The following is a 56247-nucleotide window of genomic DNA, read 5'->3' as shown; positions in this document are numbered from 1 at the left end:
TCTTCTCGAAAACGCCCGATCATGAGATAATCACAGGTAGATCGCAGCGCCCGGTCGACGCGACACATGCTCCCGGCTGCATCAACGTCCAAGCTCATGCCGCGGATGGCAACCGACCGATGTCAGTGCCTGGCGCTACGGTGAGGTTAACCCGCAACCATAACTTAAGACGCGCCCGAGGCGCAGGAGATGAACCACATGGCACCGACCACCAAAGAAGGACAGCGCGCCGAACTGCACAAGACGATCTGGCGCATCGCGAACGATCTGCGCGGCTCTGTCGACGGCTGGGACTTTAAGTCCTACGTGCTCGGCATGCTGTTCTACCGGTTCATCTCCGAGAACCTCACCGCCTACATCAACAAGAGCGAACGCGAAGCAGACGACCCGGGCTTCGACTACGCCCAGCTCGGAGATGCACAAGCTGAGTTCGGCCGCAAGGAGACCGTGGAGGAGAAGGGCTTCTACATCCTCCCGTCTGAGCTGTTCCAGAACGTCCGTAAGCGTGCCGCGAACGACGCGAACCTCAACGAGACTCTTGCTCGCGTGTTCAAGAACATCGAAGGATCCGCCGTCGGCACCGACGCCGAAGATGACCTCAAAGGCCTGTTCGACGATCTCGATGTCAACAGCTCCAAGCTTGGTGGCACCGTGGCCAAGCGCAACGAGAAACTCGTCAAGCTCCTCGATGCGATCGGTGACCTGCCGCTGGGGAACTTCGAGGACAACTCGATTGACCTGTTCGGTGACGCCTACGAGTACCTCATGCAGATGTATGCCTCCAGCGCAGGCAAGTCCGGCGGCGAGTACTACACACCCCAGGAGGTCTCGGAGCTCCTGGCCCGTATCACCGTGGTGGGTAAGACACAGGTGAACAAGGTCTACGACCCCGCCGTCGGTTCCGGGTCGCTGCTGCTGAAGTTCGCGAAAGTCCTAGGCAAAGACAACGTGCGACAGGGCTTCTACGGTCAAGAGATCAATCTGACCACCTATAACCTCGCCCGCATCAACATGTTCCTGCACGACGTGAACTACGAGAAGTTCAACATCGCCCACGGTGACACCCTCATCGACCCCGCGCACTGGGATGACGAACCGTTCGAGGCGATCGTCTCCAACCCGCCGTACTCCATCAAATGGGACGGTGACGCCAACCCGCTGCTGATCAACGACCCGCGCTTCGCACCAGCCGGTGTGCTCGCACCGAAGTCGAAGGCCGACCTCGCGTTCACGATGCACATCCTGTCGTGGCTCGCCGTCAACGGCACCGCGGCCATCGTCGAGTTCCCCGGCGTGCTCTACCGGGGCGGAGCTGAGCGGAAGATCCGCAAATACCTCATCGACAACAACTATGTGGATGCTGTCATCCAGCTGCCGCCGGACCTGTTCTTCGGCACCACGATTGCAACCTGCATCATCGTGCTCAAGAAGTCCAAGACCGACAACTCCGTGCTCTTCATCGACGCCTCTGCCGAGTTCAAACGCGTCGGTAACAAGAACAAGCTCACCGAGGTCAACCAGCAGCACATCCTCGACACCTTCACCGCGCGGGAGAGCGTCGACCATGTGGCGGCGCTCGTTTCGAATGAAGACATCGCGGCCAACGACTACAACATCGCCGTGTCTTCTTACGTCGAAGCCGAAGACACCCGCGAAGTCATCGACATCACCGAGCTGAACGCCGAGATCGCACGCATCGTCGCGCGCCAGCAAGAGCTGCGCACCTCCATCGACGAGATCGTCGCCGACCTGGAGGGCACGAAGTGAGCCGGATCGACGACCTGATCGCGGAGCTTTGCCCGCACGGGGTTGAGTATGTGGAACTTGGGGAGTTGCTCGCGTATGAGCAGCCGACCAAATACCTTGTCGACTCAACCGCATACAGCGACTCCTATGCCACGCCAGTTCTCACGGCGGGCCAGACGTTCGTCCTTGGTCGAACTGACGAAGCGAACGGTATTTATCCGGCATCGCCCGCAACTCCGGTGATTATCTTCGACGACTTCACCACCGCATTCAAGTGGGTCGATTTTCCTTTCAAGGTCAAGTCCTCGGCCATGAAGCTGCTCACGCCAAAAGTGGCGGGTCGCGCCAGCTTGCGGTACGTCTATTACGTAATGCAGACGATTCGCTATGAGCCGCAAGACCACGCGCGGCAGTGGATCGGCATCTACTCCGGATTTCAGGTACCGGTCCCGCCTCTCGAGGTACAGCGGGAGATCGTGCGAGTATTAGATCAGTTCACACAGCTGGAAGCGGAGCTGGAAGCGGAGCTGGAAGCCCGCCGCCGCCAGTATGAACATTACCGCGGCGGACTCTTGGCATTTAACCCCGACGAGGCCGAAACCGTGGAACTTTCTGAGGCATTCGAGACTCGCAATGGATACACCCCATCGAAGTCGGATCCGACGAACTGGCTGAACGGCACTGTTCCTTGGTTCCGCATGGAAGATATTCGTGAGAACGGCCGAGTTCTCGATCGCGCGCTCCAGCGTATCCCTGAGAAAGCAGTTAAGGGTGGTCGGCTCTTCCCGGCTGGATCGCTTATATTTGCAACCTCAGCCACGATTGGCGAGCACGCCCTGATCACCGTTCCATTCATGTCGAATCAAAGGTTCACGGCTGTATGGCCTAAAGCGGAGTACGCAGACCGATTCGATATGAAATTCCTCTACTATTACGGGTTTGTGATTGACGAATGGTGCCGCAACAACACTACGACTTCAAGCTTCGCCTCAGTTGATATGAGTGGCTTCAAGCGCCTCCGAGTCCCCATCCCTCCGATTGAGACACAAAAACGCATTGCATCGCAACTCAGTCACTTTGATGCTCTCGTGAACGACCTAAGCGTCGGCCTTCCAGCTGAGCTTGCTGCGCGGCGGAAGCAGTACGAGTACTACCGCGACAAGTTGCTGACGTTCAAGGAGTTATCGGCATGAGTGACGGGACTCTTCGTAAGTATGATCCGATTGCCGTGTCGTCTGAGAGCACGGTTGTTGCTGAGTACATTCCTGATGCGGCGGGTGCTGGTTCGTATCAGTCGGAGGCGGAGCTTGAGCGTGAGCTGATCCGTCTGTTGCAGTCGCAGGCATATGAGTATCTCCCGGTCACCTCGGAGGCGCAGCTCGTCGCAAACCTTCGTGCACAGCTGGAAGCTCTGAACTCGGTGACGTTCTCAGATAGCGAGTGGGATCAGTTCTTCTCGGAGCGGATCGCTGGCGCGAACGATAACATCGTGGAGAAGACGGTGCGTATACAAGAGGACCATGTTCAGCTGTTGAAGCGTGATGACGGTTCAGTGAAGAACATTCTGCTGATCGATAAGCAGAACATTCACAACAACCGCCTGCAGGTGATCAACCAGTACGAGATCGGCCAGGGCGAAGGCGGCTCCGCTCGCTCGAACCGCTACGACGTGACGGTGCTCGTGAACGGTCTACCGATGGTGCACATCGAGCTCAAGCGCCGTGGGGTCGACATCCGTGAGGCGTTCAACCAGATCGACCGCTACCAGCGCGACAGCTTCTGGGCAGGCTCTGGACTCTTCGAGTACGTGCAGCTGTTCGTGATCAGCAACGGCACATTGACGAAGTATTACTCGAACACCACGCGTCGCCAGCATTTAGGTGAGGCGGCAGGCTCGAAGCGGGTGCGCAAGACTTCGAGCTCGTTTGAGTTCACCTCGTGGTGGGCGGACGCGCAGAACAAGCCGATCCAGGACCTGTCCGCGTTCGCGAAGACGTTCTTCGCTAAGCATGCGCTGCTGAACATCCTGACGAAGTACTGCGTGCTCACCGCTGACCGGATGCTGCTGGTGATGCGCCCGTACCAGATCGTCGCGACCGAGCGGATTCTGCAGAAGATCGACATCTCCACGAACTACAAGTCTCTCGGCACTGTTGCTGCGGGCGGGTATGTGTGGCACACCACCGGGTCGGGCAAGACGCTGACGTCATTCAAGGCGGCGCAACTTGCGTCGAAGCTTCCGAGCGTGGACAAGGTGTTGTTTGTCGTGGACCGCAAGGATCTCGACTATCAGACGATGCGGGAGTATGACCGGTTCGAGAAGGGCGCAGCGAACTCCAACACCTCGACCGCGGTGTTGAAGAAGCAGCTCGAAGACCCGGGTGCGCGCATCATCATCACGACGATCCAGAAGCTTTCGACGTTCATCGCGGCGAACAAGGGTCATGCGATCTACGACGGTCACGTCGTGATCATCTTCGACGAGTGCCACCGATCGCAGTTCGGCGACATGCACACCGCGATCACGAAGGCGTTCAAGCGCTACAACCTCTTTGGCTTCACCGGCACCCCGATCTTCTCGGCGAACGCTGGTAGCGGTGGGAACCCGCAGCTGAAGACTACGGAGCAGGCGTTCGGGGAGAAGCTGCACACCTACACGATCGTCGATGCGATCACCGACAAGAACGTGCTTCCCTTCCGCATCGACTACGTCAACACGGTCAAGGTCGGCAACGTCATCGACAAGCAGGTCTCGGCGATTGACACCGAGAAGGCGCTGCTCGCTCCGGAGCGGATTAGTCAGATCGTGAAGTACACGCTCGAGCACTTCGACCAGAAGACCAAGCGTGCCGAGCACTACACGCTCGGAGAGCGCCGCGTGCGTGGTTTCAACGCGCTGTTCGCGACCGCGTCCATCGAGGCCGCTCGCGTTTACTACAACCATTTCCAGATCCAGCAGGAAAGCCTGCCGTCAGACAAGCGGTTAAAGATCGGTCTGATCTACTCCTATGGTGCGAACGACGCGGTCGAAGACGGTGGACTCGACGAAGAGGGCTTCGACACCGGCGCTCTGAACATGGACGCGCGGTCGTTCCTGGAGGATGCGATCCAGGACTACAACGACATGTTCGGCACGTCCTTCGACACCTCTGCCGATCGGTTCCAGAACTACTACAAGGACCTCTCGCTAAAGCTCAAAACTCGCGAGATCGACCTCGTCATCGTCGTGAACATGTTCCTCACCGGCTTCGACGCGACCACGATGAACACCCTGTTCGTCGACAAGAACCTGCGCGCGCACGGGCTGATTCAGGCATACTCGCGGACGAACCGCATCCTGAACTCCGTGAAGACCTACGGCAACATCGTCAGCTTCCGTGACCTCGAAGACGAGACCAACGACGCCATCGCCCTCTTCGGCAACAAGGACGCCCGCGGCGTTGTGCTGCTCAAACCTTACGGCGAGTACTACAACGACTACGCCGAGAAAGTCACCGAACTGCTCAGTACCTTCCCCCTCGGCCAGCCGATCATCGGCGAGGCCGCTCAGAAGGAGTTCATCGCGCTGTTCGGCGCGATCCTGCGCTTGCAGAACATCCTCACTTCGTTCGACGAGTTCACCGGCAACGCCATCCTCACTGACCGGCAGGGCCAGGACTACCGGAGCGTCTACCTCGACCTGTATGCGGAGTTCCGCAAGGACAAGGACGCCGACAAGGAGCAGATCAACGACGACGTGGTCTTCGAGATCGAGCTGATCAAGCAGGTCGAGATCAACGTCGACTACATCCTCATGCTCGTGCAGAAGTACCGCGACGAACGCGGTGACGGCGACGACAAAGAGATCCGCGCGGAGATCTCGCGCGCCGTGGACGCCAGCCCGACCTTGCGCAACAAGAAAGACCTCATCGAAGACTTCGTCGACTCCCTCTCCGTGGACGGTGAGATCGACCAGGAATGGCGCGCGTTCATCGCAGCCAAGCGGGAGGCCGAGCTCGACACGATTATTAACGAAGAGAGCCTCCGCCCAGATGAGACCCGCGTCTTCGTCGAGACCGCGTTCCGCGACGGCCAGATCCGCACCAGTGGCACCGCGATCACGAAGGTACTACCGCCAGTGTCACGATTCTCTGCCGATGGCGGCCACGGCGAGAAAAAGCAACGTGTCATCCAGAAGCTCGGAGCGTTCTTCGAGAGATTCTTCGGCTTGAGTTCGGGCGGGAGCGCGTAGTGAAAATTCAGTCGGTTCGTATTCGTAACTTTCGATCGTTGAAGGATGTGACGATCGCCTTCGATGATGTCACGACATTCATCGGGCCGAACGGCACCGGCAAATCGACAGTGCTCCGTGCTCTCGACTGGTACTTCAATGGCAAACCTGGGTCGTTGAGCGAGACGGACTGTTCGTTTGGAGCAACCGATGAAGACATCGAGGTGGAAGTCACCTTCTACGATCTGACCGACAAAGACCGCGAGGCGTTGGGCAAGTACGCTCCAGCCGAGGCCGACACCTTCACCGCCTGGAAGCAGCGTCTCCCCAGCGGCGTGGAGGTCTTCTCGGCGAACGCAAAGGGCTTACCCGAGTTCAATGACATCAAAGCTGCGACAAGCGCCAAAGCAAAGAGGGAACTCTACGCAGAGCTCCGTCGAAACCGTACGGATCTGGGGCTTCCCGCGGCGACGACAGGAACGGCGGTGGATCAGGCGATGACCGCCTGGGAGGCAGCAAACATCGGGCAATTGGTTGAGGCCCCAGAGGCCCTGCAGACCAACTTCTTCGGCTTCAACAGCGGTGGCAAGATGAGCGGACTGTTCGACTTCGTGCTTGTTACTGCTGACCTTCGCGCCAGCGAAGAGTCGCTCGACGGAAAGGCGAGCGTAATCGGACGCATCCTTGAGCGTTCTGTTGACCGCACGGCAGCCGACGAGGAGATCGCGACGATCGTCGAGGATGCCCGAGCCCGACAGCAACAGGTCTATGAAGAAAAGTTCAAGGCGCAACTCGAAACGATGACGGCGCAACTCAACGAGGTCGTGACGTCGTACACGCCGGGGCGAGCAGTCTCGGTCACACCTGCAGAAGTGGAACTCAAGGCTCCGCGGACGACATTTGGTGTCTCGATCTTGGACGGCGAGACGGAGACCGCCGTCGAGCGCCAGGGGCATGGCTTCCAACGCACCCTGCTCATATCTGCCTTGCAGTTGCTGGCGCAGTCTGGTGCGGCGTCGGCGGAGGGCGTCATCTGCTTGGCCATCGAGGAGCCGGAGCTCTTCCAGCACCCGATCCAGGCTCAGACCTTCGCGAAGGTGCTGCGCTCCTTAGCGGAGGACGCTGATAAGCGGATTCAGGTGAGTTACGCCACCCACAGTCCGTACTTCCTGGAGGCGCGCCATTTCGACCAGGTACGCCGCCTCACGCGATCAACAGATGACGCTCCGGTCGTCACTGTGCACTCCGCAAACATAGCGGACGTGAAGGCAAAGCTCGCGGGAGTCGTCAAAGAGTCGGTCGTTGATCGCCAACTCGACGGCATCGTGACGAATCAGCTCTCGGTTGCGCTGTTCGCTCATCGGGTTCTTCTTGTCGAAGGTGCCACGGAGTCCGCAGTGTTCTATGGCGTCGGCGACCGAGAACGAGTAAGTTCCCTGGAAGCTGCTGGCTTGTCAATCGTGCCGGTTGGCGGAAAGCAGTCGATACCGCTGGCACACGCCATCTTGACGGCCCTAGGGATTCCCGCCTACGCGCTGTTTGACGCTGACGGCGGGTTCGAGGCACGGGCTCAGGCGAATGGCAAGGAGCAAGACAAGATTGATGAGGAGCGGGCTGGTCATGCCGCTGCCAACCGCTCTGCCCTGAGATACTTCGGTCGCACGGAGGAGGACTTCCCGACGGCAGTCATTGCCGACAATGTTGCGATCTTCGACGATCATCTCGAAGCATTCCTTGGAGCTGCCTGGCCTGAATGGGTGACGGCGTGCGAAGCAGTCGAGGCGGCTTCGGGCATCAGCCTCTCGAAGAACCAGCTTGCCTATCGGGCTGCAACGCTCGAAGCCGCCGGTTCAGTTCCTTCGGTGCTCACCGAAATCTTGACAAAAGCAAAGGAGGGTTGACCATGCATGAGATTAGGTGTCCACATTGCGGGAAGACGTTCACCATCGACGAGGCTGGGTATGCCGAAATTGTCAAGCAGGTGCGCGACGATGAGTTCGAGAAACAGCTCCACGAGCGCCTCGAACTTGCTAACCGGGACAAGCAGAAGGCGCTGGAGTTGGCTGAAGCGAAGGCTGCGGGAGAGCTGCAGAAAGCAGCCTCTGCCAAAGACGCTGAGATTCAGGAGCTAAAAGCCAAGCTCGACGCCGGTGACGTTCAGCGGAAGCTCGCGGTGAAGGAGGCGCTCGCGGCCGTCGAGAAGGAGCGCGATTCGCTCGCCGGAGAGCTAGAGAATGCCAAACAAGAGAAGCAATCTGCCGTCGAGCTAATTGAGGCAAAGCTCGTCGCAGAACTGCAGAAGTCGACCTCAGCGAAAGACGCCCAGATTCAGGAGCTAAAGGCCAAGCTAGAGAGCATCGAAGTCTCTCAGAAGCTGGCCATCACCGAAGCAGTGAGTGCCGTAGAGAAGGAGCGCGACGACTTCAGGAACGGTCTCGAGAAAGTTGAACTCGAGAAGCAGCTCGCCGAGAAGTCCCTCAGAGACAAGTACGAGACCCAGATCAAGGACCGCGATGACGCGATCGAGCGGCTGCGGGACATGAAGGCCAAGCTGTCGACCAAAATGGTCGGCGAAACGCTCGAGCAGCACTGCGAGATAGAATTCAACCGTATCCGTGCCACGGCCTTCCCCCGTGCTTACTTCGAGAAGGATAATGACGCGCACACGGGGAGTAAGGGCGACTTCATTTTCCGCGACTACGACGAGTCGGGCACCGAGGTCGTGTCGATCATGTTCGAGATGAAGAACGAGAGCGACACTACCGCCACCAAGAAGAAGAACGAGGACTTTCTCAAAGAGCTCGATAAGGATCGCACGGAGAAGGGATGCGAGTATGGGATCCTTGTTTCCCTTCTGGAACCGGAGAGCGATCTCTACAACACCGGGATCGTGGACGTCTCGTATCGCTACCCGAAGATGTATGTAATCCGTCCCCAGTTCTTCATCCAGATGATTACTCTGCTGCGCGATGCAGCACTCAACGCGCTCGCCTACAAGAACGAGCTTGCACTGGTGAAGGCGCAGAACATCGACATCACGAACTTCGAGAATGAGCTCGACGCATTCAAAGCAGCGTTTGGCAAAAACTACGAACTAGCCGCACGACGGTTTCACTCCGCCATCGACGAGATTGACAAATCCATAGATCGGCTCCAAAAAGCGAAGGAAGCACTCCTAGGCTCAGAGCGAAATCTGCGACTCGCCAATGACAAAGCTCAGGATGTGACTATCAAGAAGCTGACCAGACGCAATCCGACGATGGCAGCCAAGTTCGCAGAGCTAGAAGGCTCAAAGAACGAGGAAGGAGTCGATGAATGAATCGAGTACCAGTGGTTAGTAGCAACGTAGCCGAGGTTGGCTACGACCCGGAGACGAAGACACTGGAGGTCGCGTTCATCAAGGGTGGCATCTATCAGTACTTCGGTGTTCCGGTCTCCGTCTACAAAGGGCTATTGGGTGCCCCGAGCGTTGGCCGTTACTTGGATGTCAACGTCAAGAAGGCTGGGTACTCAGTGCGCAAGGTCGCTAGCTGAGCGTCAGTATCCATCCTGCGGGCACGGGGAGTGAGGCCCGTCAATCTTCATCGCTGTGTCGAGTTGCGAGTCGTTCTTCCCGCCGCACGTATTCGGTGCAGCACGGTGGTTGCGCTGAAACCGAGGTGCTCACCTACTTGCGAGAGGGAGAGGCCAGTTTCGTAAAGATGAATCATCTCGGCCACTTGCTCATCGCTTGGCGGCATGCGGCGCAACGCAACTCCCCGACGCTTCAAGACAGCGCTGATCGTGACGCGATGGCAGCCGTACTCGGTGGCAAGTTCGTAGACCGTCTTCCCCGTCCCATAGGCGGTGACGATCTGGCTGACCTTTTCGTCCGAGAGTCGCGGCTGCGTCGTGCGCTTACGTCCGCCGTTCGCCTGCGGAAGCTCGTGGACTGGCTCGGTCGAGAGGTGACGGCGGGCCTTCCGCAGTTCGTTTGCATGCGAGGAGAACAGTCCCACCCCTGTGATGTCCCAGGACATCGTGAACGGCTGAACCCCCGGTGACGGGGGTTCAGCCGTTTTTTCGTTGGTAGGTGTACGGGCCGCGGATCTATGTGCCAGTGATGGTCGACGACGGCGGCGTGGTCGTCGAGCATCGAGCGTCGGGGCCTATCGTGTGGCCGCGACCGGTGCAGACGGAGAACGAGGCTCGACAATGTGCAGGGGGGTGGGGCGTGTGCCACGGGACGACGACGAACAGCCAGACTCCTTGATCCGACCTCTTGAGCCGCCGAGGGATTTCGACTCGCCGCTCCACAGTCAGGGTGCACTGGTGCTCGGTGCCGGTCGCCTGGCGTTCGTGTCCGGGCAGGTCGGCGTCCGGCCCGATGCCACGATCGGAGCGGACCTGGCGGAGCAGACGTTCATCGCGTTCGAGAACGTCGCCCGGGTACTGGCCGAGGCGGATCTCGGCATGTCCGACGTGGCGTCGCTGAGGATCTACCTCACCTCGCGCGACGCGATCCCGACCTTCACGGAGACGGCGAGAGGGTGTCTCGGTGGGCACCGGCCGGCGTCGACGCTCCTCGTCGTCGAGCACCTGGCGAGTCCTGCGCTGCTGGTCCAGGTCGAGGCGGTCGCGGCCGGCCGTTGAGCGCTCACCGACCCGTCACGCGTCCGTGTCGCTGGGCGCCGATCATCACCCGTCCCCGGGGCCGGCCGGTCGCCCGACCTCGCGGACGGCGTCCGCGACGGCATCGAACTCCCGCCGCAGGATCTTGGCGTGGTTGGTGGGAACCGTCGCGCTGACGCGAATGTTCGGCCTGCGGTCGAGCACCGGCTCGAGCGTGGCTCGCACCTTTGCCATCTCCGCGTCGTCTGTGCCGAGGTGTCCGCCGGTCGCGACGACGTACCGGACGGGCGCCTCGATGCTGTCGAGCACGGACTCCAGCGTGCCCAGCAGCTCGTTGACCTCGATGTTGACCTCGGCGTGCTGCGCCGCACTCATGCGCGCGGCCAGACCCATCCGGCTCGCGACCGGGAGCATCCATCGCATGCGGTGGAACAGGCGGCGGAGTCGGGCGCGCGCCTCGTCGTCGATCCAGTCGTAGGGCATGGCGCCGTCGACGGCGACCACTCCGAGGGTGCGGTCCGGGTGGCGCCGGGCCCAGTGCACGGCCAGGGTCGCGCCGTAGGACCAGCCGGCCAGCACGGGGCGTTCCACGCCCGCCGCGTCGAGCACGGTCTCGATGTCGCGCAGGCACGCCTCGAAGGAGTAGTCGGCGGATCGCCGGGAGCGTCCGCGCGCCCGTTCGTCGAAGCGGACGTGCCGCCAGTCGTCGGTCCCGAGCTCGGCGACCACCCTGTCCCAGTGCCGCAGGTCGGCGTATGCGCCGTTGAGGTAGACGACGGGTGTGCCGGGCCCGCCGGTGTCGTTGGTGAACAGGGCGGTGTCGTCGACCGGGACCATGCCGGTCCAGGGACTGTCCAGGTGTGTCATGAGTGGTCCTCGTCGTCGTTGGTGGATGTGTGGCGGCGCGTAGCGCGCGGCCCCGTCCGGAGCGCCCGGAGGATGCCGTCGAGGCTGTCCCAGATCGCGACCACCGCGACGAGGAGCAGGAGCAGCTCGGTCAGGTCCGCTACTTCTGTGCGGGTCCCGGCCGTGGCTCCGGCCGGCACGGGGGAGAGGAGTGCGCCCTCCACCGCCAGCACGACGACCGACACGGCCCCGGCGCCGTTGGCGACGGTGTTGACGAGGGCCACCGGCATCGTCCACCGGCGTCGCGCCCAGGCCACCGCGCTGCAGACCAGGCTGACGGTGAGGGTGCCCACGAGGACGGCCTTCCCCGCCTGGTGAAGCCCCGGGTCGAGGACCTGGAGCTGCTGGCCGTCGTCGGCGACTCCGGCGAACTGCCACACGAGCACCGCGAGCAGGACCATGCCGAAGACGATCGAGGTCACGAGGCCCGGCGGGCGCCGGTCGGTCCCAGTGCGGCGACGGCTGGTCCCGCTCGCCGAACGGTCGGGCTGCGCCGCGGGGTGCTGGTCCGTCACCATGGTCACGCCACCCGTCCGGTGAGTGCGGTGAGCACGGGCGCCAGGGCGAAGGCGCCGGCCGTGATGCCGAGGGCGGCCAGGGCTGTGAGCGCCACGGTCGACGCAGTCCAGCGCACCGGAGGAAGCTCGCGGGACACGAGCGTCCCGAGCGGGAGCAGCAGGGCGACGCCGCTGACGAGGCCGGGCATCGGGCTCCAGGAGAGCAGGCTCAGCAGGACGTGGCCGGCGCCGTTGACCATCAGCGCACAGGCGACGCACGCCAGCACGGTGGCGCTCCAGCGCGCCCGGGTGCCGACGGCGACGGCGGCGAGGCCGAGCACGGCGAGCGTGACGAGGGCGAGCACGAGCGCAAACTCGGCCGGATCACCGTGCAGGGAGCGTCCCGGCAGCCAGGGGTGCCCGGCGATCCAGCCCGTCATGTCCAGCAGCCACTCCTCGGTGTTGTGCAGCACGACGGCCAGAGCCGTTGCGCCCCACAGCTGTGACAGGCGGCGGTGCCCGGCCCCCGGCGGCTTGTCCGTTCGTGCGGGTGTGGTGACCATCAGTTTCATAGGGCGACCTTACGTTCGTATTGGAAGGTCGTGCGACTGTATTGTCTACCCATGGCAGATGCAAGGGACGGCAGGCACAGGCTGGCCGAGGCGCTCACCCGGGTGGTCGCTCGAGAGGGGATCACGGGGGTCAGCGTGCGAGCGGTGGCGGCGGAGGCCGGCGTCAGCGGTGGCGCCGTGCAGCACCACTTCCGTACTCGGGCCGAGATGATCCGGTACGCGATGGAGTGGATCTCCGACGGGGTGGAGCACCGACTGTCCCGGGTCGCCCGGTGGGGCGACGTGGAGGAGTGGACCCGGGAGATCCTCCTGGAGCTGCTACCGCTCGACGAGCAGAGGCAGCGCGAGCACGCGGTGTGGCTGGCCTTTGTCGCACACGCCGCGACCGACCCCTCGCTGGCGGACCTGAGAAACCGCACGAACGAGAAGCTGCTCGAGATGTACGCCCGGATCGTCCGGGCGCGGCGCTCTCTCCCACCCATCTCTGCTGTCGAGGAGCCGGTTGTGACGACGACGGACGGTCAGGTAGATGACGGAGACGAGGACGCGATGCTCCTGCAGGCGCTGCTGGACGGGCTGTCGCTCCACCTGACCGAGATGCAGCCCGACGAGGCGCAGCGGCGCGGGCCGGCATTGCTCGATCGGTTCCTGGAGCTCGTGGTCGACATCTCGACGCCGGCCTGAGTCGACGGACATGGTCACGCGTTCTCGGTGACCGGTCGTCCATGCGATCGGACCCGGTCGGTCGTGTGGGAAGGTGCCCGTCGTCGATGACGGTGTCGTCGTGCCGGCCGGATCGGCGCGATGGTCGCTCAGGTCCGGTCGCGCGGTGCGTCGTCCGGCTCGTCAGGCTTCCCCAGGTAGCCGACCGAGATCCAGGCGATGGCGACGATCGCCCCGCCGATGACGGCGTAGGTGCCGCGTGACTCCTCGAACACGCTGAACCCGGCACCGAAGAGGATGCTGACGACGAGGGCGATGTAGGCCAGTGTCTTTCTGCTCATGACAGGAGCATGGCAGTGACCGACCTCTCCGATCGCTGACAGGTGTCACCGGCTGATGGGTGCCTCTGTCAGCGGCCGTCATGCCCCCGGCCCGGCCCGGCCCGGCCCGGCCCGCTCACGTCGTCGTCGGCCGCTCCGGTCCGAGGTAGGCCCACCGCCCGTGCTCGCGGACGAACCGCGACCGCTCGTGCTGGACGCCCATCCCGCCGCCGGGCTCGCGGTAGGTGGCGCGGAACTCGACGACGCCCTCCGCGTCGTCCTCCCCGCCCGCCACCGTGTCGACGATCTGCAGCCTGCGCCACGCGGGGTTGTCGGCGAGGTCGATCGACTCCGGCCGGGTCGAGGAGTGCCACGAGGCGAGCAGCCAGGCGGCGTCCGCGGAACGGAACGCGGCGAAGCGCGAGCGCATGAGGGCCTCCGCCGTCTCGGGCCAGGGGTGCTCGGCGTCGTCGGAGATCGAACCCTCGCCGTGGATCGACCCGTCGTCGGTCATGGTCGCCTCGGCCAGTCAGGTCGACGTGCCGCCGCGGCCCTCGTCGTCGGGCTCGGCACGCAGCTGGTCCGCGATCTCCTCCTCGGGGCGTGGTGCGAGGTCCTGGTCGGGCTCGACGACCGGCACGCTCGGCTCACCCGTCGCGGACAGGTGCTCGTGGGGGTGGTTCGGGTGCGCTGGGGATGACATGTCTGCTCCTCCTGGGGGCGAGCCGTCCACGCTACTCCGCCGTTCGTGCGGACGCCTCGACGGCCTGACCGGTCACGGGGTGACCGCGCAGGCACTGTCGGGTGACGATGGAGCATGGCGATCTTCCCCAAGACCGACGAACCCGGCACCCTCGCGTTCGAGACCGCCGGCCTGCGCTGGCTCGCGGAGGCGCAGCCCGAGGGTGGAGCGCCCGTCGTCGAGATCGTCGCCGAGGGGAAGGGGTGGGTCGACCTCGTCCTGCTCGAGCACGCGCCTGCCACCGCGGAGGCGGCGGCCGCCTTCGGTCGCGGCCTCGCCCGGACCCACGCCGCCGGCGCGCCGTCGCTCGGCTGCGCCCCTCCCGGCTGGACCGGGCAGCCGCCCCGCAGCTCCGGACCGATGCCGTTGCACGACCACGACGCCGACCCCGTGTTCGCCACGTGGGGCGAGTTCTACGCCGAGTACCAGGTCAGGCCGTACGTGCGGCGGGCGGTCGCGCAGGGATCGATCGACGACGACGGGGCGCGCGTGCTCGAGCGCATCGCCGACCGGCTCGCGGACGGGCGGTTCGACGCCGACCAGCCCGCGCTCGTCGGCGGGGGAGTCGCGCGGCTGCACGGCGACCTGTGGGGCGGCAACGTCGTGTGGGCGGCGAGCCCGGCGGCGGGCGTGGAGGCGAGCACGGGGGAGGGAGCGCCCGGCGGCGTGCAAGGTGTCCTCATCGACCCGACCTCGCACGGCGGCCACGCGGAGACCGATCTCGCGGCGCTGGACGTCTTCGGTGTCGACCGGCTGGACGACATCCTCGCCGGGTACCAGGAGGTGTCTCCGCTCGCCGACGGGTGGCGCGAGCGGGTCGGGCTCCACCAGCTGACGATGCTCGTCATGCACGCGGTGATCTTCGGCGGTCACTACGGCCCGGCGACGGTCGAGGTGGCGCGCCGGTACCTCTGACGCGTCCCGGGGGCGTCGCCGCGCCGCGCGCTGCGTGCTGCTCAGTCGGAGGTCGGCTCCGACTCCCCGGCCGGTACGGTCGACGCGTGGGTAGCACGAACGGCGGGAAGCGCCCCGGGTGGGCGGCTCGCATCCGCCGTCACCCCGTCGTCGTCCGTATCGGTGTCTTCGGTGAGGTCCTCACGGTCCTTGGGTATCTGCTGCTCGTCGTCGCACTCGTCTGGTGGCTCGTCAGTCTGACCGGCGTCGTCGGTGCCGGCGGTGCTCTCGCGGTCGCGGTCCTCGGGGGCGTGCTGTGGGCCGTCGGCGGCACCCTTGCTTCGGTCACGGGGGTCTCGGACAGCTGAGCCGGTCGCAGGGCCCGGCACGCAGCCTCGTCCGCCGGCGAATCCTCCGCGTCCAGGACAGTGCCGCGCGGTCCGCGCCGCGCGGTCCGCGCCGTTGTGCCCACGGTAGCGAGGCCCAGGGGGCTTGCCGCAAGAGCCCCCCTGTGTGCCATGCTCCGCGCTTTCCGACAGAGGGGGACGAGCATGAACAGGCGCGATGTGGTGATCGTCGGATGCGGGCCGACGGGCATGATGCTGGCGGCGGAGCTTCGGCTCGCCGGGATCGATCCGTTGGTCGTCGAGCGGCGTGAGACGCAGGATCTGGCGGGCTCGCGCGGCGGCGGCTTCCATGCGCGCACGATCGAGGTGCTCGACCAGCGGGGCGTCGCCGATCGGTTCCTCGCCGAGGGCACGCGCATCGAACGGGCGATGCTCGGGGCGACGTCGCTCGACCTCGGCGTGCTGCCCAGCCGGCACCCGTACACGCTCGCCCTGTTCCAGAACCACGTCGAACGGATCCTGGCCGGGTGGCTCGAGGAGCTGGGCGTCGCGATCCGGCGTGGGGTCGACGTCGAGGGCGTCTCCCAGGACGACGACGGCGCTGACGTCCGGCTCGCCTCGGGGGAGACCCTGCGGGCGGGGTACGTCGTGGGGGCCGACGGCGGTCGTAGCGTGGTCCGACGCTCGGTGGGCATCGAGCTGGCCGGGCCGGACGCCACCCGCAGCAGTCTCATCGCCGAGGTGCAGGCGACCGAGGAGCTGCCGACGGCGGGGAAGGTCGACGATCGCGGCGTCCACGGGCTGCACCGCATGGACGACGGCAGTGTGCGGGTGGTCGTCACCGAGGCCGAGATCGGGCCCTCCACGCCGCCCACGACGGACGAGCTGCGGCGTGCGCTGACCGAAGCGTTCGGCACCGATCTCGGGATCCACGACCCGACGTGGCTCTCGAGGTTCACCGATGCCACCCGTCAGGCGACCGCCTACCGCGACCGCCGGGTTCTGCTCGCCGGCGACGCTGCGCACGTGCACTCGCCGACGGGCGGCCAAGGCATCGGGCTCGGGATCCAGGACGCCGTCAACCTCGGCTGGAAACTGGCCCGCGTGGTGCGCGGCGTCGCCGGTGACGGACTGCTCGACAGCTACCACGCCGAGCGGCACCCGGCCGGGGCCCGGGCGCTCGGCTACACGATGGCGCAGTCGCTGTTCCAGCGCGCCGACCCGCGGCAGGAGGCGATGCGCGACATCCTCGACGACCTGCTCGGCGTCAGGGAGGCCCACGCGCGGGCGGCGGCGCTCGTCGCGGGCCTCGACGTGGTGTACGACCTCGGTGACGGACATCCGCTGCTGGGGCGGCGGATGCCGGACATCGACCTCGATGCCGTGGACGGACCGGTGCGCGTGGCCGAGCTGCTGCGCGAGGCCCGGCCGCTGCTCCTCGAGCTCGGTGGTCCCGCACTCGGGGGCGCCGTGCCGCCGGCGGAGGCCGACGGTCTCCGACACGTCGCGGCGAAGTGCGACGGGCACTGGGAGCTGCCGGTGCTGGGCGAGGTCGCGGCGCCCAGCGCGGTGCTCGTGCGGCCCGACGGACACGTCGCGTGGGTGGGCGAGGGGTCCGACGTCGGGCTTGCGGAGGCGCTGCGCGCCTGGCGCGCGTGACCTGCCCCGTCTGCGCCGCGCGGGCGTCTGGCATCGTGAGCGCGAATCCGGCGTGGTGTGTCTCCGTCACGCCCCGCGGGTGACTGTCAGGACCCGTGCGTGCCGTCGGAACGTGCACGCTTGTCCGCGTTCTTCGGGGAGAAGCGCTGCTGGGCGCCCTGCTTCGTCAGGCCGTAGACGGCGCCGATCTTGGACCAGGACACGCCGGCCGCGCGGGCCGCGCGGACGGCGTCGGCCTCGATGGTCTCGGCGTTCTCGCGCAGGCGTCGGGCGCCGTCGAGCACAGTCAGCGGGTCGTCGCCGGAGGTCAGAGTCCTGAGGGCGGTGCGGGCCTGTTCGGTCTGTACCGGGTCGGGCGTGTCGGTGCCGGTCGTCGGCTCCGCGGCCGCGCTCGTCGCGTCGGCGGGCGCATCCGTCGTCGCCTCAGCTCGCTTGCCCATGGGCGCATCGTATCCAGCGGATGCGGGGAATTCCGGCGCATGTCGTCCCAGGCACGGTGGGCGTGCAGCGCCCGATCCGGCCTGTGCGCCGACCGCGGCTCGGGTGGGCGCGACACGCGGTCGTCAACCCTTGATTGACACGACGCGTCAACCGGTGGTTGACTCAGGTCAACAAGGAGTTGACAACTGAGGGAGGTGCACCATGGCCAAGAAGGCGTCGAAGAAGGACAAGAACGACAAGAAGAACAAGAAGTCGAAGAAGAACAAGAAGAAGTGACTCTCGGCTGACGACGGGGGCGGTGTGCCGATCTGGCACCCGCCCCCGAGTCGTCTCCGCGCCCGGGCACGGCGCGCGTCCGGGAGGAGGGCGGGCCCGGGAGGAGTGCGCCCGCGCCCAGGGGGCGCCAGGGGCTCAGCGCGTGAGCGCGCGGGCGAGCCGGTGCGTCGCCTCGCGGTCGGCCTGCGGCAGGAACAGCGACGGCTCGACCAGCTCGACCTCGAGGACCACGTCCTGGCCGTCGTCGTCCCGGACGAGGTCCACGCGTGCGTAGGTGGGCACGCCCCAGCGGCCGGACACGTGGTCGACGACCGCCCGCGCCAGGGCGGCCTGCTCGTGGGTGGCCTCGTGCGCAACGATGGTCTCGGCGGAGAACAGTGGGCCGCCCGTTCCTGTGCGGGCATCGGCCGGCGCGACGGGGACCGACCCCGGGATCACCACCCGCTTGCGTGCCGCGTGGCTGAGCTCGCCGTCGAGGAGGACGAGCGCCCGTTCGCCGTCGACGGCCACGGAGGTGAGCAGCGGCTGGACGAGGGCCGTCCGGCCGGCGGCGTGCAACCGGTCGACCTGCGTGGCGGCCTCCCGCTCGCGACCCGAGACGAAGGCGGCTACATCGCGGCTGCCGGCGCCCACGGACGGTTTGACGACGACCCCGCCCGGTGAGATCTCGGCGGCCGCCCCGGGCGGCACGACGGTCGTCGGGATCGTCGGGATGCCGGCCTCGGCCAGCTCGAGCAGGTAGCTCTTGTCGCTGCTCCACCGCACCAGGGCGAGCGGGTTGACCACCTCGGTGACGGCGTCGACCGACTCGAGCCATGCCATGAACTCGGGGAGGCGGCGGGTGTAGTCCCAGGTCGAGCGGAGCACCGCGCGGTCGAAGCGGGACCAGTCGACCGCGGGGTCGTCCCAGTCGACCACCTCGACCTCGACGCCGACGGAACGGAGCGCGGCCAGGGCGAGGGGTTCGTCGTCGTCGGTGCCCCGTGCGGCACGGGCGGTCACCCACGCCAGTTGTCCGATCACGCCGTCAGGGTAGGCCCGCCCCGCCCGTTCGCAGGTCCGCCGGCAGCGCGAGGTGCGTGCCGAGAAGGAGGATCTCCCAGGGGCGCCGCCCGGGTCGTGGCCGAGGGGCGGTCCCCTTCCATCGGCGCCGGTCGGCACGTAGCCTGCCCGGAGCGTCGCGTGCCGGTGGCAGGCAGTGTCAGGCATGGAGGCGCCGAACACCGAAGGAGACCGACGATGCACACGTCGTCACCTTCGCCCTCACGTGACTGAGGGCGAGACCACCAGGCTCGTCGCCTGGAGCCGCGAGCTACGAGCCGTCCATGACCGGCTGCGCGAGGCGCTGCGTGTCACCCGGGAGGCGCTCGCCGACGGGACCCCCGCCGAACCGGCTGCTCGCGAGCTGCTGCTGTTCTGCCACGGGTTCTGCTCGGCGCTGACCGGGCACCACGAGGGCGAGGACCGGGAGCTGTTCCCGGCGATCGTGGCCGAGCACCCCGAGCTGCGGGACACCCTGCGCTACCTCGAGCAGGACCACTCGATGATGGCGCACCTGATCTCGGGGCTGCTCGCCTCCGTCGACCGGGCCGCGCCGCCCGAGGCGCTCGAACGGCACCTCGAGGGGATCGCCGCGATCATGGAGAGTCACTTCCGGTACGAGGAGCGCGAGCTGCTCACCGTGCTCGAGACCCTGGCCCTCGACGCCGATCCGCGCGCCGTGCTCGGGCCGCTCTGATGTGGCGGGCGCGCCGCGGGCGGGGGGAACGACTCCGGCGTCGGGAGTGCTTCGGGCGGACGGCGCGTCCGCCGGCCGGCGGGTCCGGCGCTGCGAACGAGCCCGGGGCGGTGGGACCTTCGCCTCGGACTCCCTCGCCAGGTCGGATCTAGCCTGGGCGGGTCAGTCGTGTCGAGCCGGCGGGGCCACCCGTCGCCGAGGGAGATCGCATGCCGTTCGTCAACATCACCGCCCTGACCTTCCCCGCCGGGGCGGAGGCCGAGATCGAGCAGCGCTTCGCGGCCCGGAAGAAGGCGGTCGACGCCTCGCCCGGGTTCCTCGGCTTCGAGCTGCTCCGCCCCGTGGTGGGGGAGGGCCGGTACTTCGTCGTCACGCGCTGGGAGAGCCGCGACGACTACGAGGCGTGGTCGTCCGCGCGCCCCGCGGGCGGGCACGAGAACGACCAGAAGCGCGGGATGGACGTCCAGGTGCTCGGCTTCGAGGTGGTTCAGAGCGAGTCCTGACCGTCGACCGGGCGTCCCGGTCCGGGCGGTGGTCGTTCGTCGTCGTGCCGGGTGTCGAGGTGGTCGGTCGCGAACGCGGCACGAGTGGTGTCAGCGGCGGCGACTGACGAACGCGACGGTCGAGGCGAGGGCGAGCCCGCCGCCGAGCGCGAGACCGATGCCGAGCGCGCGTGCCTCGCCCGGCGACATCGGGAGGTCGACGCTGCTTCGACCCACACCCGCGGTCTGCGGCCCGGAACCGACGAACAGGTCGGGCAGGACCACCATGGCCACCCCGAGCACCGCGAGCAGGCCGAAGAAGGTGCCTACGGGGACGTGCGACCACCTCGTGGGCAGCAGGAAACCGGCGCCCAGGGCCACCATGAGGCACGCGATCAGCGTGAGGATGCCGAGGAGCGCCGCGGGCTCGTCGTGGAGCGAACCGGGCGCTGACACACGGAGCACCGTGAGGCCGGCGAGGACCCCGCCGACCAGGAGCGTGAGGCCGGCGATCCAGTCCGTCGCGCTGCGGGGCGGGTCGCGGTCCGGGCCGGTCGGCCGCGCGTCCGCTCCCGTCCGACTCGCCTGCCCCGTCCGACGCCGCTCGGCGAGATGACGACGACCCGCGCGGTGCCGGGCGCGCGATGCGGGGTCGTCGGCACCGGCTCGGGCGTCGGGCGTCATCACCTCACGGTAGGCCGGGTGCCTGCCGTCGTGCGCCGTGGTACGCGATCCCGGACTGTGGGTGAGGCGCCCCGGGGGAGGCGTTCCCGACGTCGTTGGACGTGGCACGGAACGATTTTCTCGAACGCGAGGTGTGGGGGACGAGTAGCGTGCCCACCGGCTGATCCGGTCGGCTGAACGAGCGAGGGCCGAGCGCGGTCCGATGCGCGCGCCCGTCTTGCTGATACCGGCAGAACGCAGCGGATCCACGCGGTCTTGCCATCGAGGGTTGACGCTGATCATGAATCGCATATGATCTCGTCTACAGTCAGTCCAGCGACACCGCCCGCCTCGTCACCGATGACCGCGGGAATACAACGAAGGAGTTGAATCGCATGGCCTCCTCACGCGTAGTCCAGGGCCTCGGCCTTCTGGCAGGAGCCTCTCTCGTCCTCACCGCGTGCGGCGGGGACGACTCGGAGTCCGACTCCCAGACGATCACCCTGGGCTTCCCGGGCACGATCGGCCCCACTGACACCCCGATCATCGCGGCCCTCAACTCCCTGGAGGAGGAGGGCTGGGACGTGGAGTACATCGAGTTCGACTCCCCGGACGTGCAGACCCAGGCGCTCATGGGCGGCGACATCAACATCGCCTCCATGGGTCCGGCGACCGTCATGGCCGCCGACGAGGGGGGCGCCGAGCTGACGATGGTCGGCAACAACAACATCCTCGACTACCTCATCGTCGGATCCGCGGACGTCGAGACCTGCGCGGACCTCGACGGACGGACCGTGGCCTACCACTCCGAGGGCTCGACCAGCACGGCGCACCTGCGCCGCTACCTCGCGGAGTCGTGCCCTGAGGCCGAGCCCGAGTTCGTCGTCATCTCCGGGTCGGGCAACCGTGTGACCGCCCTACTCGACGGCCAGATCGACGGGACGATCGTCCGGGTCGAGGACTGGATGAGCGTCGAGCCGGACGAGAGCGTCGCGCACGTCATCGACAACCTCGTTGAGACTCAGTCGGACCTGCTCACCCAGACCATCGTCGTCGACGGGGCCCAGGACGGGGGAGCGACCGAGGCGGCTTCCGCCCTGCTCGCCGCCCTCGAGGAGCAGTTCGCGGCCGTGAACGAGGACCCCGCGGCCTTCGCGGAGACCGCGGCCGAGATCCTCGAGTCGGAGCCCGCCGAGGTGCAGACCGTCCTCGAGGCGCTGGTGGAGAACGGGACGTTCCCCGAGACCCCTGAGCTGGATCCGGCAAGCGTGGACGCGACAATCGGCTTCTACCGCGACGCCGAGGTGATCGGTGACGAGCTGAACGCCGACGCCGTGGCCGACTTCGAGGTCGCCGGAGGAGGTTCGCAGTGACGGCGGCGGCCCCGCACGCCGGGCACCGGACGCGGCGAGAGCTCGTCGACCTTCCCTCGACGCCCCGCGTCACGCTTCGCCAGAAGCTGAGCCGCACCGAGTCCTGGGGCGTGCGGATCACGACGATCGTCGTCTTCGCCGCGTTCTGGGAGGTCGGCGCACGGTGGACCGACTCCCTCCTGATGCCGACCTTCCTCGAGGCGATGGCGGCCCTCTGGGAGATCGCCTTCGTCACCGGTGAGATGTGGCCCGCCCTCGCACGCTCGAACGTCGCCCTGCTCATCGGGTATCCCATCGCGGTTCTCATCGCCGTCCCCCTCGGACTGGCCATGGCCCGTTGGAAGTCCGTCGACCGCGCCTTCGGGCCGATCACCGCCGTCAGCCTCTCGCTGCCGATCGCGCCGCTCATCCCCGTCGTCCTCGTGGCCATGGGGCTCGGGCTCACGCCGCGAGTCTTCATCATCGTGCTCTTCAGCTGGGTCTTCATCACGACCAATGTCCGGGCGGGCGTCCGGGCGGTCGACCACACGCTCGTCGAGATGGCCGGCTCCTACGGCGCATCGGAGTCGCAGCTCTGGCGCCGGGTGCTGATCCCAGGCGCGTTCCCGGCGATCATGACCGGCCTCCGAACCGGGCTCGGTCGCGCGTTCGCCGGGATGATCATCGTCGAGCTCATCATGCTCCCGATCGGCATCGGCTCCCTGATGCTCGACTACCGGGGCTTCTTCCAGGCGGACAAGCTCTACGCCCTCACCATCGCCGTTGCCATCGAAGGCATCGTGCTCGCACTCGTCATGCAGGCGTTCGAACGCCGCGCCCAGCGCTGGAAGTAACGGCGCCCGAACGCTTCGAAGGATCAAGGAACCCATGATCACCATCGAGAACGTCAACCACCGCTACGTCAGCGAGGGCCGCGGAGAGACGGTCGCCCTCAAGGACGTCGACCTCACCATCAACGACAACGAGTTCATCACCGTCATCGGGCCCTCCGGCTGCGGGAAGACCACCCTCATGCGCGCCGTCGGCGGGCTCGTCATCCCCACCGAGGGCGACGTCGCCATCGACGGGGCGCGCGTGACCGGCCCCCACCAGAAGTCGGCCATCGTCTTCCAGAACTTCGCGCTCCTGCCGTGGGAGACGGTCGAGAAGAACGTCGCCTTCGGCCTCGAGCTGGCCGGCATGTCCAAGAACGAGCGCCTCGACAAGGCCCGCGCCTACATTTCCAAGGTCGGTCTCGACGGCTTCGAGCAGAAATACCCCCGAGAGCTCTCCGGCGGCATGCAGCAGCGCGTCGGACTCGCCCGGGCGCTCGCCGTCGAGAGCCCCATTCTTCTGATGGACGAGCCGTTCGGCGCCCTCGACCAGCAGACCCGCCGCTACATGCAGGAGGAGCTGCTCGACATCTGGCAGCAGGACCGCCGCACGGTCATCTTCGTCACGCACGACATGGAGGAGGCGGTCCTCCTGGGAGACCGGATCGTGCTGATGTCCGCGCGCCCCGGGAAGATCGAGGAGGTCATCGACGTCGACCTCCCGCGGCCGCGCTCGGCGGAGACCGCGGAGAACAGCCCCGAGCTCGTCCGACTCAAGGAGTACCTCTGGAAGCGGCTGCGCGACATGCACGAGCAGGCCGCCGCATGACCGCCGTCGCCGACGCAACCGGGACGACCACCGCGACCACCCGTTCGCCCCGGATCCCGCGCGCCGTCCGCAACGGGTTCTCCACCTGGTCCGGCATCCTCGTCATCGTCGCCCTCTGGGAACTCATCGGCCGGATCTTCACCCTCCAGTGGCTCCCGCCGTTCACGGAGGTGGCTGTCCAGCTCGGCGAGCTCTTCGGCGACGGTGTCATCCAGCCGCATCTGGTGGCCAGCTTCCGGTCGCTCGCGATCGGGTTTGCCATCTCGCTGGTGGTCGGGCTCGGTGTCGGCGTCCTCATGGGGCTGTCGTCGCGCGTCTTCACGGCGCTCGACATCTACGTCAACGCGATGCTGTTCGTCCCGGCACTGACCTTCGCGCCGATCCTGTTCGCGGCGTTCGGCCTCTCGGACACCACGCGGATCGCCGTTGTCATCCTCTATGCCGTCTTCATCATCATCATCAACACCGCGGCCGGCATCCGCGACGTCGACGACCCGCTCATCGACATGGCGGCCTCCTTCGGCGCCTCCCGGTGGCAGACGGTCGTCAAGGTCATCATCCCGTCCGCCGTGCCGCTGATCCTCGCCGGCATTCGGCTCGGGACCGGCCGTGCCGTCAAGGGAATGATCAACGGCGAGATGTTCATCGCACTCATTGGCCTCGGCGGACTCGCCGCCCGGTTCGGCGACGAGAGCGACTTCCCGTCCGTGTGGGCCATGGCGGTCTTCATCATGATCATCGCCGTCGCCCTCAACGAGATCGTCAGCTGGGCGGAGAAGAGGTTGACGTCGTGGTACGCCTGAGCACCGAGAACCTCCCCACGGACCCGATCACCGACACCCTGGGACACCGTCCCGGCAAGATCGTCGCGGTCCACGTCGCCTACGCCTCGCGGGCGGCCGAACGTGGCCGCAGCCCCGAGCACCCGTCGTACTTCCTCAAGGCGGCCTCATCGCTCACCGGTCCTGGCGCGATCGGCCGACCGGCCGGCACCGAGCTGCTCAGCTTCGAGGGCGAGATCGCGCTGGTCATCGGCACCCCTGCGTTCCAGGTGAGCGTCGAGGACGCCTGGGCCCACGTCGGCTGGGTCACGGCGAGCAACGACCTCGGCCTGCAGGACCTCAAGTGGGCCGACCGCGGCTCCAACCTCCGGTCCAAGAGTTCGGACGGATTCACCCCGGTGGGTCCTGTCCTTCTCGCGGCCGCCGACCTGGACCCGGGGCGGCTCGCCGTCCGTACCTGGCTCGACGGCGAGCTCGTCCAGGAGGGCGCGACGGATGGTCTGCTGTTCTCCTTCGCCGAGCTCGTCGCCGACCTCAGCCGCACGATGACCCTCGACGTCGGGGACGTCATCCTCACCGGCACACCTGCCGGTGCCTCGGTCGCCGTCCCCGGCCAGTTGGTCGAGGTCGAGGTACTGAGCATCGACGACCCGGGCCGGACGACCGGACGGCTGGCGACCTCGGTCGTCGAGGCGCCCGCCGTGGTGGGGGGAGGGGCCCCACCGCGCCTCGACGACGCCACCGTCGCCGACGCCTGGGGATCCCGGCGTCCGGCGGTGACGGCTGGTCCGGGCGAGCATGCTGCCTCGGCCGCGGCGTCGGCAGGGACCGGTGCCGCGAGCGACGGCTCCTGGCTCGACGCGGACCGGCGCGAGCGGCTCGGCCAGGTGGCGGTGGCGACGATTTCCTCCCAGCTGCGCCGCCTCGGCCACCCGGACGCCAGCATCGATGGCGTCCATCCGCTAGTGCCGGGCACGCGGATCGTCGGCACGGCCCGCACGCTGCGCTACGTACCGTTCCGGCCGGACCTATTCGCTACCCACGGCGGTGGCTACAACGCGCAGAAGCGCGCGATCGACACCGTCGGTGAGGGCGAGGTCCTCGTCATGGACGCCCGCCGGGACACCACCGCGGGCACCCTCGGCGACATCCTCGCGCTGCGCGCCCTGACCCGAGGGGCCGCCGGGATCATCACCGACGGATCGGTCCGCGACGCCGTCGCCGTCTCCGAGACCGGGCTCCCGGTCCTTGCCGGTGGACGACATCCCTCCGTCCTCGGTCGGAACCACGTGCCCTGGGAGACGGACGTAACCGTCGCCTGCGGTGGCACGACCGTGCAGGTCGGCGACGTCATCGTCGCCGACGACGACGGAGCCGTCGTCGTGCCGCCCCACCTCCTCGACGAGGTTCTCACCGCCTCCGAGGCTCAGGAGGAGCGGGAGACGTACATCGCGGAGCAGGTCCGCGGCGGGCACCCCGTCGACGGCCTCTACCCCATGAACGAGACCTGGCGGGCGCGCTACGACGCCCACCGGACCGACATAGCGAGCGCGGAGCAGTCCGCGGCAAGGAGAGCAGACCGATGAGCTTCCGCTCGAACCCGGCGTCGATCACGGGATCGATCGCCCCCGTCGTCACCCCGTTCACGAAGGACGGCGCCGTCGATCACGACAGCCTCCGTCGCCTCGTCGACTGGCAGATCGAGTCCGGCTCGGCCGGTATCTCCATCGGCGGTTCCACCGGCGAACCGTCCGCGCAGACGCTCGATGAGCGTGCCGAGGCGATCCGCACGGTATCCACGGCCATCGACGGTCGCGTCCCATTCCTGCCGGGTACCGGCAGCGCGCGACTCGACGAGACCCTCGAGCTGACGTCGATCGCCCGCGACGCCGGGGCAGACCTCGCGCTCGTCATCACCCCCTACTACGCGCGCCCGACCCAGGAGGCGCTCTACCAGTGGTACGCGACGGTGTGCCGCGAGTACCCCGACCTCCCGGTGGCGGCCTACAACGTGCCGGTCCGCACCGCCGTGGAACTGGCGCCCGAGACCATCGCCCGTCTGTTCCGCGACTTCGACAGCTTCGTCGGCGTGAAGGAGACGACGAAGGACTTCGAGCACTTCTCGCGCGTGCGTCACGCCGCTGGGCCCGAAATCCTCATGTGGTCCGGCATCGAGCTGCTCTGCCTTCCGCTGCTGGCGCTCGGCGGTCAGGGATTCATATCTGCGCTCGCCAACATCGCCCCCGCCGCGGTCGCCGAGATGTACCGGGCGGCGGACGCCGGCGACTGGGACCGTGCACGCGAGATCCACTACGGCGTCCACCCGCTGGTCGACCTGCTCTTCGTCGAGACCAATCCCGCACCCGCGAAGTGGCTCATGGCCGAGCGCGGCCTCATCACCTCCTCGATGGTTCGGCCGCCGCTCGTCGGGCTCTCCGACTCCGGGCAGACGACGGTGCAATCGCTCGTCGACCAGGCCGGCCAGTACCTCACCCCCGTCCCGACCGCCACGACCGACCGCACCGCCGGTTGAGGGAGCACGAGATGACCACGCACGCCGATCCCAGCACCGACCTCCCCCACGCACGGCCCGCGAACCTCCCCGACCGGATCCGGCACCACATCGGTGGCGTCGACGTCGACTCCGTGTCCGGAGAGACATTCGAGGTCATCGACCCGACGACGAACCGGCCGTACCTCACCGCCGCGGCCGGGGACAAGGCCGACATCGACAGGGCCGTCGCCGCCGCCAAGGACGCCTTCGAGAACGGACCTTGGCCCCGAATGAAGGCCCGGGAGCGTCACCGGATCCTCCACCGCATCGCCGACGCGGTGGAGTCCCGGGAACACGAGCTCGCCGCGATGGAGTCCTTCGACACCGGCCTGCCGATCACCCAGGCCCGAGGGCAGGCGCGTCGGGCGGCAGAGAACTTCCGGTTCTTCGCTGACCTCGTCGTGGCTCAGCGTTCCGACGCCTACGAGGTGCCCGGGGCGCAGGTCAACTACGTCCATCGTCGACCCGTCGGGGTGGCGGGCTTGATCACGCCGTGGAACACGCCGTTCATGCTCGAGTCGTGGAAGCTCGGTCCGGCGCTCGCGTCGGGTTGCACCGTGGTGCTCAAGCCCGCGGAGTTCACGCCGCTGTCCGCGTCGTTGTGGGCGGGGATCATGAAGGACGCGGGCGTCCCGGACGGGGTGTTCAACCTCGTCGGTGGCTACGGCGAGACGGCGGGTGACGCGCTCGTCAAGCACCCCGACGTCAGCCTCATCTCGTTCACCGGCGAGTCGAGCACCGGACAGACGATCTTCCGGAACTGCGCCGACGGGCTCAAGGGCATGTCGATGGAGCTCGGTGGGAAGTCTCCGGCGATCGTGTTCGCCGACGCCGACCTCGAGGCCGCCCTCGACTCCACGCTGTTCGGCGTCTTCTCCCTCAACGGCGAGCGCTGCACCGCGGGGTCCCGGATCCTCGTCGAGCGACCGATCTACGACGAATTCGTCCGCCGGTACGCCGAGCGTGCCGACAACGTGGTCGTCGGGCACCCGTCCGACCCGGGCACCGAGGTGGGGGCGCTCGTCCACCCCGAGCACTTCGCCAAGGTCTGGAGCTACGTCGAGGCCGGCAAGTCCGAGGGGCGGCTCGTCGCCGGCGGCACCCGTCCCGAGGGCCTCGAGGAGGGCAACTACCTGCGGCCCACCGTGTTTGCCGACGTCCCCGCGACCGCGTCGATCTTCCAGGAGGAGATCTTCGGTCCCGTCGTCGCCATCACCCCGTTCGACACGGAGGAGGAGGCGCTGCGCCTGGCCAACGACGTGCGGTACGGACTGGCCGCGTACGTCTGGACCACCGACCTTGAGCGGGCCCACACGTTCGCCCAGGGGGTCGAGTCCGGCATGGTGTGGGTCAACTCGCACAACGTCCGGGACCTGCGCACCCCGTTCGGCGGGGTCAAGGCCTCCGGGCTCGGGCAGGAGGGTGGGTACCGCTCGCTCGACTTCTACACCGAGCAGCAGGCCGTCCACATCTCCCTCGCCCCGGTTCACACGTCGCGCTTCGGCGCACGGTGAGTGCGGTGGGCGCCTCCCCGACGGGCGTGAACTCGCTCGGGGAGGCGCCCGGCAACCTACGATCAAGTACCGGCTGGAGGGCAGAATGACGAGCGACTCGAGCGCGACACGACGGAAGACGACCCCGTCGAAGTCCGAGCGTGTCTACAGCGAGCTCTATCGTCGGATCGTCGACGGCACCTACACGCCCGGCTACCGGCTCGTGCTCAGTCAGGTCGCCGAGAGCTTTGGCACCAGCGCCCTTCCCGTGAGGGAGGCGGTCCGCCGGCTCGAGGCGGAGGGGCTGGTGACGTACCGGCGCAACATCGGCGCCGAGGTCGCCGGCATCGATCCGGTCGGTTACGCGGACGTCATGCAGTCGATGGCACTCCTGGAGGGGTACGCCACGGCGCTCGCCGCGGAGCACCTGACGGAACAGGACATCGCCACCGCCCGCGACATCAACGAGCAGCTGCGCCGCATGCGCGGTGAGGACTTCGACCCGGTCAGCTTCACCCGCCTCAACCAGGAGTTCCACACGGTGCTGTGCGGGCCGTGCCCCAACGCCCACCTCACCGAGATGCTCGCCCGCGAGCAGGAACGGATGGGCGCCATTCGACGGTCGAGCTTCAGCTACGTCCCGGGACGGGCGCGTACCTCCGTCGAGGAGCACGACGAGATCCTCGCGCTCGTCTCGGCAGCCACGATCGACGTCGATCAGCTCGAGCGTGTCGCCCGCGACCACAAGCTCCACACCCTCACGCAGTTCCTCGCCAAGACCGCGAGCGCCTGACCCCCAGGAATCCCCTGACACCCCGACGCGGACCCTGCCGGCCTCGCGCTGCGAGCGCGCCGTGCCGTGAGGCTTCGGTACGGCGCCGGACCAGACCAAGGAGACGACGATGACTGAGCAGCTGACCCATCCTCTGTCGGTGACCGATCTGGTGCGGTCGATCGACCCCGAGCACGGCGTCTGGATCGACGGTCGGGGGACTGCGGGATCGGCCGGTGCGACCTTCGAGGTCGCGGACCCGGCCACGACGACGACGATCGCCACGGTCGCGGACGGAACTGCGGACGACGCGCGGCGTGCGGTGGATTCGGCGGCGGGTGCGTTGTCGGCATGGGGGGCGACCTCTCCGCGTGCCCGGGCTGACGTCCTGCACCGTGCGTTCGGGCTGATGATCGAGCGGCGTGAGGTGCTGGCGGGGTTGATCGCGGCGGAGAACGGCAAGGCGATGGCCGATGCGCGGGCCGAAGTGTCCTACGCGGCGGAGTTCTTCCGCTGGTACGCCGAGGAGTGTGTGCGTGGGGCGGGGGAGTACTCGGTGGCCCCGGCGGGTGGTGTGCGCACGGTCGTCACCCACCGACCGATCGGTGTGGCTGCTCTTGTGACGCCGTGGAACTTCCCGGCGGCGATGGCGACCCGCAAGATCGCGCCGGCGCTCGGCGCCGGCTGCACGGTGCTGCTCAAGCCTGCCTCCGAGACGCCGCTGACGGCGCTGGCGATCGCCCAGATCCTCACCGAGGCGGGCGCGCCCGACGGCGTCGTGGGAGTCGTCCCGACGTCGTCGGCGTCATCGGTCGTCACGACGTGGCTCGAGGACGAGCGCGTCGCCAAGCTCTCCTTCACCGGCTCGACCGGGGTGGGAAAGATCCTGCTCGCGCAGGCGGCGAAGCGGGTCATCAGCTCGTCGATGGAGCTGGGCGGGAACGCTCCGCTCGTCGTCGCCGCGGATGCGGACGTCGACCGGGCGGTCGCGGGCGCGATGCTGGCCAAGTTCCGCAACGGAGGTCAGGCGTGCACTGCCGCCAACCGGCTCTACGTCCACGCCGACGTCGTGGAGGAGTTCACCGAGAAGTTCGGGGAGCGGGTCGCGGCACTTCGCGTGGGTCCGGCGCAGCAGGAGTCCACCGAGATCGGACCGCTCATCAGCGCCAAGGCGCTCACCGGGGTCACCGAGCTGGTTGACGCGGCAGTCGAGGCCGGTGCCCGTGTCACGCATCGCGCCGAGCTCCCCAGCGACCTTGAGGGGCACTTCTACGCACCCACCGTGCTGAGGGACGTGCATGCCGACTCTCCGCTCGTCCAGAACGAGATCTTCGGACCCGTGGCTCCCATCGTCACGTGGTCCGACGACGAGGAGATGCTGGCGCAGGTCAACGGCACCGAGCTGGGACTCTCGGCCTACTTGTTCTCGGACGATCTGGGCTGGGCGATGCGTATCGCCGAGCGGTTCGAGGCCGGCATGGTCGGTCTCAACCGCGGCCTCGTCTCCGACCCGGCCGCACCCTTCGGCGGCGTCAAGGAGTCCGGCCTCGGCCGCGAGGGCGGCCACGAGGGCATCCGGGAGTACCAGGAGGTCCAGTACCTCAGCGTCGACTGGAGCTGACCCGCCGAGCGTGGACGTGTCCCGAGTGTTCAGGCGCCGGGCGGGCTCCACCCCGGGTCGCGCCCGGCGCGCGCGAGCAGCCGCTCGAACGGCGACGTGTCGTCGTCGGCGTCGAGAGCCGGACCGAACATCCCGGGGGACCCGGCAGGGTCGAACTCCTCGACGAACACGGCCAGCGCCTCGATCTCGTCGTCCGCGGCGGTGTACTCCTGCCCGGTCGCGACCGCGAGGTCCCACCCGTGCAGGACGATCTCGTCGAGGGCGACGATCCCCGCGGACTCCCCGGGCATGTCGAGCCCGCCCGCGCGGGTGTCGCCCTCCCATGCCGCGGGGTCCCGCCAGGCGTCGGCGAGGCGGACGAGGGCGTGGTCGAGCGTCGGTTGCCACTCGGGCACCAGCTCGGGTGTCCTCGTGGGCCCGGCGTCCGTCGCGTCCCCGAGCTCCTTGCTGGCAGCCGCGCGGAACGCGTCGCTGAGGTAGATGACGTGGGCGAGGAGCTGGCCGACCGTCCACGGCGAGTCGGGCGTCGGGCTGTCGAGGTCGTCGTCGGAGATCCGGGCGGCGACGTCGGCCAGGCGCCGCGTCGCGGGGGTGAGGTCGATGGGGCGCGCCATGGTCGCAGTCTGTCCGGCGCGGTCCTCGCGGTACAGGTTTTTCGGCGAGTGGCGACGCCGATCTGTGCGGCTCCCGCCGCAGCGCAATGCGGGGCGGGGTGTGCGACGGCTAGGTTGTCTCGCCCTTGCGGAACGAGCCGCTGACGATGACCTGCCGCGCACCTGTGCCCGAGTCATCCGAGAGCAGCAGGTCCACTGCGGTGCGTGCGGCGGTGCGGGTGTCCAGGTGCACCGTGGAGAGCGCCGGCTGGGTGCTGATCGGGAGCGCGTCGTCGCACCCGACGACCCGGACGTCGTCCGGGCTGCGGAGTCCGCGGGCACCGAGCCCGTCGAGAACGGCATGAGCGACGATGTCGTCGAACGCCACCACGAGCTCGCCCTCACGGATGTCGACCTTGTCGACGAGGTGTCGCGCGGCGTCGTATGTCGGTTCGTCGAGCTCGAGGTGCCGGTAGGGCAGGGAGTGCCTGGCTGCCTCCGACCTGGCGCTCTCCTCTCGCTCCATGTTCGGCCACCACCGTTCCGCGCTGCCGATGTACGCCACGCTCGAAGCGCCGGTGGTTGCGCCGTCCTCCACGGCATCGGCGATGGCTTGGGCGGCGGAGACGAGCACCGAGGAGAGACCGTTGACCCGTGCGTTGATCAGCACGGTCGGAACTTGCTGCGCGATGCCGAGCACATGGGAGCGGGACATTCGCGGGGAGGCGAGGACGAGCCCTGCGACGTCGCGGCTGACGAGTGTTGCGAGCTGCTTCTCGCGAGCCACGCTGTGCTCGCTGCTGAGGATGTAGAGCGAGTATCCCTGCTCCTCCGCAGCCAGCTGAGCCGCATGTACAAGCGGGGGAAAGAACGGGTTGGACAGGTCGGGGACGATGAGGCCCAGCGCGGAGGAACGACCAGTGCTCAGTGCCTTCGCGTACCTGTTGTGGCGGAAGCCGAGGCGGTCCGCAGCAGCCTTCACGCGGGCTACCGTGTCCTCCCGCAGCAGGTGGGGGTGGTTGAACGCCCGGGAGGCCGTCGAGGTCGACACCTCGGCCGCCCGCGCGACGTCGGTGATCGTCACGGGGGTAGGCCGGGGTGCGCGTGGTCCCTGCGGCCTGTTCATGCCTCGATCCTGGTCATCCGTCGATCCTGCCCCCGCCGGGACCGATCGTCTCGATGATCGTGAGGTCGGAGTCCCACAGGACGAGGTGGGCCGGCGTTCCCGGGAGGATGGTCCCGACGGGGACGGCGCCTGTCGGGGAGATCTCGGTCCCCCGGGCCGCCGGAGCGCCGACCCGAGCGAGCTCGGCGAGAAGGCGTCCCGGGACCCGTGTGGCCATGTCGAACACCTCGGGCAGCGTGAGCTGCGTCCGCGTGGCCGCGAACCGGACGCAGTGCGCGAGGGGGACCGCGGAGCCGGCGAGCAACCGGTCGTCGGAGGCGAGGGCGAGCCGGCCGTCATCGGACAGCACCACGTCGCCGCCGACCGGCGTCGTGTATCGACCGGCGGGGGAACCTGCGAGCGCGACCGAGTCCGAGACCAGGTAGCAGCCCTGGGGGCCCTTGGCGCGCACGATGCTCTCCAGCACTGCTGCAGGTAGGTGGTGGCCGTCGCCGATGAGACCGGCCGACAGTGTCGTGTCAGCGATCTGCTCCCACAGCAGGTTGGGGTGGCGGGGGAGGTCGGCGCGCACCCCGTTGCCCAGGTGCGTCGACAGGGTCGCACCGGCGACGGACGCCGCGGCGACCTGTTCCTCGGTGGCGTGCGTGTGGCCGATCGCCACCGCGACGCCGAGCCTGCGGAGCGCAGAGATCTTCGCCGGCGCGTCCTTGCCGTGCGGCGAGACGGTGACGTACCCGATCGGGAACAGCTCTTGCCACCGACGGACCTCGTCCACGTCGATGTCCCGGACGAGGCTCCGGTCGTGCGCGCCACGCGGCCCGTCGAGGGGCGAGATGAACGGCCCCTCGATGTGCGCGCACGGCACGGATGCGGCCACGACCGGGTCGCTCGCCACCGCGTCGGCCAAGGTCGACAGCGCCTGTGCGATGCGGTCGTGACTCTGGGTGACGATCGTGGGCACCCAATGGCTCGTTCCCTGTGCGACGAGGCCTCGGGCGAGCCGTCCGACGTCGTCGACCGTCAGGTCGGCCGCATTGACGTCGATCCCGCCGAATCCGTTGACCTGCAGGTCCACCAGACCGTGGCTGAGCCAGGGAAGCGCGGTGGACGTGTCGAGCAGCTCGACCTCGTCGACGACCCCCGCGCGAACGACCACGCGCACGGGCCGGCCGGTGAGGACGTCGCGGCCCTCATGGTGCTCACGCGACACGGCTCAGCGCCTCCAGGTCGGCCAGCACCGTGACGTCGGGGTGGTTCTTCAGCGCTGTCGCGGGGACCTCGTTGGTCACCGCGGACTCGAGCATCGACCGCATCGCCTCGGCCTTCGCGGTCCCGAGGACGGAACACACGATCGTGCGTGCGGCCAGCATGCGGGGCACGGTGATGGTGATGGCGTGCCGGGGAACCGCGGTGAGGTCGGGGAACAGTCCCTCGTCGACCTGCTGTGTCCGGGACGCCTCCGCAAGCTCGATGAGACGTACCGGATCCGGGTCGGAGAAGTCCGTGCCGGGGTCGTTGAAGGCGAGGTGCCCGTTGACACCGATCCCGCACAGGACGAGGTCGAAGTCTGCGGCAGGCAGCCGATCCGCGTAGTCCATCGCGGCAGCCGACGGTTCGCCCGCCGTGTCGATCCGCTCGAACGCATACGGACTCCCGTCCGGGAGGAGAGCGAAGTAGTTGTCCTCCAGCCACCGGCCGAAGGCCTGGGGTGCGTCCGTGGGGAGGCCTACGTACTCGTCCATGTGGAAGTAGCGCACGGGGCTGGAATGACAATCTGCCTTCGCCAGCGACTCGAGGACAGGAATCTGGCTGGGTGCGGCAGCCAGCAGCACGGTGGCCTCACGTCCCTCGTCGTGCGCCCGGGTGATGGCGCGTGCCGCGAGCCTCGCGCCGTCGTTGCCGAGCTCGGCGAGGGTGTGGTTCTGGATGAGCTCCATCTGTCGTGACCTCCGTGGCTCAGAGCAGCTTGATGCGGTCGGTGAACCGATCGACGAGGCGAGCGTTCGCCTCGTCGCCGCCCGGTGCGTTCCCGCTCGTCCAGACGGCTGGCCGACCCCCCTCCGCGAGGACGCGCTCGATGGTGAGGATCTGGATGGCGTTCATGAGGAAGGCGTTCGCGTAGGTCGAGACCGCCCCGGCGTTGGGGACGTCGGCGTCGAACGAGACGACGGCATCCCCGACCGGCACCTGCGAGTCCAGAAAGAGGTCGGCCAGGTCATGCAGGTTCTGCTTGGAAGGGTGCCGCGCCGGATGCTCCGGCCCGATCGTCTCGGCGTGCGTGCGTGAGCTGACGCCGACGACCGTCGCCCCCAGCTCCTTCGCCCGCTGCGTGGAGTCGATGACTGCAGAATTCATCCCGTACGAGTTGACGATGATGATGAGGTCGCCGTCGCCGAGCCCCGAGTGGTCAATCACGACACGGCCGTAACCCGGAGTGCGCTCCATCGCCATCGAACGCCTTGCGCCGCTGGACAGCAGCGTGCCCTCGTCGAGGATGGCCGCGATGTTCATCAGACCGCCGGCGCGGAAGAAGGCCTCCTGGGTCGCGAGGTTCGCGTGCCCGCCAGGACCGTAGACGTAGATGAGCCGGTCCTCCGTCACCCGCCGTGCCGTCTCGTCGATCACGCGAGGGAGAACCTCTGCGTTCGACTCGACGACTCGTCCCAGCATGCCGGTGACGTAGTCGAGGTAGTTCTCGAGCACTGGATGTCCTTTCGTCGGTGCGGTGCCGCGGGACGGCTTCCGCGTCTGTGCGGGTGGAGCGGGTGGAGCAGGTGGAGGGTCAGAACAACAGGCCGGGCAGTGCGGTCGTCAGCGCCGGCACGAGCGTGGTGAGGAGCACCACCGTGAGGTAGACGGCGATGAACGGTGCGGTCTCCTTGACCAGGGGAAGGAATGAGACGCGGGCGAGCTTCGTCGTGACGAAGAGCAGGGCGCCGACCGGTGGTGTGATGAGACCGACCATGAGGTTGACGACGATCATCGCGGAGTAGTGGATCGGGTCGATGCCGAGCTCGATGGCGCTGGGCAGCAGGACGGGGACAAAGATGAGGATCGCCGGAATCGCGTCCATGACCATCCCCAGGACGAGGAAGAACAGCATCGTCAGCAGGAGGAACGAGAACGACCCGAGGCCCGCGTCCACCACGAGCTGGTCGATCCTGCTCCCCAGGCGGGTGAGCGCGACGATGTAGGTGAACCCGGCGACGGCGGCGAAGATCATCATGATGGTCGACGCGAACTGTGCCGTCTGGGTGAAGACGTCGAACAACGACCGGAGATTGAGCGACCGGTAGGCGAGGCCGAGCAGCAGCACGTAGGCGGATGCGAGGATCGAGATCTCCGTGACGGTCGCGAACCCCCCGATGACACCGGCGATGATGAGCACCGGGGTGAGAAGTGCGGGCACCGCGCGCAACGTGACGGTGAGCAGGCCGTCCTTCCGGTAGGGGTTGACCGCCTCCGTGTCGGGGATCCGCTCGGTGCCGCGGCTGCGCACGGCCACGACGACGATGAGGCCGACGATGAGAAGGATGCCCGGGCCGATGCCGGCGATGAACAGCTGCCCGACGGACAGAGAGGTCACGAGTGCCACGAACACCATCGGGACGCTCGGCGGGATCACGGGGCCGAGAATGGCGGAGGACGCGACGACCGCCGCTGAGAACTCCTGTCGGTACCCGGACCGTCGCATCATCGGCAACATGGCGGAGCCGATCATCGACGCCGCAGCCGGGGCGGACCCGCTGACCGACGAGGCGAAGGCGCTCGAACCGATGACCGTGTGTGCGAGCCCTCCCTTGATGCCGCCGATGAAGTACATGAGGAAGGCGACGATCCGCTCGGTCAACCCTGCCTGCGACATGAGTGAGCCCATGAGGACGAAGAACGGGATGGCGAGCAGCTCATAGGAGTCGACACCGGCCGCCACCTGCGTCGGAAGCACGGTGGCCGAGCCGAGGTCGCCGGCGAAGAGAGTGACGAGGACCGCCGCGAGCATGGCGATGAAGATGGGGGCGCCCAGCGCCATGAGCGCGAACATCGTGACGAAGAGGATGGCGATCTCGGTCATGACGTCTCACCGGCTTCGGGTTCTGCGATCGCCGGCCCTTCCGCGGCATGGAGGCTCCGGAGGAGGCCGAACAGCACGAGGAAGAGACCGAGCACCGGGACGGCGAGGTACGCCCACCCGGTCGGGATGCCCAGCTGGATGTACTGGATGCTCATGCGGTCGAGCGCCACGATCGCCCCTGAGACCAGCAGGACGACACCGATGAGGAGCTCGATCACGCGTGTCAGGTAGGCGCAGGCAGTACGTAACGCCGCAGGAACGCGGTCGACGACGAAGTCGACGACGAGGTGCTCACGCAGCCCGATGGCGGCGGACGCACCGATCATGATCACCCAGGTGATGAGCAGCCTGCTGAGGTCGTTGACCCAGATCCAGCCACCCATGACGGGCCGTGCGCCGATCTGGACCACGTTGATGACGAACAGGGAGAGCAGCAGGCCGCCCGAGATCGCAGCCAGGCCGTGGGATACCCGTCGCACGAGTGCGTCGCGCCTCGTCGGACGGTGCCTCGGTGATGCCGATGGGTCGGAGTCCATCGCCTCTCCTTCGAATCAGTGTTCGTGCAAGCGCTTGCACATGGGGGCGGGCGTTCTTCGCCCGCCCCTCCCGGTGCCTCAGGCGGCGTCGGCGTGCTCGGCCGCCAGCTCCTCGACCATGTCGAGAGTGCCCTCGGGCCACAGGTCGCCGTCGAACTGGTCGAACTCGCCGTCCAGCTCCTCGCGGAAGGCGTCGACGTCGACGTCGACGACGGTCATGTTCTCCTCGATGACCTCCATGGCGGACTCGAGCTCGGCACGCGTGGACTCGGTGACGTCCTCGCCCGCCTGCTCCATCTCCTCCTCGAGGATGGTGCGGTGCTCCTCGCACATGCCCTGCCACAGGTCGTCGTTGAGGTACCAGGCGCGCACGTCCCGGATGTAGTCCGTCGGCATGTAGTAGTCCTGGACCTCGTAGATGCTGTTGTTGACGACGGCAATGGATCCGGTCTCCTGGGCGTCGACCACGCCTTGGCGAAGAGAGAAGTACAGGTCGGACAAGGCGATGACCTGAGGTTCGGCCCCGAGAGCCACGGCGAATGCCTGAGGGATCGGTGCGTCCGCGATTCGGATTCTGAGCCCCTCCATCTGGTCGGGGGTCTCGATCGCGCGATTCGCGGTCAGGGCTCGGGGCTCGTTGTCCCCTGACGCATCGACGACTCGAACGCCGGTGGCCTCCGCCGCCTCGTCGAAGAGCTCGGCGAACTCCTCCGTCTCCAGGACCGCCTCGAACTGCTCGTAGCTGTCCCACAGGAACGGCACGGTGAGCGCCGTGAACGCCTCGGCACCCTCGAGGGTCGAGTACGTCGAGATCGTCTCGTAGTAGGCGTCGATCTCCCCGCTCGCGACGCCGGCGTAGGCGTCGTTCATGTCTCCGAGTTGACTGTCCGGATAGATCTGGACGTCGACGTCACCGTCCGTGCGCTCGGAGACGCGCTCAGACAGCTCCTCGGCTGCGATCGTCCCTGGGTCGTTGGCAGTTCGAATCATGGCGACTCGCAGCGTGGTCGGCTCGCACTCGCCGCCGCCCGCCCCTGAGTCCCCGCCGCCGTCGTCGCCGGTGAGGAAGCCGCAGCCTCCCAGGGCCAGTGCCCCGCCTGTCGCCACTGTCAGAACTCGTAGTCGTCGCATGGTGTCCCTACCTCCTTGTCGGGTGGTGGGAACTTTGCATGCAAGCGCTTGCACGTCAAGGTCTCAGGGCGAGGTTCTTGGTGTGTCGCAGATGTGCCGGGCCGGTCGGGGCGCAGTCAGCGCCCCGGCGCCGCGGCGAACGGGTCCTCGGCCCGGCTGCGCACCGGCACGATGTGCGTGCCGAACGGGAGGAAGGCGAGCGGCACCATCTTCCAGCACGCGATCCCGAACGGGATGCCGACGATCGTCAGGCAGAGCAGCGCCCCGGCGAACAGGTGGACGATCGCCAGCTCCCAGCCGAGGAGGACGATCCAGATGATGTTGGCGACGACGTGCAGGATGCCGAAGTCCCGTCGGAACTCCGCGCGGCGACCGAACGGCCAGACGACGTAGCCGGCGAGCCGGAACGACGCGATGCCGAACGGGATCGTGATGATGAGGAGGCAGGCGATGATCCCCGCGATCACGTAGAACAGGAAGAGCCAGAACCCGGCCAGGACGAACCACAGGATGTTGCCGAGGATGCGCATGGCACCACGGTAGGTGCGGGTCGCCCGGCGGTGTCGGCCGACGACGACGAGCGACATGCACGACGCCGAACTGCACGCCCGACCATCGCGGCCCTGAGCCGCACTCTCGACCAGTCATGGCTCCCAACCGCAATCTCGACGAGCACCAACCGCAGTCTCGGTGAACGGGCTAGGGGCGGCCGAACCCGCCGCCCCCGGGGGTCTCGACGACGAGTACGTCGCCGGGTCCCACCTCGACCGTCGCGACGCCGCCGAGCTCGACCAGCTCGCCGTCCGCGCGCTCGACCCGGTTCCGCCCCGGCGCACCCGGGGACCCGCCGGCCGCACCGAACGGGGCCACGCGCCGGTTGCCGGTGAGCAGGCTGACGGTGGTCGGCTCGAGGAAGCAGATCCGCCGGACGCCGCCGTCCCCGCCGCGCCAGCGCCCCGCGCCGCCGCTCCCGTGCCGCACCGCGTAGGACTCCAGCAGCACCGGCAGGCGCCACTCGAGGACCTCGGGGTCGGTGAGCCGCGAGTTCGTCATGTGGGTCTGGACCGTGTCGGTGCCGTCGAACCCGTCGCCCGCGCCGGAGCCGGACGCGAGGGTCTCGTAGTACTGGAACCGCTCGTTGCCGAACGTCACGTTGTTCATCGTCCCCGCGCCCTCCGCGAGCACCCCGAGGGCGCCGTACAGCGCGCTCGTCACCGCCTGCGACGTCTCGACGTTGCCGCCGACCACCGCTGCGGGGTGCTCCGGCGCGAGCATCGACCCCTCCGGCACGACGATCCGCAGCGGCCGCAGGCACCCGTCGTTGAGCGGGATGTCCGCCTCGACGAGGGTGCGGAACACGTACAGCACCGCGGCCCAGGTCACCGCCGTCGGGGCGTTGAGGTTGGTGCCCAGCTGGGCGGAGGTGCCGGTGAGGTCGATCGTCGCCTCGCGCGCCTGGCGGTCGACCTCGATGCGGACCCGGATGTGCGCGCCCGCGTCGGTCTCGTAGTCCCACGTCCCGCCGCTCAGGCGGGCGACGGCGCGGCGCACCGACTCCTCGGCGTTGTCCTGGACGTGCCCCATGTAGGCCTGGACGACCTCGAGCCCGTAGCGCTGGACGAGCGCCCGCACCTCGCTCACGCCGGTCGCGTTCGCGGCGACCTGGGCACGCAGGTCGGCGAGGTTCGTCGCCGGGTCGCGCGAGGGGTAGGGCCCCGAGGTGAGGAGCTCCTCGGTCGCGGCCTCGCGGAAGCGCTCGTCGTCGACGAGCAGCCAGTCGTCGAACAGGATCCCCTCCTCGTCCACCGTCGTCGACGTCGCGGGCATCGAGCCCGGCGTGAGCCCACCGATCTCCGCGTGGTGGCCGCGCGAGGCCACGAGGAACAGCAGCTCGGTCCCGTCGTCGTCGAAGACCGGGGTGACCACGGTGACGTCGGGCAGGTGCGTGCCCCCGTGGTACGGGTCGTTGACGGCGACGACCTGCCCGGGACGCAGCCGGTCCCCCCGGCGCCGCAGGACCTCCTGGACGGTGGCGCCCATCGACCCGAGGTGGACCGGGATGTGCGGGGCGTTGGCCACGAGGTGCCCCGTCGGGTCGAACAGGGCGCACGAGAAGTCGAGCCGCTCCTTGATGTTGACCGACTGCGCGGTCGCCTCGAGCCGCGCGCCCATCTGCTCGGCCACCGACATGAACAGGCTGTTGAACACCTCGAGCATGACCGGGTCCGCGACCGTGCCCGCGTTCGGGGCCTCGCGCGGGCTCGACCGCTCGAGCAGCAGCGCGCCGTCCTCGAGCACGCGGGCCCGCCACCCGGGCTCGACGACGGTCGTGGAGTCCGGGTCGGCGACGATCGCCGGTCCCTCGAGCGGGTCGGCGCCGATGCCCGCCCGACGCCGCAGCGGCACCTCGCGGGTCGTCCCGCCCACGTGCATGGTCACCTCGGCGGTGCCGCCGCCTGCGGCGTCGTCGGCGGCGATCGTCGGCCGGGGCGAGCGGACGACGGCCTCGACGGACACGGCCTCGACGACGAGCGGGCGGTCGAGGAGGAAGGAGTACGTGCGCCGGTGCTCCTCCTCGAACGCGGCACGCATCTGCGCGGGCGGGCCGAGCGGGACCTGCACGGCCGTGTCGGTGCGTTCGTAGCGCAGGTGCGCCCGCGCGGAGACCGCGACCTCGCCCGACGCCTCACCGGCCACCGCGCCGCGCGCCTGACCGGCCAGCTCCTCGGCGACGGCGCTCAGCGAGGGGGCGGCGTCGTCGTCGAGGACGGTCTCGACCGAGGTCTCGCGGATCGCCGTGACGTCGGCGAGTCCCATCCCGAGCGCGGACAGGACGCCGGCCATCGGCGGGACGAGGACCGTGGAGATGCCCAGCGCGTCCGCGACCCGGCAGGCGTGCTGGCCGCCGGCGCCGCCGAAGGTCGTCAGAGCGTGGTCGGTGACGTCGTGGCCGCGCCGGACGGAGACGTGCTTGATGGCGCCGGCCATCGTCGTGACGGCGACGTCGAGGAACCCCTCCGCCACCTCCTCGGGGGTGCGACGGTGGCCGGTCTCCTCGGCGAGCCGCTCGGCCAGCTCGGTGAACAGCCGGTCGACGACCTCGCGGTCGAGCGGCTCGTCCCCGCCGGGGCCGAAGACGTGCGGGAAGGAGTCCGGGTCGATCCGGCCGAGCTGGACGTTGGCGTCGGTGAGCGTGAGCGGGCCGCCGCGGCGGTAGCAGGCGGGCCCGGGGTCGGCGCCGGCCGAGTCCGGGCCGACCGTCAGCCGGCCGTCCGTCACGTGGAGGATCGATCCGCCCCCGGCGGCGACGGTGTGGATCGCGAGCATCGGCGCCCGCAGGCGGACGCCCGCGACCTCGGTGTGGAAGTCGCGCTCGAGCTCCCCGGCGTGGTGGGAGACGTCGGTGGAGGTGCCACCCATGTCGAAGCCGACGACCCGGTCGAGCCCGGAGCGCGCCGAGAGCTCGGCCATGCCGACGATGCCGCCGGCGGGGCCGGACAGGATCGCGTCCTTGCCGCGGAAGGTGTGGGCCTCGGTGAGGCCGCCGGAGGACTGCATGAACAGCAGCCGCACGCCGGGCAGCTCGGCGGCGACCTGGTCGACGTACCGGGCGAGGACGGGGGAGAGGTAGGCGTCGACGACCGTGGTGTCGCCGCGCGGGACCACCCGCATGAGTGGGCTGACCTCGCTGGAGATCGAGACCTGCCCGAACCCGAGGCGGCGCGCGAGGTCGCCGATCGCCCGCTCGTGCTCGGGGTGGAGGTGGCTGTGCAGGCACAGGACGGCGACGGCGTCGATGCCGTCGGCCCGGGCGCGGGCCAGCTCGGGCTCGAGGCCGGCCAGGTCGGGCGGCGTGAGCACCTCGCCGTGGGCGGTGATCCGCTCGTCGACCTCGATGACGCGGTCGTAGAGCATCTCGGCGAGCTCGATGCGTCGCTCGAAGATGTGCGGCCGCTCCTGGAAGCCGATCCGGAGCGCGTCGGCGAACCCGCGCGTGACGACGAGGACGGTGGGCTCGCCCGTCCGCTCGAGCAGGGCGTTGGTGGCGACCGTGGTGCCCATGCGGACGACCTCGACGTCGTCGGCGGGCACGGGCGTCCCGGGCGCGAGGCCGAGCACGTGCCGGATGCCGGCGACGGCGGCGTCCGCGTAGCGGTCCGGGTCGTGGGAGAGCAGCTTGTGCGAGGCGAGCGATCCGTCCGGGCGGCGGGCCACCACGTCCGTGAACGTCCCGCCGCGGTCGATCCAGAACTGCCATCCCGTCATGGCGCGAGCCTAGGCGGGCGATGCGCCGGCACATGCCCGCCTCGGGCCGGGCGTCGCGCTCGGTCGTGCCACCTACCCTGGTGGGAGACCCGCGCGAGTGCACGGGAGCCGATGCGGAGAGGTGACATGTCGACGACGACGAGGACCGGTGCCCTGGCACTCGGGACGGCCGGGCTGCTCGCCGCCGCCGGGTGCGGGGCCGGCGCGGAGGAGGCGGTGCCTGCGACCGACGCCGACGGCCTCGCGACCCAGGCCTGCGCCCTGGCGATCGAGGCGAGCGCGACCCCGGTCGACCAGTGGCAGGGATTCATCGGCGACGAGACGCAGGCGGAGGTGCTCATGGTCGCCGGTGCCTCCGGCATGCTCGGCGCCACCACCCAGGCCCCGCTCCCGGGGTACGAGGACCTGCTCGAGGATGCGACCTCGGTGCACCAGGGGATCTCGCGGATCGACACCGAGATGATGACCGAGGGCCTCGACGGCCTGGTGGCCGCCTGTGAGGAGCGCGGCCTGCCCGACGGCGAGGTCGACGTCGCGGAGGAGTCCCGCGTCGCCTACGCGTGCGCCCTCGTGACGGCCGTGAGCGACGACGGTCGGTCCGCCGAGGAGTGGTTGACGATCGGTCCGGACGCGCCGGACGAGGACGCCGTCGTCATGGCACAGGTGGGGGGCTTCTCCGGAGTCATGGGCGGGATGAACGGCCACGTGGTGCCGGGGCACGACGAGCTGTCGCGGGCGGCCGAGGGTGCGGTGCGCGGGCTCATGACGATTCACACCGAGGAGCTGGACGAGTCGGTCGACGCCGGCGCCGCGTACTGCGCGACCCTCTGACCCGACGCCGCCGGGGCGTCCGTGTCGGAGCCCGCCGCCCGCCGCAGGCGCAGCAGCCGCATGGCGTTGACGATGACGACGAGCACCGAGGCCTCGTGCACGAGCATCCCGATCGCCATCGTCACGCCTCCGGCGAAGACGCCGGCGAGCAGAGCGGCGACGGTGATCAGCGCGATCGCGATGTTCTGCCGCATGACGGACACCGTGCGCCTGGCCAGCCCGATCGCCTCGGGAAGCCGCAGGAGGTTGTCGCCCATGAGGGCGATGTCCGCGGTCTCGACGGCGACGGCCGAACCGGCCGCCCCCATGGCCACCCCGATGTCGGCGGTGGCCAGGGCGGGGGCGTCGTTGACGCCGTCGCCGACCATCGCGACCGTGTGCCCCTGCTCCTGCAGGTCGCGCACGGCGTCGAGCTTGTCCTCCGGCAGCAGGCCGGCGCGGACCTCGTCGACGCCGGTGGCCCGCCCGATCGCCTCGGCCACGAGTGGGGCGTCGCCGGTGAGCATGACGACCGTCTTCACGCCCGCCTCGTGCAGCTCGCGCACCATGCGGGCGGCGTCGGTGCGGACGCGGTCCGCGACGGCGACGACCCCGACGACGGCGTCGTCGACCGCGACGATCATCGGCGTGCGGCCGGCCGACGCGAGGCGGTCGGCCTCGGCCGCGGCCCCGACGGCGTCGGGGACGTGGAACTGCTCGAGCAGGGCGGCGTTGCCGATGAGCACCCGGCGGCCGCCGGTCCGTGCGGCGATGCCCTTGCCCGGGACGGGTTCGGTCGACTCGGGCAGGCCCGGGGTGCCGAGGTCCTGCTCCCGGGCGGCGTCGAGGATCGGCCGGGCGAGCGGGTGCTCGGAGCCGGCCTCGCCGCGGGCGGCCCAGGCGAGGATGTCGTCCTCGGACCAGTCCGGGTCCAGGGAGACGACGTCGGTCAGGTGCGGGGTGCCCTCGGTGAGGGTGCCGGTCTTGTCCACGGCGACGGCGTCGATCCGTGCGGAGGTCTCCAGGTACTCGCCGCCCTTGATGAGGATGCCGTCCCGGGCGGCGCGGCCGATGCCGGCGACGATGGCCACCGGGATCGAGATGACGAGAGCGCCCGGGCAGCCGATGACGAGCAGGGTCAGCGCGAGCACGACGTCGCCCGTGACGAGGCCGGCGAGCAGGGCGAGCACCATGATGCCCGGGGTGTACCAGCGGGAGAACCGGTCGATGAACGCGGCGGTCCGGGCCCTGGCGTCCTGGGCCTCCTCGACGCGGTGGATGATCCGGGCGAGCGTGGTGTCCGCGCCTACTCCGGTGGCCTCGACCTGGAGGAACCCGCTGCGCGAGATCGTGCCGGCGAAGACCTGGTCCCCCTCGGTCTTCTCGGCGGGGATCGACTCGCCGGTGATGGAGGCCTCGTCGAGCGCCCCGGTCCCGCCGACGACGATGCCGTCGACGGGCACCCTGGCGCCGTTCTTCACGAGCACGGTCTCGCCCGTGGCGACGGCGGCGGCCGGGACCTCGACCTGCTCGCCGTCGCGCAGGACGACGGCGACGTCGGGGGCCACGGCGACGAGCTCGGCCAGTGCCGAACGCGTCTTGTTCATCGTCCTCGCCTCGAGGGCGTGGCCGAGCGCGAACAGGAACGTCACCGCGGCCGCCTCCCAGACCTGACCGATGACCAGCGCGCCGGCGGCGGCGACGGTGACGAGCAGGTCGATGCCGATGGTGCGCACCATGAGGGCGCGGAGCGCCTTGACGGCGATCGGTGCGCCGGCCACGACCGCCGCGGCCGCCATGAGGATCCGGCCGGCGAGCAGCGAGCCGAGCGCGTACTCGGCGACGAAGGCGGTGGCGATGAGGACGCCGGCGGCGACAGGGACGCCCCAGGGGCCCCGCCACCGGCTGCGCATCGTGCTCATGTGAGTGTTCTCCTCCCCAGCGGTGCCGGGCGCCGTCAGAACGCCGAGAGCGTGGCCGTGTAGCCCGCCCTGGCGATCGCCGCGACGACGTCGTCGGTGGAGGTGAGCGCGGGGTCGTGGTCGACGACGACGCGTGCGGAGGAGAAGTGCACCGTCACGTCGTGCACGCCGGGCAGGCGGCCGACCTGCTTCTCGATCTTCGCCACGCACGAGGGGCACGAGAACCCCTCGGCGCGGAAGGTGGAACGGGTGGTGGGGGTGGTCGTCGTGGTCATGACTCGTGCCCTTCTCGTCGGTGCGGGTGCTGATGTCCCTCACCGTAGGAAGGCGCGCCCGAGGGCAACATGACGCGCGTCAATCAACCGCGAACGGCCCTTCCGGGCGGGGGGAGACCGGTCGCCCACCCGGTCACGACCCGCTGCCGTGCGGGTCCTGGCCGCGGCCGCGGGATCGACGCCGGGCGCGCGGGTCAGGCGGCGTCGCGGACGGCGGCGAGCCGGTCGATGTCCGCCAGGGCGACCCAGCGGCGGCCCGACTCGACGAGGCCGTCCCGTCGCCAGCGGCTGAGCAGCCTGCTGACGGACTCGGTCGCCGAGCCGGTGAGCGCCGCGAGGTCCTCGCGGCCGAGCGGGGCCTGCAGGAGCGTCATCCCCTCCCAGGGTTCGCCGATCTTCTCGGCGAGGACGAGCAGGGCCGCGGCGAGCCGCTGCTCCAGCGGCGCCCCGGAGAGCAGGTGGACGAACTCGTGCGCCTCGGCGAGCCGCTGCCCGATCCGGTGGAGCGCGGCGACGGCGACTCGGGGGAGCTCGTCGACGAGCGCGGCGAACTGCTCGCTGCTCACGTGCAGGAGGCAGGTGAAGGTCAGCGCGCGGGCGTCGTCCGGGTAGGTGCCGACGCCGAGCGACGGCAGTGCCCCGAACGACTCGCCGGGTCCGTGCAGCCCGAGCAGGGTCTCGCGGCCGTCGATCGCGGTACGCGAGACGCGGCTGAGGCCGGCGGCGGGGATGAAGAGACGGTCGGCGGGATCGCCCGAGTGATAGATCGGCTCGCCCGCCGCGTAGTGCCCTGCGCGGAAGTGGGTGTCGACGGCGGCGAGCTCGGCGGGAGGGAGGCCGGTGAACAGCGGGTCGCGCCCGAGCACCGCGAGGCGGAGCTGCGGGGTGCAGGCGTGCGGGTCGATGACCGGCTCGGTGAGCGGGGTGTGTCGCCGCTCGGTCATGGCTCCTGCCCTTCGTGTCCGTCCCGGTGCCGTCCGCTCCGGTGGGCCCGTGGCCAGGATAGGAGCCCGATCAGGAGTTCTGGGCTCGTTGTCCCCGTGGTCCCGTCCGGATCCTCGGCTCTCGGCCCCACGCATCCCGACCCTCGGTCCTCGCTGCCGCGACCCCGCAGCTCTCGGCACCCCGCGGCCGGCGGTCTCCCTGGCGGGAGGCGCCTCTCACGGAGATGACAGGTCGCTCACGACGGTGTCCTCGGTGCCACAGATCGGGTCGGCACAGTAGAGGTCATCAAGGAGGACGGCCACAGGGCCCGTCCGAGGATCGGCCGCAGGGCCACGAGAGGACAGACCATGAGCAAGACGATGTGGATCACCACCGGCACGCTGGCCGCGGCCGCGATCGTCGCCGGCAGCTCGGTGGCCATCGCCGACGGCGAGTCCGCGTCGGAGTCGGCCTCCGGCGGCGCCACCACGAGCGCGGACGGCCGCGAGCTGCGCGTGCTCCCGCAGCTCTCGACGCCGCTGCTCTCGGCCCCCTCGGCCGTGGACCCCGCGGACCCGCGGAGCAACACCTCCGCCGTCACCGCCCACTCGGCCGACCGCACCCCGAGCGCGCCGTCGACCGCCTCCCCGGTCTCGGCCCAGTCGCCGGTCTCGGCGCAGTCCCTGGTCTCGGCCCCGAGCCCCGTCTCGGCGCCCTCACCGGTCTCGCCGGTCAGCCCGGTCTCCGCCCCGTCCGCGCCGAGCCCTGCCCCGGCGCCGCGCCAGCAGGCCCCGGCCCCCGCGCCGGCCCCCGCGCCCGTCCCGGCTCCCGCGCCGGCCCCGGCGCCCGTCCCCGCGCCGAACTACTCGGCAGACTCGGGCGTCTCGGCGGCCTCCGGGTGGTCCGCGGAGTCGGGCTGGTCGGCCGACTCCGGCGACTGACCGACGCCGGTCCATCGGTTCGCGCCCCCCGGGCGAACCGAGAAGGCCCGGTCGGGGCGACCTGCAGGTCACCCCGACCGGGCCTTCGTCGTCGGTCGGTGGTTCGTGCCGACGAGGCAGCGTCGGTGCAGTGACTCAGCCGGTCAGGCGACGCTGCGCGGCCCGGCGGCGTGCGCGAGAGGCGCGTCCGGGCGCGACGCGCGCCTCCGGCGTCGGGCCTCGAGGACGAGGGTGATGCCGAGGATCGACGCCCACAGCGGCAGCGGCCACAGGGTGAGGCGCTCGGGGATCGACCAGTTCCGGTCCATCGAGACGAGGGTGACCGTGACGATCGCGGAGCCGAGGCAGAACACCCCGATCCCGACGCCGAGCCCGCCCACCGTGCGCAGCGCCCCGCTCTCGCGGTCGAGCTGGAACGCCAGCAGGGTCGCGGCGGCCGGGGCGAAGAAGAAGATCGGCACGGAGACGAGCGAGTGCAGGTCGATGATCGTGTTGATCGGGACGAGCGCCGTGCCGATCGCGCTGAGCCCCGCGCAGACGAACAGCGCCCGGGTGACGGCGCGCAGCCGGGACGGCGGGAGCGCGGTGCTGACGAGCCACGCGCCGGTCGCGAGCAGGATGCCGAACGCGGCGAACGCGCCGTTCATCAGCGGGTGCCACGGCGAGCAGACCTCGACCCAGCCCCACCGGTAGGGGATCCACGCGCAGGCCGACGCGCCCAGGTCGGAGATCGTGTGGGTGAGGAAGGAGAACGGGGCGGTCACCCGCGAGGCGACGACGATCTCCACCAGCCAGTACAGCGGGAGGATCGTCCACAGGGCGGCGCCGAGCAGGGCGGCCCTGGGGATCGGTCGGGTGGGGGCGCCGGGCACCTGGTCTCCTCGTGCTCTCGCGCCGGACGGTGGTCGGCGACTCGTGGCGAATGCGAATGCGGTTGTCGGGACGGATGACGCCCGCGGCCGTGCTCGGTCCAGGTTCGTCGGCCCGCGGGTCGTGGTCAAACGACGGTCGCGGGAAGTTCAGCCCTGCTCGTCCGGCGTCGTGCTCGTCGTCGTGCCCGTTTCTGCGGTCGGGCCGTCCGGCCCCGGCAGGTAGGCGGTGTACTTCGCGTTCGACCCACGGGCGAGCTCGGCCGGGTACTTCGCGGCGTTCGCCTCGATCTTGGCCTCCCACGCCGCACCGAGGTCGAGCCCGAGGCTGTCGGCGGCCTGCACGAGGTAGGACAGGACGTCGGCGAGCTCGTCCCCGAGGGCGCGTGCGCCGTCGGGGGTCGCGGCGAGCGCGTGCAGCTCGTCGTCCGTGCGCCACTGCGTGAGCTCGGCCAGCTCGCCGACCTCGCCGACGAGGGCGAGGACGAGGTTGCGGGGGGAGTGGAACTGCGCCCAGTCCCGCTCGTCGGCGAAGGTCCGCAGGGAGTCGCGTACGTGCTCGAGGTCCATGAGGCCGTTCTACCGTGCCGGGCTGGTGCGGGGGTGGCGGCTACTCGAGCCCGTTCGCCCGCCGCGCCATGTGCTCGCGGATGCCGCGCAGGTGCCGGTCGACCATGCGTTCGATGCGCTCGTGGAGGTCGGAGGCCCCCGGCAGCGCGGCGGGGTGCGCGACGAAGGCCAGGTACATGGCGGTGCCCTCGACCGAGGCGATGAGGTCGGTCGCGTCCTCCTCCGTCGGCTGGTGCTCGCCCTCGGCCCGCTCGAGCAGCGTGACCGTCAGGTCGCGGATGCTCGCCCCGATCGTCTCCTGCCAGATCGTGTCGAAGACGTCGGGGTAGATCCGCGCCTCGATGTTGAGCCGGTAGAGCGCGGGTCCGAACGTGCCGCCGTACTGGCTGATCCGCCGGTTGGCGGCGAAGATCAGCAGGTCGCGCACGGTCGGGGCGTCGGCACCGTCCGCGTCCGGCGCCACGACCGTCACGTCGACGTGCTTGAGGGCGTCGATGAGGAGCGCCTGCTTGTCCGTCCACCGCAGGTAGATCGAGGACTTGCCCAGTCCCGCCTCCGCGGCCACGGAATCGAGCGAGAGTCCGGCCCAGCCGCGCTGGCCGAACAGCTCGAGCACCGCGGCGAACGCCTTGCGCTCGGCGTCGGCGTTTCGCGGCCGCCCCGGTCCGCGGCGCGGGGCCACGACGGGGGTCCGCCGCGCCATCCGCGCCCGACCCGCGCGGGCCTCGCTCGGGTCGAAGTGGTACCCGCCGGGTGGCGGCAGGCGGTCGCCCGCGGCGAGCCACGGCTCGAACGGGCGGCCGGAGATCGTCGCCCGGCGCCGTGAGGGGCGGTTGTCCTCCGGGTGCGGGTCGAGCTCGGTCGGGGAGAGCGGCTCGAGCGTGGTCGGACGCGGAGGAGCAGAGGCGGCGGGTGGCGCCGGGGGAGGCTGCGTGGCGGGCGCGGTCGTGCGCGTCCACGGCAGGGGCCGGCGTCCGGGGGGAGTGCTCTGGTCGTCCATCGGGATCCTCGTTCTGCGCGGTCCCTCGGTCCGTCGGGGGCGCGCCTCGGTCAGGAGTGGGCCGCCGCCAGCGCGAGCGTGAGGGCGAGGGTGAAGCGGGTCTCCCGGTCCTCGGGCGACATGTCCCCCGAGTGGTCGAGCAGGTGGTCGGAGACCGTGAGGACAGCGAGGGCCTCGCGACCGTGCTCGGCAGCCACGCCGTACAGGCCGGCGGCCTCCATCTCGACCGCCAGCGTGCCGTAGGACGCGAGCGCCTCGTTGAGCTCGGGGGCGTTGCCGTAGAAGTGGTCGCGAGACACGATCGGGGCGACGTGCACGGGGGTGTCGCCGGCGTGCTCCTTCGAGGCCTCGACGGCGGCGGCGACGAGGTTGAAGCTCGCGATCGCGGAGAAGTGCAGGCCGGGCAGGCGAGGCACGTTGATGGCGGAGTCGGTGTGCGCGCCGAGGGCGACGACGACGTCGCCGACCTTCACGTGCCGGGCGAGGCCGCCGGCGGTGCCGACGCGGATGATGCGCTGCACTCCGAAGTGCTCGAACAGCTCGTTGGCGTACAGGACGGTCGAGGCCATGCCCATGCCCGAGGCCATGACCGAGAGCGGCTTGCCGTCGACCTCGCCGGTGAAGACCTTGTTCGCCCGCACGTCGGAGACCACGCGGGCCTCCGGCATGAGGAGCTCGGCGATGCGCGCGGCACGGCGCGGGTCTCCGGGCAGAAGGACGGCGGGAGCGATGTCGCCGGGCTCGGCGGCGATGTGGGGCGTAGCCATGGGGGGAATCCTGACGTCGACGTCGACGCCGCAGGTGACGACGTCGTGTGAATGATCCCACGGATCGTCCCGTGCGTGGGTCGGTCGGACGCACGAACGCTCCCCCACCCGCGGGTGGAGGAGCGTTCGTCGTGCGTCTCTGACGCGTGAGGCGGGTCGGTCAGCGGCGGACGCCGAGGGTGTCGGAGCCGTCGCCGTCCCAGTCGCCGACGAACACCTCGTCGCCGGAGCGGCCGTAGTTCTGCTCGATGTCCGCCCAGCCGGACTCGAGCGAGTCGGAGACCAGGTAGAGGTTGCCGCGGCGCGTGGCGAACGTGTCCGCCCCGTCCCCGTCCCAGTCGCCGACGAGGACCTCGTCCGAGTCACGGCCGTAGTCGAGCTCGGCGTCCGCCCAACCGGTCGTCAGGCTGTTCGACACGAAGTAGCTGTTCCCGCGGCGAACGGCGAAGGTGTCCACGCCGTCGGCGTCGTAGTCGCCGACCAGCACCTGGTCGTCCGCGCGCCCGTAGTCGAGCTCGGCGTCCGCCCAGCCGGACTCGTGGGAGTTCGTCAGGAAGTAGGAGTTCTCGCGGCGCACGGCGAAGGAGTCCGCCCCGTCGCCGTCCCAGTCGCCCACGAGCACGGTGTCGTTCGCGCGGCCGTAGCTCAGCTCGACCTCGGCAGCACCCCCGTACAGGGAGTTCGACAGGTAGTAGGCGTTGCCCCGCCGCACGGCCAGGGTGTCGACGTTGTCGCCGTCCCAGTCGCCCGCGAGGACCGTGTCGCCCGGGCGGCCGAAGGAGAACTCGTGCTCGGCGCGGCCGTCCCAGCCGTTGTTGAGGTAGAAGCCGCGACCCGGGGTCGGGGGCGTCGGCTCACCCGGCTCCTCGGGCTCCTCCGGGTCCTCGGTCTCGGCCCACAGCTCGTCGAGCAGGACCTGGCCGATGTCCGTGTTGTCGAGGTAGCTGCCGCGGACCGGGTCCTCGCCGGTGGCGCGGGCGTCGAACGCCTCGGAGCCGGCGCCGCGCGCGTAGAAGGGGACGAGCTGGTTCGAGTGCCCCTCGCGGTGCCACTCGTGGTCCGGCAGCTCGCCGGCGCCGTTGGAGAGCAACGGCGTCCAGGTCTCGCCGGCGCCGGGACCGGTGATGTAGCCGGCCTCGTGGTCGGCGGTGACGATCACCATCGTGTCGTCCCAGGAGCTGTTCGTCTCGACCCAGGTGGAGATGGCCTCGACGGTCTCGTTGAGGGTGATGGTCTCCTCGATGGCCCGGGCGGGCGCGTTGAGCTCGGAGGACCAGTCGATCGCGCCGCTCTCGACGGCGAGGAAGAAGCCCTCGTCGGAGGAGCTGTCGAGCACGTTGAGCGCGCCGAGCGTCATCTCGGACAGCGTCGGGACCGACTCGAGGAAGGGGTCGGTGAAGGGCGCGTCGCTGTCGCCGTCGCCGCGGGCCTCCTGGGTGGTGGTCCAGGCCTGGGCGAAGCCGACCACGTGGGTCGGCGGGGCGTCGGTCTCGGCGAGCTCCTGGAAGTCGGCGCGCTCCTCGATCAGCTGGAACGGGGTCTCGCCGTTCGCGAGGCGCGTCCAGGTCTCCTCGCTGATGTAGTTGTAGTCGGGGGCGTCGTAGCGGTCGCCGTTGTCGTCGTACCAGGGGTGCCCCGCGCCCATGACCACGTTGAGGCCGCTCTCGTCGACCAGCAGGTCGGAGACGGCGAGGTAGTCGAGGCGGCTCTCGTTGTGGACCGCGAACGACGCCGTCGTCGGGTGGGGGACGACCACGTTGGTGACGACGCCCGTGGCGCGCCCCTGGGCCTGGGCCCGCTCGACCACGTTCTCGATCGGCTGCCCCTCGGGGTCGATGCCGACGGCCTGGTTGGTCGTCTTGACGCCGGTCGCCATCGCGGTGGCGGCGGCGGCCGAGTCGGTGGACGCGGCGGCGACGGACTCCTCGAGGCTGCCCCACATGATGTCGGGGTCGTAGGAACCACCGTCGGAGTAGGTGCTCATGCCGTGCTGGACGGGCCAGCTCTCGTAGACCTGGGTGGGGGTGTCGCCGTCGACGTCCTCGACGGTGCCCGTGGCCGGGTCGACCGCCACCTGGTAGCGGCTCTGGTCGGCCTCGAACATCGAGGCCATGTCGATGTGGTTGTAGCCCATGCCGTCCCCGACGACGACGATGACGTTCTCGGGAGCGCCGTCCGCCCCGCCGCCGATCGTGGTGACGTCGGGGGCCGCCGGGGCCCCGCCGGCGGTCTCGTCGGTCGACGGCGTCCCGTCGGCCGGCTCGTCAGCGACCGCGGGGGTGGCGAGGGCCGAGAGGACGACGGCGCCGGCGGCCGCGAGCCCGAGGCCGGAGAGCCGTCGTCGGCTCCGAAGCGTGTGCATGCGTGATCTCCTTCGAGGGGACAGGTGTGTGACGCCGTCCACTGGGTTGGGGAACGAGGGGGCCGGACGGCGCGGCGACGGTACGGAGGGGAACCGTCCGCGGGGCGATGAGCGGGCGAACAGCAGCCGTCGGGGCAGTGAATGGGCAGGTCCCACATGTGAGCGGAGTGCACGGGTCGCGAGGTGTTCGGTCGAGGGACGCGCGAGGGACGCGTGCCGGACACATGGGCTTCCTAGCGTCCGGCGCGTCCGAAACCAGCCAGACGAAGGGGACGTCTCCATGGCTACCACCACCCACCGCACCGATCTTTCGCTCGCCGGACGGCGCGCACGGGCGCTCGCCGCCCTCGCCGTCGCCACCACGGCGGCCGGAGCCGTCGTCGCGCTCCCGTCCGCCGCGGACGAGCCGACGGTACCCGCGGACGAGCCGACGGCCGCCGGCTCCTCGAACACCCCGGGAGCTGCCACCGACGGCCCGACCGCGGACTCCGAGCAGGTCGAGATCGAGCGGACGGCGGCGAGCGAGCTCGCCGACGGTGTCCGGCAGGAGACCTTCCGCGTGACGACCCCGGAGGGCGCGTCGACCGCCACCCTCCTGGCCGTCGACCTCGACGAGGCGGAGACGGACCTGCTCACCGGCCCGACGATCACCACGCCCCAGCGGCTCGACGACATGGCCGGGGCCGCGGGAGCGATCGCCGCCGTCAACGGCGACTTCTTCCAGAACACGGTCGACGCCACCCACGGCGACATCTCCGCCACGTTCGCGGCGGTCGGCGTCGAGATCCGAGACGGCGAGATCCGCCAGTCCGCGGTCCCGTACGCGCAGCGCCACGGCGAGGGGCTCGACCGGGAGTGGAACGACGGCGACGAGGTCGTCGGGGTCACGCGCTCGGGCCACGGGGTCGTCACCGACGTCTCGCTCGACGCCTTCGTCACCGCCCGCGGGCAGGGCCGGATCGACGTCGACGGGCTCAACCAGTACGGGATGGCCACGGACGAGATCACGATCTTCGACGCGCGCTGGGGCGACACGTGGGGCGACGACACCCGCGCACGCGCCGCGTGCGGCGACGAGGTCGACCGTGGCTCGCTGTGCACGGACGACGTCCTCGAGGTCCTCGTCGAGGACGGTCGCGTGGTTGAGCTCTCCGACGAGGCCGGCGGCACCGGGGCCCTCGGCGACGGCCAGCAGGTCCTGCTCGGCCGCGAGGACGGCGCCGACGAGCTGCGCGCCCTCGAGGTCGGGGACCGCGTCAACACGCACGTGCGCTCGCGCTCGGACGCCCCGGGCCGCCTCGACTGGGCGATCGGGGGCGCCGTCGTTGTCCGCGACGGCGTCGTCGGCGAGATCCCCGAGCGTCCCCTCAACCCGCGCACCCTCGCGGGTGTCTCGCGGGACGGCGGGACGCTCCACCTCGTCTCCGTCGACGGTCGGAACCCCGACAGCGTCGGCATCTCCACCCGCGACGCCGCCGTGCTGATGGACGAGCTCGGCTCCGACGACGCGGTCCTGCTCGACGGCGGCGGGTCGACGACCATGATCGGCCGCCCCGACCTCGACTCCGAGTTCTCCCTGCTCAGCCGCAGCCGCGAGGCCGGCATCGAGGTCCTGCGCGAGGTGCCCAACGGCATCGGCGTCTTCCCGGGCTGACCGGGCCGGGGACGCCACGACGGCGGGTGCGCCGGACCTCGGTCCGGCGCACCCGCCGTCGTCGTCGTGCCTGGTCCTTTGATCGTTCGGGCTCGCCCCCTCGGGGGCGACGGCAGCTCAGGCGGCCGAGCCCCGCGCGAGCCGCTCGTTCGCGATCCGCGTGCCCGCCACCAGCGAGTCGAGCTTGGCCCACGCGATCTCCTCGTGGACGCGCCCGCCGAGCCCGCAGTCCGTCGACGCCCACACGCGCTCGGGCCCGACGAGTCGCGCGAACCGCTCGACCCGGTCCGCCACGAGCTCGGGGTGCTCGAGCACGTTGGTCGCGTGGGAGACGATCCCGGGCACGAGGACCTTGTCCTCGGGCAGCGTGAGGTCCTCCCACACGCGCCACTCGTGCTCGTGGCGCACGTTGGCGGCCTCGAACGAGTAGGCGGCGGCGTTCACCGTCAGCATCGTCGGCGCGATGTCCGCGAGCGGCAGGTCGGTCGCGTGCGGGCCGTGCCAGGAGCCCCAGCACAGGTGGAAGCGCACGCGCTCGGTCGGCAGGCCCTCGAGGGCGCGGTTGAGCGCCGCGACGCGCTTCTCGGTGAAGGCCACGTAGTCGCCCACCGCGGGCTCGGGGGTGATCTGGTCGAAGTTCTCCGCCACCGACGGGTCGTCGATCTGGAGCCACAGCCCGGCGTCGAGGATCGCCTTGTACTCCTCGTGCAGGACGCGCGCCCAGGCGTCGAGGTAGGCGTCCTCGTCGCCGTAGTGCCGGTCGGTGATGCGGCTGGCCGAGCCGGGGGAGAGGGCCGTGACGAACCCGGTCTCCGGTCCGCGGCCGGCGGCGGCGAGCGCGGCCACGAGATGGTCGGCGTCGGCGCGCACCGCGTCGGCGCCCTCGTACGTGAGGTCCCCGGTGACGACCGGGAAGGGCCGCGGCTTGTCCCCGCCCGTCCAGATCCCCGAGGTGGGGTCGGAGTACGCGCCGGCGAACAGCGCGCGGTCGCGGCGGTGGAGGAACCCGGTGAGGCGGACGTCGCCGGGGGAGGAGAGGTGGCTGTCGACGGCCCACGACTGATCGTCCGGGTCGATGCTCAGGCCGCCGGTGCGCCCGAACGAGTAGGACCACCACGCCCCGTAGTCGACCGACTCGGTCATGAGCTTGCCGTACTCGCCGTCGTTCACGAGGTCGAGCCCCGCCTCGGCCTGGCGCGCGACGACCCCGGCCACCTCGGTCTCCAGCAGCTGCGTGAGCTCGTCCTGGCCGATCCGCTCCTCGGCCCGCGCGGCGTTGGCCTCGATGAGCGCCGGGGTGCGGGGCAGGGAGCCGGCGTGGGTGGTGCGGACCTTCGACATGGTGGCCTCTCGGTTCGGGGACGGCGTGGACAGGGAGACGAGCGCACGACGACGACGCGCGGACCGCTCCCGGCGACCACTGTGG

Annotated in this window: 54 protein-coding genes and 1 pseudogene; 26 read left to right on the top strand and 29 right to left on the bottom strand. The window is 69.4% G+C overall.

Annotated elements, in window-relative coordinates:
• Positions 1-198: 198 nt before the first annotated feature.
• The 6 genes from ACZLMO_RS10745 to ACZLMO_RS10720 are packed head-to-tail and all read left to right on the top strand — an operon-like array spanning position 199 to position 9490.
• Positions 199-1767: a type I restriction-modification system subunit M gene (locus tag ACZLMO_RS10745; protein ID WP_463653747.1), complete on the top strand. Its 1569-nt coding sequence runs from the start codon at positions 199-201 to the stop codon at positions 1765-1767.
• On the top strand, positions 1764-2939 hold the full coding sequence (locus ACZLMO_RS10740) for a restriction endonuclease subunit S (RefSeq protein ID WP_463653746.1): 1176 nt from the start codon (positions 1764-1766) through the stop codon (positions 2937-2939). Before ACZLMO_RS10745 ends, ACZLMO_RS10740 begins: the two co-directional genes overlap by 4 nt.
• Positions 2936-5977, top strand: a complete 3042-nt coding sequence (locus ACZLMO_RS10735; protein WP_463653745.1) for a type I restriction endonuclease subunit R — start codon at positions 2936-2938, stop codon at positions 5975-5977. Before ACZLMO_RS10740 ends, ACZLMO_RS10735 begins: the two co-directional genes overlap by 4 nt.
• On the top strand, positions 5977-7857 hold the full coding sequence (locus ACZLMO_RS10730; RefSeq protein ID WP_463653744.1) for an ATP-dependent nuclease: 1881 nt from the start codon (positions 5977-5979) through the stop codon (positions 7855-7857). Before ACZLMO_RS10735 ends, ACZLMO_RS10730 begins: the two co-directional genes overlap by 1 nt.
• 2 nt (positions 7858-7859) lie before the next feature.
• The gene (locus ACZLMO_RS10725) at positions 7860-9275 is read left to right on the top strand and encodes a DUF2130 domain-containing protein (protein ID WP_463653743.1); all 1416 of its coding nucleotides are present in this window, start codon (positions 7860-7862) and stop codon (positions 9273-9275) included.
• A complete protein-coding gene (locus ACZLMO_RS10720) occupies positions 9272-9490 on the top strand; it encodes a KTSC domain-containing protein (protein WP_463653742.1) in 219 nt (72 codons plus the stop codon). The genes ACZLMO_RS10725 and ACZLMO_RS10720 overlap by 4 nt, the downstream gene beginning before the upstream one ends.
• A 47-nt stretch (positions 9491-9537) precedes the next feature.
• Here ACZLMO_RS10720 and ACZLMO_RS10715 read toward each other — a convergent pair whose 3' ends face one another.
• Positions 9538-9975, bottom strand: a complete 438-nt coding sequence (locus ACZLMO_RS10715) for a hypothetical protein (protein WP_463653741.1) — start codon at positions 9973-9975, stop codon at positions 9538-9540.
• A 292-nt stretch (positions 9976-10267) separates the two neighbouring features.
• Here ACZLMO_RS10715 and ACZLMO_RS10710 point away from each other — a divergent pair, with 292 nt between their 5' ends.
• Positions 10268-10588 carry a RidA family protein gene (locus ACZLMO_RS10710; protein WP_463653740.1) on the top strand — a complete coding sequence of 107 codons (321 nt, stop codon included), beginning with the start codon at positions 10268-10270 and terminating at the stop codon, positions 10586-10588.
• 45 nt (positions 10589-10633) lie between these two features.
• Here ACZLMO_RS10710 and ACZLMO_RS10705 read toward each other — a convergent pair whose 3' ends face one another.
• Genes ACZLMO_RS10705 through ACZLMO_RS10695 form a run of 3 tightly spaced genes read right to left on the bottom strand, consistent with a single transcriptional unit; the run spans position 10634 to position 12542 of the window.
• Positions 10634-11434, bottom strand: coding sequence for an alpha/beta fold hydrolase (locus tag ACZLMO_RS10705; protein WP_463653739.1), 801 nt, complete (start codon positions 11432-11434; stop codon positions 10634-10636).
• Positions 11431-11997 (bottom strand): hypothetical protein, encoded by a 567-nt coding sequence (locus ACZLMO_RS10700; protein WP_463653738.1) that lies wholly within the window; start codon positions 11995-11997, stop codon positions 11431-11433. The genes ACZLMO_RS10705 and ACZLMO_RS10700 overlap by 4 nt, the downstream gene beginning before the upstream one ends.
• The gene (locus ACZLMO_RS10695) at positions 11994-12542 is read right to left on the bottom strand and encodes an HXXEE domain-containing protein (RefSeq protein WP_463653737.1); all 549 of its coding nucleotides are present in this window, start codon (positions 12540-12542) and stop codon (positions 11994-11996) included. The genes ACZLMO_RS10700 and ACZLMO_RS10695 overlap by 4 nt, the downstream gene beginning before the upstream one ends.
• A 51-nt stretch (positions 12543-12593) precedes the next feature.
• Here ACZLMO_RS10695 and ACZLMO_RS10690 point away from each other — a divergent pair.
• Positions 12594-12746 (top strand): annotated as a pseudogene (locus ACZLMO_RS10690) (TetR family transcriptional regulator); the annotation flags it as partial.
• Between the two features lie 3 nt (positions 12747-12749).
• Complete coding sequence (locus ACZLMO_RS10685) at positions 12750-13226, top strand: TetR family transcriptional regulator C-terminal domain-containing protein (RefSeq protein WP_463653754.1); 477 nt, start codon at positions 12750-12752, stop codon at positions 13224-13226.
• Positions 13227-13354: 128 nt separating this feature from the next.
• Here ACZLMO_RS10685 and ACZLMO_RS10680 read toward each other — a convergent pair whose 3' ends face one another.
• The 3 genes from ACZLMO_RS10680 to ACZLMO_RS10670 all read right to left on the bottom strand — a co-directional run bounded on the left by ACZLMO_RS10680 (position 13355) and on the right by ACZLMO_RS10670 (position 14228).
• The gene (locus tag ACZLMO_RS10680; RefSeq protein ID WP_463653736.1) at positions 13355-13546 is read right to left on the bottom strand and encodes a hypothetical protein; all 192 of its coding nucleotides are present in this window, start codon (positions 13544-13546) and stop codon (positions 13355-13357) included.
• 115 nt (positions 13547-13661) lie between these two features.
• The gene (locus tag ACZLMO_RS10675) at positions 13662-14039 is read right to left on the bottom strand and encodes a YchJ family protein (protein ID WP_463653735.1); all 378 of its coding nucleotides are present in this window, start codon (positions 14037-14039) and stop codon (positions 13662-13664) included.
• Positions 14040-14054: 15 nt separating this feature from the next.
• Positions 14055-14228, bottom strand: coding sequence for a hypothetical protein (locus tag ACZLMO_RS10670; RefSeq protein ID WP_463653734.1), 174 nt, complete (start codon positions 14226-14228; stop codon positions 14055-14057).
• A gap of 114 nt (positions 14229-14342) precedes the next feature.
• Here ACZLMO_RS10670 and ACZLMO_RS10665 point away from each other — a divergent pair, with 114 nt between their 5' ends.
• From ACZLMO_RS10665 to ACZLMO_RS10655, 3 genes are all read left to right on the top strand, one after another.
• Entirely contained in the window at positions 14343-15182 is an 840-nt protein-coding gene (locus tag ACZLMO_RS10665; RefSeq protein ID WP_463653733.1) for a fructosamine kinase family protein, read from the top strand.
• Between the two features lie 86 nt (positions 15183-15268).
• Entirely contained in the window at positions 15269-15529 is a 261-nt protein-coding gene (locus ACZLMO_RS10660; RefSeq protein ID WP_425712888.1) for a hypothetical protein, read from the top strand.
• Positions 15530-15712: 183 nt separating this feature from the next.
• Positions 15713-17167 carry an FAD-dependent monooxygenase gene (locus tag ACZLMO_RS10655; RefSeq protein WP_425712889.1) on the top strand — a complete coding sequence of 485 codons (1455 nt, stop codon included), beginning with the start codon at positions 15713-15715 and terminating at the stop codon, positions 17165-17167.
• A gap of 86 nt (positions 17168-17253) precedes the next feature.
• Here ACZLMO_RS10655 and ACZLMO_RS10650 read toward each other — a convergent pair whose 3' ends face one another.
• A complete protein-coding gene (locus tag ACZLMO_RS10650; RefSeq protein WP_425712890.1) occupies positions 17254-17607 on the bottom strand; it encodes a hypothetical protein in 354 nt (117 codons plus the stop codon).
• A gap of 412 nt (positions 17608-18019) precedes the next feature.
• Positions 18020-18907, bottom strand: a complete 888-nt coding sequence (locus ACZLMO_RS10645; protein WP_463653732.1) for an ATP-grasp domain-containing protein — start codon at positions 18905-18907, stop codon at positions 18020-18022.
• A gap of 244 nt (positions 18908-19151) precedes the next feature.
• Between ACZLMO_RS10645 and ACZLMO_RS10640 the strand changes: the two genes are divergently transcribed.
• Positions 19152-19622 carry a hemerythrin domain-containing protein gene (locus tag ACZLMO_RS10640; protein WP_425712892.1) on the top strand — a complete coding sequence of 157 codons (471 nt, stop codon included), beginning with the start codon at positions 19152-19154 and terminating at the stop codon, positions 19620-19622.
• A 209-nt stretch (positions 19623-19831) separates the two neighbouring features.
• Positions 19832-20125 carry an antibiotic biosynthesis monooxygenase family protein gene (locus ACZLMO_RS10635; protein ID WP_425712893.1) on the top strand — a complete coding sequence of 98 codons (294 nt, stop codon included), beginning with the start codon at positions 19832-19834 and terminating at the stop codon, positions 20123-20125.
• A gap of 90 nt (positions 20126-20215) precedes the next feature.
• Here the strand turns inward: ACZLMO_RS10635 and ACZLMO_RS10630 are convergent, their stop codons facing one another.
• Positions 20216-20788, bottom strand: coding sequence for a hypothetical protein (locus tag ACZLMO_RS10630; RefSeq protein WP_463653731.1), 573 nt, complete (start codon positions 20786-20788; stop codon positions 20216-20218).
• 374 nt (positions 20789-21162) lie between these two features.
• Here ACZLMO_RS10630 and ACZLMO_RS10625 point away from each other — a divergent pair, with 374 nt between their 5' ends.
• The 9 genes from ACZLMO_RS10625 (at position 21163) to ACZLMO_RS10585 (ending at position 31003) form a co-directional block, all read left to right on the top strand.
• Positions 21163-22140, top strand: coding sequence for an ABC transporter substrate-binding protein (locus ACZLMO_RS10625; protein WP_463653730.1), 978 nt, complete (start codon positions 21163-21165; stop codon positions 22138-22140).
• The gene (locus ACZLMO_RS10620) at positions 22137-22973 is read left to right on the top strand and encodes an ABC transporter permease (protein WP_463653729.1); all 837 of its coding nucleotides are present in this window, start codon (positions 22137-22139) and stop codon (positions 22971-22973) included. The genes ACZLMO_RS10625 and ACZLMO_RS10620 overlap by 4 nt, the downstream gene beginning before the upstream one ends.
• A 34-nt stretch (positions 22974-23007) precedes the next feature.
• Positions 23008-23781 carry an ABC transporter ATP-binding protein gene (locus tag ACZLMO_RS10615; protein WP_463653728.1) on the top strand — a complete coding sequence of 258 codons (774 nt, stop codon included), beginning with the start codon at positions 23008-23010 and terminating at the stop codon, positions 23779-23781.
• Positions 23778-24584, top strand: a complete 807-nt coding sequence (locus ACZLMO_RS10610; RefSeq protein ID WP_463653727.1) for an ABC transporter permease — start codon at positions 23778-23780, stop codon at positions 24582-24584. The genes ACZLMO_RS10615 and ACZLMO_RS10610 overlap by 4 nt, the downstream gene beginning before the upstream one ends.
• A complete protein-coding gene (locus ACZLMO_RS10605) occupies positions 24572-26149 on the top strand; it encodes a fumarylacetoacetate hydrolase family protein (protein WP_463653726.1) in 1578 nt (525 codons plus the stop codon). The genes ACZLMO_RS10610 and ACZLMO_RS10605 overlap by 13 nt, the downstream gene beginning before the upstream one ends.
• Positions 26146-27096, top strand: a complete 951-nt coding sequence (gene dapA, locus ACZLMO_RS10600) for a 4-hydroxy-tetrahydrodipicolinate synthase (RefSeq protein WP_463653725.1) — start codon at positions 26146-26148, stop codon at positions 27094-27096. The genes ACZLMO_RS10605 and dapA overlap by 4 nt, the downstream gene beginning before the upstream one ends.
• Before the next feature lie 11 nt (positions 27097-27107).
• Positions 27108-28631: a 5-carboxymethyl-2-hydroxymuconate semialdehyde dehydrogenase gene (hpaE, locus tag ACZLMO_RS10595; protein ID WP_463653724.1), complete on the top strand. Its 1524-nt coding sequence runs from the start codon at positions 27108-27110 to the stop codon at positions 28629-28631.
• A gap of 85 nt (positions 28632-28716) precedes the next feature.
• A complete protein-coding gene (locus ACZLMO_RS10590) occupies positions 28717-29403 on the top strand; it encodes a GntR family transcriptional regulator (RefSeq protein ID WP_425712902.1) in 687 nt (228 codons plus the stop codon).
• Between the two features lie 109 nt (positions 29404-29512).
• Positions 29513-31003: an NAD-dependent succinate-semialdehyde dehydrogenase gene (locus ACZLMO_RS10585; RefSeq protein ID WP_425712903.1), complete on the top strand. Its 1491-nt coding sequence runs from the start codon at positions 29513-29515 to the stop codon at positions 31001-31003.
• A 29-nt stretch (positions 31004-31032) separates the two neighbouring features.
• Here the strand turns inward: ACZLMO_RS10585 and ACZLMO_RS10580 are convergent, their stop codons facing one another.
• The 10 genes from ACZLMO_RS10580 to ACZLMO_RS10535 form a co-directional block, all read right to left on the bottom strand.
• Positions 31033-31617 carry a TIGR03086 family metal-binding protein gene (locus ACZLMO_RS10580; RefSeq protein ID WP_425712904.1) on the bottom strand — a complete coding sequence of 195 codons (585 nt, stop codon included), beginning with the start codon at positions 31615-31617 and terminating at the stop codon, positions 31033-31035.
• A gap of 109 nt (positions 31618-31726) precedes the next feature.
• Entirely contained in the window at positions 31727-32680 is a 954-nt protein-coding gene (locus ACZLMO_RS10575) for a LacI family DNA-binding transcriptional regulator (protein ID WP_425712905.1), read from the bottom strand.
• A 55-nt stretch (positions 32681-32735) separates the two neighbouring features.
• On the bottom strand, positions 32736-33932 hold the full coding sequence (locus tag ACZLMO_RS10570; protein ID WP_425712906.1) for an N-acetylglucosamine-6-phosphate deacetylase: 1197 nt from the start codon (positions 33930-33932) through the stop codon (positions 32736-32738).
• Complete coding sequence (locus ACZLMO_RS10565) at positions 33922-34659, bottom strand: 6-phosphogluconolactonase (protein WP_425712907.1); 738 nt, start codon at positions 34657-34659, stop codon at positions 33922-33924. Before ACZLMO_RS10565 ends, ACZLMO_RS10570 begins: the two co-directional genes overlap by 11 nt.
• Positions 34660-34678: 19 nt before the next feature.
• Positions 34679-35425 carry a sugar isomerase domain-containing protein gene (locus ACZLMO_RS10560; RefSeq protein ID WP_463653723.1) on the bottom strand — a complete coding sequence of 249 codons (747 nt, stop codon included), beginning with the start codon at positions 35423-35425 and terminating at the stop codon, positions 34679-34681.
• A gap of 79 nt (positions 35426-35504) precedes the next feature.
• Positions 35505-36794, bottom strand: a complete 1290-nt coding sequence (locus tag ACZLMO_RS10555; protein WP_463653722.1) for a TRAP transporter large permease — start codon at positions 36792-36794, stop codon at positions 35505-35507.
• Complete coding sequence (locus tag ACZLMO_RS10550) at positions 36791-37273, bottom strand: TRAP transporter small permease (protein WP_425712910.1); 483 nt, start codon at positions 37271-37273, stop codon at positions 36791-36793. The genes ACZLMO_RS10555 and ACZLMO_RS10550 overlap by 4 nt, the downstream gene beginning before the upstream one ends.
• A gap of 135 nt (positions 37274-37408) precedes the next feature.
• Positions 37409-38320, bottom strand: a complete 912-nt coding sequence (locus tag ACZLMO_RS10545) for a TRAP transporter substrate-binding protein (protein ID WP_425712911.1) — start codon at positions 38318-38320, stop codon at positions 37409-37411.
• A 257-nt stretch (positions 38321-38577) separates the two neighbouring features.
• Positions 38578-38991 carry a YccF domain-containing protein gene (locus tag ACZLMO_RS10540; RefSeq protein WP_425712912.1) on the bottom strand — a complete coding sequence of 138 codons (414 nt, stop codon included), beginning with the start codon at positions 38989-38991 and terminating at the stop codon, positions 38578-38580.
• Between the two features lie 169 nt (positions 38992-39160).
• Positions 39161-42727, bottom strand: a complete 3567-nt coding sequence (locus tag ACZLMO_RS10535) for a hydantoinase B/oxoprolinase family protein (RefSeq protein ID WP_463653721.1) — start codon at positions 42725-42727, stop codon at positions 39161-39163.
• A 126-nt stretch (positions 42728-42853) separates the two neighbouring features.
• Here ACZLMO_RS10535 and ACZLMO_RS10530 point away from each other — a divergent pair, with 126 nt between their 5' ends.
• Positions 42854-43558, top strand: coding sequence for a hypothetical protein (locus tag ACZLMO_RS10530; protein ID WP_463653720.1), 705 nt, complete (start codon positions 42854-42856; stop codon positions 43556-43558).
• On the opposite strand, the gene ACZLMO_RS10525 is transcribed toward ACZLMO_RS10530, so the two are convergent.
• The 3 genes from ACZLMO_RS10525 to ACZLMO_RS10515 all read right to left on the bottom strand — a co-directional run bounded on the left by ACZLMO_RS10525 (position 43498) and on the right by ACZLMO_RS10515 (position 46678).
• Complete coding sequence (locus ACZLMO_RS10525; protein ID WP_463653719.1) at positions 43498-45459, bottom strand: heavy metal translocating P-type ATPase; 1962 nt, start codon at positions 45457-45459, stop codon at positions 43498-43500. The two genes, ACZLMO_RS10530 and ACZLMO_RS10525, sit on opposite strands and share 61 nt — an antisense overlap.
• 35 nt (positions 45460-45494) lie before the next feature.
• On the bottom strand, positions 45495-45734 hold the full coding sequence (locus tag ACZLMO_RS10520) for a heavy-metal-associated domain-containing protein (RefSeq protein ID WP_463653718.1): 240 nt from the start codon (positions 45732-45734) through the stop codon (positions 45495-45497).
• Between the two features lie 194 nt (positions 45735-45928).
• Positions 45929-46678, bottom strand: coding sequence for a Crp/Fnr family transcriptional regulator (locus ACZLMO_RS10515; RefSeq protein ID WP_463653717.1), 750 nt, complete (start codon positions 46676-46678; stop codon positions 45929-45931).
• A 348-nt stretch (positions 46679-47026) separates the two neighbouring features.
• Here ACZLMO_RS10515 and ACZLMO_RS10510 point away from each other — a divergent pair, with 348 nt between their 5' ends.
• On the top strand, positions 47027-47599 hold the full coding sequence (locus ACZLMO_RS10510; RefSeq protein ID WP_463653716.1) for a hypothetical protein: 573 nt from the start codon (positions 47027-47029) through the stop codon (positions 47597-47599).
• A 143-nt stretch (positions 47600-47742) separates the two neighbouring features.
• Here the strand turns inward: ACZLMO_RS10510 and ACZLMO_RS10505 are convergent, their stop codons facing one another.
• From ACZLMO_RS10505 to ACZLMO_RS10485, 5 genes are all read right to left on the bottom strand, one after another.
• On the bottom strand, positions 47743-48471 hold the full coding sequence (locus ACZLMO_RS10505) for a DUF998 domain-containing protein (RefSeq protein WP_463653715.1): 729 nt from the start codon (positions 48469-48471) through the stop codon (positions 47743-47745).
• Positions 48472-48618: 147 nt separating this feature from the next.
• On the bottom strand, positions 48619-49038 hold the full coding sequence (locus ACZLMO_RS10500; RefSeq protein WP_425712920.1) for a nucleotide pyrophosphohydrolase: 420 nt from the start codon (positions 49036-49038) through the stop codon (positions 48619-48621).
• Between the two features lie 40 nt (positions 49039-49078).
• Positions 49079-50038: a TetR/AcrR family transcriptional regulator gene (locus tag ACZLMO_RS10495; RefSeq protein ID WP_463653714.1), complete on the bottom strand. Its 960-nt coding sequence runs from the start codon at positions 50036-50038 to the stop codon at positions 49079-49081.
• A gap of 50 nt (positions 50039-50088) precedes the next feature.
• Positions 50089-50805, bottom strand: coding sequence for a purine-nucleoside phosphorylase (locus ACZLMO_RS10490; protein WP_425712922.1), 717 nt, complete (start codon positions 50803-50805; stop codon positions 50089-50091).
• A 160-nt stretch (positions 50806-50965) separates the two neighbouring features.
• Entirely contained in the window at positions 50966-53167 is a 2202-nt protein-coding gene (locus tag ACZLMO_RS10485) for an alkaline phosphatase (protein WP_463653713.1), read from the bottom strand.
• Between the two features lie 280 nt (positions 53168-53447).
• On the opposite strand from ACZLMO_RS10485, the gene ACZLMO_RS10480 reads away from it, so the two are divergent.
• The gene (locus ACZLMO_RS10480) at positions 53448-54821 is read left to right on the top strand and encodes a phosphodiester glycosidase family protein (protein WP_425712924.1); all 1374 of its coding nucleotides are present in this window, start codon (positions 53448-53450) and stop codon (positions 54819-54821) included.
• Positions 54822-54938: 117 nt separating this feature from the next.
• Here ACZLMO_RS10480 and ACZLMO_RS10475 read toward each other — a convergent pair whose 3' ends face one another.
• Positions 54939-56162, bottom strand: a complete 1224-nt coding sequence (locus ACZLMO_RS10475) for a cobalamin-independent methionine synthase II family protein (protein ID WP_425712925.1) — start codon at positions 56160-56162, stop codon at positions 54939-54941.
• Positions 56163-56247 lie beyond the last annotated feature (85 nt).

The sequence above is a fragment of the Georgenia sp. G2120 genome (assembly GCF_055326485.1).
Note: the sequence above shows the minus strand (reverse complement) of the source record. Positions and strands in the feature narration are given on the sequence as shown.

Excerpts from the sequence above, each read along its gene's own strand:
- ACZLMO_RS10585 (WP_425712903.1), top strand. The coding sequence starts at position 29,513 with ATGACTGAGCAGCTGACCCATCCTCTGTCGGTGACCGATCTGGTGCGG.
- ACZLMO_RS10655 (WP_425712889.1), top strand. The coding sequence starts at position 15,713 with ATGAACAGGCGCGATGTGGTGATCGTCGGATGCGGGCCGACGGGCATG.
- ACZLMO_RS10580 (WP_425712904.1), bottom strand. The coding sequence starts at position 31,617 with ATGGCGCGCCCCATCGACCTCACCCCCGCGACGCGGCGCCTGGCCGAC.
- ACZLMO_RS10635 (WP_425712893.1), top strand. The coding sequence starts at position 19,832 with ATGCCGTTCGTCAACATCACCGCCCTGACCTTCCCCGCCGGGGCGGAG.
- ACZLMO_RS10515 (WP_463653717.1), bottom strand. The coding sequence starts at position 46,678 with ATGACCGAGCGGCGACACACCCCGCTCACCGAGCCGGTCATCGACCCG.
- ACZLMO_RS10630 (WP_463653731.1), bottom strand. The coding sequence starts at position 20,788 with ATGACGCCCGACGCCCGAGCCGGTGCCGACGACCCCGCATCGCGCGCC.
- ACZLMO_RS10685 (WP_463653754.1), top strand. The coding sequence starts at position 12,750 with ATGATCCGGTACGCGATGGAGTGGATCTCCGACGGGGTGGAGCACCGA.
- ACZLMO_RS10675 (WP_463653735.1), bottom strand. The coding sequence starts at position 14,039 with ATGACCGACGACGGGTCGATCCACGGCGAGGGTTCGATCTCCGACGAC.
- ACZLMO_RS10745 (WP_463653747.1), top strand. The coding sequence starts at position 199 with ATGGCACCGACCACCAAAGAAGGACAGCGCGCCGAACTGCACAAGACG.
- ACZLMO_RS10725 (WP_463653743.1), top strand. The coding sequence starts at position 7,860 with ATGCATGAGATTAGGTGTCCACATTGCGGGAAGACGTTCACCATCGAC.
- ACZLMO_RS10510 (WP_463653716.1), top strand. The coding sequence starts at position 47,027 with ATGAGCAAGACGATGTGGATCACCACCGGCACGCTGGCCGCGGCCGCG.
- ACZLMO_RS10540 (WP_425712912.1), bottom strand. The coding sequence starts at position 38,991 with ATGCGCATCCTCGGCAACATCCTGTGGTTCGTCCTGGCCGGGTTCTGG.
- ACZLMO_RS10705 (WP_463653739.1), bottom strand. The coding sequence starts at position 11,434 with ATGACACACCTGGACAGTCCCTGGACCGGCATGGTCCCGGTCGACGAC.
- ACZLMO_RS10625 (WP_463653730.1), top strand. The coding sequence starts at position 21,163 with ATGGCCTCCTCACGCGTAGTCCAGGGCCTCGGCCTTCTGGCAGGAGCC.
- ACZLMO_RS10495 (WP_463653714.1), bottom strand. The coding sequence starts at position 50,038 with ATGGACGACCAGAGCACTCCCCCCGGACGCCGGCCCCTGCCGTGGACG.
- dapA (WP_463653725.1), top strand. The coding sequence starts at position 26,146 with ATGAGCTTCCGCTCGAACCCGGCGTCGATCACGGGATCGATCGCCCCC.
- ACZLMO_RS10590 (WP_425712902.1), top strand. The coding sequence starts at position 28,717 with ATGACGAGCGACTCGAGCGCGACACGACGGAAGACGACCCCGTCGAAG.
- hpaE (WP_463653724.1), top strand. The coding sequence starts at position 27,108 with ATGACCACGCACGCCGATCCCAGCACCGACCTCCCCCACGCACGGCCC.
- ACZLMO_RS10615 (WP_463653728.1), top strand. The coding sequence starts at position 23,008 with ATGATCACCATCGAGAACGTCAACCACCGCTACGTCAGCGAGGGCCGC.
- ACZLMO_RS10530 (WP_463653720.1), top strand. The coding sequence starts at position 42,854 with ATGTCGACGACGACGAGGACCGGTGCCCTGGCACTCGGGACGGCCGGG.
- ACZLMO_RS10525 (WP_463653719.1), bottom strand. The coding sequence starts at position 45,459 with ATGAGCACGATGCGCAGCCGGTGGCGGGGCCCCTGGGGCGTCCCTGTC.
- ACZLMO_RS10485 (WP_463653713.1), bottom strand. The coding sequence starts at position 53,167 with ATGCACACGCTTCGGAGCCGACGACGGCTCTCCGGCCTCGGGCTCGCG.
- ACZLMO_RS10735 (WP_463653745.1), top strand. The coding sequence starts at position 2,936 with ATGAGTGACGGGACTCTTCGTAAGTATGATCCGATTGCCGTGTCGTCT.
- ACZLMO_RS10610 (WP_463653727.1), top strand. The coding sequence starts at position 23,778 with ATGACCGCCGTCGCCGACGCAACCGGGACGACCACCGCGACCACCCGT.
- ACZLMO_RS10670 (WP_463653734.1), bottom strand. The coding sequence starts at position 14,228 with ATGTCATCCCCAGCGCACCCGAACCACCCCCACGAGCACCTGTCCGCG.
- ACZLMO_RS10650 (WP_425712890.1), bottom strand. The coding sequence starts at position 17,607 with ATGGGCAAGCGAGCTGAGGCGACGACGGATGCGCCCGCCGACGCGACG.
- ACZLMO_RS10715 (WP_463653741.1), bottom strand. The coding sequence starts at position 9,975 with ATGTCCTGGGACATCACAGGGGTGGGACTGTTCTCCTCGCATGCAAAC.
- ACZLMO_RS10475 (WP_425712925.1), bottom strand. The coding sequence starts at position 56,162 with ATGTCGAAGGTCCGCACCACCCACGCCGGCTCCCTGCCCCGCACCCCG.
- ACZLMO_RS10535 (WP_463653721.1), bottom strand. The coding sequence starts at position 42,727 with ATGACGGGATGGCAGTTCTGGATCGACCGCGGCGGGACGTTCACGGAC.
- ACZLMO_RS10545 (WP_425712911.1), bottom strand. The coding sequence starts at position 38,320 with ATGATTCGAACTGCCAACGACCCAGGGACGATCGCAGCCGAGGAGCTG.
- ACZLMO_RS10565 (WP_425712907.1), bottom strand. The coding sequence starts at position 34,659 with ATGGAGCTCATCCAGAACCACACCCTCGCCGAGCTCGGCAACGACGGC.
- ACZLMO_RS10500 (WP_425712920.1), bottom strand. The coding sequence starts at position 49,038 with ATGGACCTCGAGCACGTACGCGACTCCCTGCGGACCTTCGCCGACGAG.
- ACZLMO_RS10695 (WP_463653737.1), bottom strand. The coding sequence starts at position 12,542 with ATGAAACTGATGGTCACCACACCCGCACGAACGGACAAGCCGCCGGGG.
- ACZLMO_RS10480 (WP_425712924.1), top strand. The coding sequence starts at position 53,448 with ATGGCTACCACCACCCACCGCACCGATCTTTCGCTCGCCGGACGGCGC.
- ACZLMO_RS10520 (WP_463653718.1), bottom strand. The coding sequence starts at position 45,734 with ATGACCACGACGACCACCCCCACCACCCGTTCCACCTTCCGCGCCGAG.
- ACZLMO_RS10555 (WP_463653722.1), bottom strand. The coding sequence starts at position 36,794 with ATGACCGAGATCGCCATCCTCTTCGTCACGATGTTCGCGCTCATGGCG.
- ACZLMO_RS10720 (WP_463653742.1), top strand. The coding sequence starts at position 9,272 with ATGAATCGAGTACCAGTGGTTAGTAGCAACGTAGCCGAGGTTGGCTAC.
- ACZLMO_RS10665 (WP_463653733.1), top strand. The coding sequence starts at position 14,343 with ATGGCGATCTTCCCCAAGACCGACGAACCCGGCACCCTCGCGTTCGAG.
- ACZLMO_RS10490 (WP_425712922.1), bottom strand. The coding sequence starts at position 50,805 with ATGGCTACGCCCCACATCGCCGCCGAGCCCGGCGACATCGCTCCCGCC.
- ACZLMO_RS10680 (WP_463653736.1), bottom strand. The coding sequence starts at position 13,546 with ATGAGCAGAAAGACACTGGCCTACATCGCCCTCGTCGTCAGCATCCTC.